Here is a 56,144-nt window from a genome sequence, read left to right as displayed (position 1 = left end):
AGACGATCGCCGCGAGCACCCCTTCGGCCCAGTCCCGGACGATGGCGAACACCTCGCCGACGCCATCCCAGAACTGGTTCCAGTTGTCGCCGAAGGAGTCGGCGCCCTCCTCGATCGCCGTGGCTATCTGTTCGCCGGCGCGGTCGGCGGCGTCCCACAGCCGCCGCCGCGCCGAGTTGAGGGCCTGTCGTGCATCCTCGGCGCCCCCCATCGCGGTGCTGAGAGCCGAGCGCGCCTCCCCCAGGCGGTCCTCGATGGTGCTCGTCGACTCGCCCTTCGCGATGGCGAGCGTGAGCGCGTTCTCGAGGTCGTGGACCTCCGCCTCCTGCAGCGGGATCTGACTGAGGTGCGCGTCACCCTCCTCGATGGCCGCGCGCGCCTCGCGCTGGATGTCCCCCAACTCCACCGCGTAGGTCACGAGCGCAGTCGACGTCCCCTGATATCGATCCTGCGCGCGTTGCAGTCCGGCGGCAGCCTCGCTCGAGGCGGTGCCCGCGGCATCCGTCGACAGGCTGTGCTGCTGCTGCACGAGGTGCCGGAGCGCGAGGGCCGCCGAAGCGATCGCCTCGGCCGTCCGGCCCAGGTCCCGAGCCCGACCCTCGAGGTCGTCGGGACGGCAGTCGAAGAGATCCTCGAACTCCACCGACAACGCGCTCACGGCTGGCGTCCCCCCTCTGCGTCGAGCTCCGTGAAGGAGTCGACGATCGCCGTGAGCAGATCGCGGACGGTGACGAGCTGGTCTTCGAGATTTCCGCGGTTGTAGTCCCAGTTCGCCGCGAAGTCTCGGACCTTGCCCGCCAGCCGTGCCTCGCCGGTGAGGTCGGCGAGGTCCCCGCTCACCGCATCCGCCGACGAGAAGGTGTCGTATGCGGCGATCGCACGGTCCCTGGCTGCGGCCAACTCCGCCAGGTCCAACTGCACGTCGCTCATCGTCACCCCCGATCGGCATCGACGCTACCGATTCGACGAGGAGTCGCCCATGGGGACTCCTCCCCACTTCTGCAGCGTCGTCAGCCTGCGGCGCGGTGGCATCGGGCGACGTGGTCGTCGACCATGCCCGAGGACTGCATGAGCGCGTACATCGTCGTGGAGCCGACGAATCGGAACCCCCTCTTGCGGAGGGCCTGGGACATCGCGTCGGACTCCGTCGTCGTTGCGGGGACCTCGGCGAATGAGGACGGCCGGCGATGGGATGCCGGGGCGAACGACCACATGAACGCGTCGAGCTCGCCGGGGGCCATCTCGGTGACGAGCCGCGCGTTGCCGATGGTGGCGAGGATCTTCGCCCGATTGCGGATGATGCCCGCGTCACCCATGAGCCGCTCGACGTCGGACTCGTCGAAGGCGGCCACGGTCGCGGGCTCGAAGCCGGCGAACACCTCGCGGAAGCGCGGGCGCTTGCGGAGGATCGTGATCCACGAGAGCCCCGCCTGGAACCCTTCGAGGCTCATCTTCTCGAAGAGAGCGCGATCGCCGCGCAGCGGGCGGCCCCACTCCTCGTCGTGGTATCTCCGATACTCGGCGTCGTCCCCGACCCAGCCGCAACGAAGAAGGCCGTCGGGCCCGAGTCGCATGTCCACGCGCTCAGGCTACCGACGGCCTCCGACGCTCACTTCTTCTTCTTGAGCGACTTCTCCGGGATAGGCGCCTCGCCGCGCGCCGCGAGGTCCGCGTAGTGCGCGCGGGCCTCGTCCTGACGCTGACGCTCGACGCCCGACGCGATGGGAGCCCGCACGTGCTCGGGGGCGAAGCCGAACGCATCGACGAGGTCCTGCGCGTGCGGACGCAGTCGCGCGCACAGCCGGTCGATGTACTTCGACACCGCCGCGCCGCGCTGAGTCGACAGCCGCCCGTTGATGAGGTGCCACGCGAGGTGCTTCTCGATGAGGTGCAGACCGAAGAGGTCGCGCAGCCAGGTGAGGACCTGACGCGTGCTCTCGTTCTCGGTGCCCTTCACGGCATCCGAGAACGCCTCCCACTGCAGCAGCTCGCCGTGCGCCCGCGCCGCTTCGATGAGCTCGGCCTGGTGCTGGTTGAACAGCGCGGCAGCTTTGTCGGAAGGCAGTTTGGATGCCGGGCGCAGCGCCCCCGCGATGTCGGCGACCATCTGCTCGACGCGTCCGGCGAGCAGCTCGTGCTGCTGTTCGGCGCGCAGACCGAGCTCGACCGAGCGGGCGGTCGACCCGAAGTCGGCGACAGTCTGACCGAGCCTCCGCAGGCCCGCACCGTGGAAGATGTTGCCCGCCGTCTGGCCGACCGCGAACTTGGCGAGGGTGGCGGCATCCGCCCCCTTGAACTGCTTCGCGAAGTCGGCGAGCAGACGCTTGCCGACGAGCTGCAGGAGGACGTTGTTGTCGCCCTCGAAGGTCACGTAGACGTCGAGGTCCGAGCGGAGTCCGACGAGGCGGTTCTCGGCCATGAAGCCCGACCCGCCGCAGGCCTCGCGGGCCTCCTGGATCGTGTTCAGGGCGTTCCACGTGCTGAGGGGCTTGAGAGCGGCGGCGAGGGTCTCGAGGTTCTCCCGCTCGGCCGGGGTGTCGACTCTGCCGCTGAAGACGCCGTCGAAGGTGCGGAGCAGCTCGTCGTGCGCGAAGTACTGCGCGTAGTTCTGGGCGAGCAGGGGCAGGAGGCGCCGCTGGTGCTTGCCGTAGTCGAGCAGCACGACCTCGTCGGTGCCCGCGCCCGAGTCGAACTGGCGGCGCTGGTTGGCGTACGTCAGCGCGATGTGCAGGGCGAGCGAGGACGCGATCGTGGCCGAGCCGTCGAGCGAGACACGGCCCTGCACGAGGGCGCCGAGCATCGTGAAGAAGCGGCGTCCGGTGCTCTCGATCGGGCTCGAGTAGGTGCCATCGGGAGCGACGTCGCCGTAGCGGTTGAGCAGGTTCGTCCGGGGAACACGCACGTGATCGAAGGCGAGGCGGCCGTTGTCGATGCCGTTCAGCCCGCCCTTGACGCCGTCGTCCTCGCTCTGCACGCCGGGGAGCAGCTCGCCGTCGGTCGTGCGGATGGGGACGAAGAAGCAGTGCACGCCGTGGTTCACGCCCTTCGTGATGAGCTGCGCGAACACGGTCGCGGCCTGGCCGTAGACGGCGGCGTTGCCGAGGTAGTCCTTCCACGCCGCGCGGAACGGCGTGTGGATGACGAACTCTTCGGTCTCGGGGTCGTACGTGGCCGTCGTGCCGATCGCCGCGACATCCGACCCGTGGCCGATCTCGGTCATGGCGAAGGCGCCGGGGAGCTTGGCGTCGCGGATGTCGGGGATCCACCTGTCGTGGTGCTCCTTGGTGCCCAGCTGCAGGACGGCCGAGCCGAACAGGCCCCACTGCACACCCGCCTTGATCTGCATGCTCGGGTCGGCGACGACGAGCTCCTCGAAGCCGGCGAGGTTGGCACCGTTGTCCTCGTCGCCGCCGTACTCCTTCGGGAGCGCACGCGTGGAGCCGCTGTTCTTCGCCAGCAACCTGACCTGACCCATGACGCGCTCGCGATGCTCGGCGACGCTCTGGCCGTCGACACGCCAGTAGGCGGGGTCCTTGAGGAGCTCGCGGACGGTCAGGCGGGTCTCGCCCCAGGTGCCACGGAGCATCGCGCCCACGGCGTCGATGTCGATGCGGGGCTCGTGCGCTTCGTCGGCGCTGTGCGGCGCGGTCGGAGCGCCTCCGGCGGGGGTGCGCTTGTCGACGGCGGGAGTGGAGGAGCGGACGACGGTGTCGGTCATCACTGGCCTTTCTGAGGACGCCCGGTCGGGGCGACGGGACAGGGAAGTTCGACCTTCACGGTAGGAGTCCTCCAACTGTTCACCAACTGCATTGTGGAGGGGAGACAAGCGTGGCCTCCGACGTGGTCCGTGCGACTTGTGCGGCGCCTACACCCGGGGTGTTCCGGGGCGTCCAGACGGGCGGAAGACGCCCGGTGTGTGCACGTTCACGGATGCCGACTGCCAGACTTGAGGAATGCCCGTTCTCCCCTCTGACGAGACCGTCATCCACCTCCGTTCCGGCGGCACCAGCGTCGTCGTCGACCTGCACCCCGACACCGCCCCGGCCATCGCCCACTGGGGCGCGGATCTCGGCGATGCTCCGCACGAGACGCTCGTCTCGCTCGCGACCGCCTCGCGTCTGCAGCGGGTCTCGGGCGGGCTCGACCGCACGGTGCGCCTCGGCGTGGTCGGAACCGCGGCATCCGGCTGGGCGGGAACGCCGACCCTCGAGGGTCACCGCGACGGCGAGGACGTCGGCGCCCTCTTCGCGCTGACCGACCTGCGGGCGACCGAGGACACCCTCGAGCTGCACTTCACGGACAGCGAGATGCAGCTGTCGGCCCGGTACGAGCTGCGGGTCACGGCATCCGGTCTCGTGCGGGCCCGGACGACGGTCCGCAACGACGGTGCGGGTGTCTACACGGTGCAGGCCCTGCACACGACGCTGCCGCTGCCGTGGGACGCGACCGAGATCCTCGACACGACGGGGCGCCACCTGCGGGAGCGCTCGGCGCAACGCCATGAGCTCACGTTCGGCACGCACGTGAGGGAGTCGCGTCGCGGCCGTCCGGGGGCGGACTTCACCCTGCTGTTGGCCGCCGGGACGCCCGGGTTCGGGTTCGAGCGCGGCACCGTGCACGGCGCGCACCTCGCCTGGAGCGGCAACTCCCGGATCTTCGCGGAGCGGATGCCGACGGGCGAGTCCTTCCTCGGGGCGGGCGAGCTCTACCTGCCCGGCGAGATCCGTCTCGCGCAGGGCGAGGAGATCTCCTCGCCCGAACTGCTCGGCTCCTGGGGAGACGGGCTGGATGAGCTCGCGGTGCGATTCCACGAGGAGTGGCGAGCACGCCCTCAGCACCCGAGCCGCCCCCGGCCGATCACCCTCAACACGTGGGAGGCGGTCTACTTCGACCACCGCCTGCCCAAGCTCATCGCCCTCGCCGATGCGGCGGCCGAGATCGGCGTGGAGCGCTACGTCCTCGACGACGGCTGGTTCCGTCACCGCCGCGACGACACCGCGGGCCTCGGCGACTGGTACGTCGACGACACCGTCTGGCCCGACGGCCTGCATCCCATCGCCGACCACGTCGTCGCGAAGGGGATGGAGTTCGGCCTCTGGTTCGAGCCCGAGATGGTCAACCCCGACAGCGACCTCGCCCGTTCGCACCCCGACTGGATCCTCCGCGGGCGCACCGACCTACCGCCGTCCGCGCGTCAGCAGCAGGTGCTGAACCTCGCGCACCCCGAGGCGTACGCGTACATCCGCCAGGTCATCTCCGACATTCTCGCCGCGTACCCGATCTCGTACGTCAAGTGGGACCACAACCGCGACCTCGTCGACGCCGCCGCCGGCCCCGGCGGTGCGGCCCGCGTCCATGCGCAGACCCTCGCCGTCTACCGCCTGATCGACGAACTCAAGGCCGCCCACCCCGGCCTCGAGATCGAGAGCTGCGCCTCGGGCGGCGCGCGCGTCGACCTCGGCATCCTCGACCGCACCGACCGCATCTGGACGAGCGACTGCCTCGACCCCGTCGAGCGCCTCGAGAACCAGCGCTACACCGCGCTCGTCGTCCCGCCAGAGATGATGGGCATGCACCTCACCACCCCGCACGTGCACTCCACCGGCCGCACCGTATCGCTCAGCCTCAGCGGCGCCGTGGCTCTGTTCGGCCACTTCGGCATCGAATGGGACGTCACGACCCTGTCCGAGACGGATGCCGCGACCGTCGGCGCGTGGGTCGCCCTGGCCAAGCGGGTGCGCCCCCTCGTCGCCACGGGCCGCCTGGTGAACGCGGACGTCGCCGACCCCGGACTCGACGTCCGCGGGGTCGTCGCGGAGGACGCGGCATCCGCCTTCTTCACGATCACGCAGACGCAGACGCTCATCTCGTCGCCGGCGGGCCGCGTGCGACTGCCGGGACTCGAGGCGGATCGCGTCTACCGGGTGCAGCTCGTCACTCCCGGCGGGATCGTCGAGATTCCCGCGCAGTCGCCGCTCGAGTGGGCGCACGGCGACACCGTGCTGACCGGCCGTCAGCTCGCCGTCGTCGGCCTGCGTCCGCCCGTGCAGAATCCTCAGCAGTCGGTCGTCGTCGAGGTCACCGCGGTCTGAGACCCGTCAGATCCGTTCGAGCTGGTCGAGGAACTCGTCGGCCATCTCGACCTGACGGCGCAGCTTCTCGCGCCGGGCCGCGGCCTCGGCGCGGACGCCGTCGAGACGGGCACGGATCTGCGGGTCGTCGGCGTCGCCCGCCATCGCGTCGACGACCTCGAGGAGTTCCCGCATCTCGTCGAGGGTGAAGCCGAGCGGCTTCATGCGACGGATGAGCAGGATGCGGGCGACGTCGCCCTCCGTGTAGAGACGGAAGCCGCCGTCGGTCCGCGCGGACGGGGTGACCAGGCCGATCTCGTCGTAGTGGCGGAGGGTGCGGAACGAGAGCTCGGTCCGCTCGGCGACCTCGCCGATGCGCATTGTGTCGTCGGTCATCCGGTTCCCTCCGAGTGGACAGCAAACCTCACGTTACGTTAGGTTTGGTCGTGCGCGATCTTCGCGCCCTCCATTCTTCCGCGCCGCCCTCGGGCCTGCGCACACCCCTCCCCGACGGAGTCATCATGACCACCACCGCTCCCGGGCGCCCCCGCATCGAACCGACGGTGCTGCAGGCCCTCCGCAGTCCGCGCCTGCTGACCCGCGAAGTCCTCGCCGGACTCGTCGTCGCGCTCGCGCTCATCCCCGAGGCGATCGCGTTCTCGATCATCGCGGGCGTCGATCCCCGGGTCGGGCTCTTCTCGTCGTTCATCATGGCCGTCGCGATCGCGTTCCTCGGCGGTCGCCCCGCGATGATCACCGCGGCGACCGGCGCCGTCGCGCTCGTCATCGCGCCCGTCGTCCGCGAGTACGGGATGGACTACTTCATCGCGACCGTCCTCCTCGGCGGCGTCATCCAGATCGTCCTCGGGCTCGTGGGCGTCGCGAAGCTCATGCGCTTCATCCCCCGCAGCGTCATGGTCGGCTTCGTCAACGCGCTCGCGATCCTGATCTTCCTCGCCCAGCTGCCGCAGCTGTTCGGCGACGGCATCCCCTGGCTCGTCTGGCCGCTGCTCGCCGTCGGCCTGGCCATCCTCTACGCGATGCCGCGGCTCACCAAAGCCGTGCCCGCTCCCCTGGTCGCGATCGTGCTGCTGACCGCGGCCGTCGTCGTCTTCGCGTGGAACGTCCCGACCGTCGGCGACCAGGGCGAGCTCCCCGAGAGCCTGCCGTCCCTGTTCATCCCGAACGTGCCGCTCACGCTCGAGACGCTGCAGATCATCGGCCCGTTCGCCCTCGCGATGGCCGTCGTCGGACTGCTCGAGTCGCTCATGACCGCCAAGCTCGTCGACGACCTCACCGACACTCACTCCTCGAAGACCCGCGAATCGCTGGGTCAGGGCGCCGCGAACATCCTGTCGGGCGCCTTCGGCGGCATGGGCGGCTGCGCGATGATCGGTCAGACAATGATCAACGTGAAGGCCTCAGGGGCTCGCACGCGCATCTCGACGTTCCTCGCCGGCCTGTTCCTGCTCATCCTCGTGCTCGCGCTCGGCGACGTCGTGGCGATCATCCCGATGGCCGCCCTCGTCGCGGTCATGATCATGGTCTGCATCGGCACGTTCGACTGGCACAGCATCCGCCCCGCGACGCTCCGCCGGATGCCCAAGAGCGAGACCGCCGTCATGCTCATCACCGTCGTCGCGACCGTCTGGACCCACAACCTCGCGATCGGCGTCGTCCTCGGCGTGATCGCAGCGATGATCATGTTCGCCCGTCGAGTCGCGCACTTCGTGACCGTCACGCGAACGGTGGATGCCGAGGCATCCACCGCCCACTACGCGGTCGACGGGGAGCTGTTCTTCGCCTCGAGCAACGATCTGACGACGCAGTTCTCGTACCCGGACGACCCGGCGAACGTCGTGATCGACATGTCCCGCTCGCACGTGTGGGACGCCTCGACCGTCGCCGCCCTCGACGCGATCGTCAACAAATACGAGCGGATGGGGACGACGGTGACGATCGTCGGGTTGAACGACACGGCATCCGCCTTCCACGGCCGGCTGACCGGCAAGCTCGGCGCCGGCGAGTGAGGCACCGGGGTTGACCCCTGTGCGGCATACCTGAAGGATGCCGGGGGCGCCCCGCTTCGGAGCGTCACGACGAAGGGGTCCCATGGCAGAGCCGACACGATTCGCGATCATCGGCACGGGGTGGCGTTCGGAGTTCTTCCTTCGCATCGCCGCGGCGGCACCCGAACGGCTGCAGGCGGTGGGCGTGCTCGCCCGGTCCGATGCGTCGGCTGCCCGAGTCGCCGGGTGGGACGTGCCGGTGCATCGATCGCTCGACGACCTGCTCGCGGCGCGACCAGACTTCGTGATCGCGTCCGTGAGCTGGCCGGCGATGCCGGGGGTCGTCACCGAACTCGTGGAGCATGGAGTGCGCGTGCTCGCCGAGACGCCGCCGGCGCCCGATGCCGACGGCCTGCGGAAGCTGTGGCACGACGTCGGGGCGAGCCGGCTCGTGCAGGTGGCGGAGCAGTACATGCTCATGCCGGGGCACGCCGCCCGCCTCGAGGTGGTGCGCTCGGGGGCGCTCGGAACCATCGGCGGGGTGCAGGTCTCGTCGACGCATCTGTACCACGCGACCTCGATGATCCGGACGTTCCTGGATGCCGGCATGGCCGAGGCGACGGTGTCGGCCCGGACGTTCACCGCACCACTCGTCGATCCACTGACGCCGGCCGGATGGTCGGACGACGTCTCGCCGAAGGATCGGACGACGACGATTGCGACACTCGACTTCGGCGATGGTCGGATGGGCCTGTACGACTTCGTCGACAACCAGTGGTGGAACCCGATCCTGTCGCGGCGCATCGTCCTCCGCGGCTCGCACGGCGAACTCACCGACGACACCGTGCGCCGGTTCGAGGGCACCGAGGTGATCACCTCGCCGATCACCTACCGCCGGACGGGTGTCGACCTGAACCTCGAAGGCAACGACGTCGTGTCCGCCGCCTTCGAGGGGCGGATCGTCTACCGCAACCCGTGGGTCGGAACACGCCTGTCGGAGGACGACATCGCGGTCGCGTCGTTGCTCGAGCTCACCGGGCAATGGGCCTGCGGCGACGGCGCGGAGCCCTATCCGCTGGCCGACGCCTGCCAGGATCACCTGCTGGGTCTCGCGATCGACGAGTCGGCGCGGACGGGCGCCGATGTGCGGGTCGCCCCTGACGTGTGGAGGTGATGGGGTTCAGGCCTTGTCGTGCAGGGTGATCCGGTAGCCGTCCGGGTCGGCGAACGTGAACGTCCGGCCGAACGGACCGTCGATGGGCGCTGCGACGATCTCGTGGCCATCTGCGGCGAGCGCGTCGTGGACGTCCTGAACGTCGGTCGTGCGCAGCCAGATCGCAGCTCCCATTCCGGGGTGGGCGGCCGAGGCGAGGTCGGTGCCGGGCACGATGTCGCGCAGTGCGAAGGCGATCGGTGCGGTGTCGAACACGACGGCGTGGGGAGGTCCGGCGGGTGAGCGGACGAGGCCGAGGTAGTGCTCGTAGAAGCGCTGCGAAGCGTCGAGGTCGCTGACCTGCAGGGAGATGAAGTCGGGTCCGATGGCGGGCATGAGGCATCCTTTCGCGTGTCAGTTATCTGACACGGATGAGTGTATGTCAGAATACTGACATGGTCCAGTCCGACGAGATCGATCTGCCGACGTCGCTCGGCTATCTCCTGAAGGAAGCGGCGACCGCGCTGCGGGTCGCTATGGAGGACGCCCTCCGCCCGCTCGAGCTGACCGTGACCGCGTACTCGTGCCTCGAGATCCTCGCGCAGCGTCCCGGGTCGTCGAACTCGGATCTCGCTCGGGGCGCTTTCGTGACACGGCAGAGCATGAACGTCCTCCTGCAGACGCTGGAGCGCGAGGGTCTTGTGACGAGGCCGACAACGGCGGTGGAGGGTCGTGTGCTGCCGGTCACGCTGACCGACGCCGGGCAGCGGCGTCGGGAGCACGCGAGTGCCGTGGTCAAAGCCGTGGAGGATCGGATGCTGGCCGAGCTGTCTGCGCACGAGCGCGCTCAGGCGTTCGACGTGCTCTCCCGCATGACGCGGGCGCTGCGGGAGGGCTGATCCGGCTCGGCTCAGACTCGCTCAGGCTTTGGCGATGACGGCGACGACGGCCTCGCCGTACGCCTCGCGCTTCTTCGCACCGATGCCGGTGATGCCGTCGAGGTCGGCGACCGTCGTCGGACGGTGCTCGGCGAGGGCGCGCAGGGTCGCATCGCCGAAGACGATGTACGCGGGAACGCCCTGCTCTTTCGCCTGCTCGGCACGCCACGCTCGGAGCGCCTCGAAGAGGTCGCGGTCACCCTCGGGCAGCGCGTCGGCGGCCGACTGCTTCTTCGCGCGAGTCGATCCGCCGCCGGTGCGGCCGAGGACGTCGCGGCGCAGCGGCACCGGCTCCGCGCCGCGGAGCACCGCCGCGCCGGCCTCGCCGACCGTCAGGACACCGTACTCACCCTGTGCGACCAGGATGCCGCGGGCCAGGAGCTGCCTCACGACCGAGCGCCAGTCCTGTTCGGACAGGTCGTTCCCGATCCCATAGGTCGAGAGCTTGTCGTGCCCCTGCTGGCGGATGCGCTCGGTCGAGGCGCCGCGGACGATGTCGATGAGGTGCCCGGCGCCGAACGCCTGATTCCGCTCCCGCTGCAGTCGCACGATCGTCGAGAGGAGCTTCTGCGCGGCGATGAGGCCGTCCCAGGTGTCGGGTTTGGTGAGGCAGGTGTCGCAGTTGCCACAGGCATCCGACGACTGTCCGAAGTAGTTCAGGAGGTTCTGGCGTCGGCACGAAACCGTCTCGCAGAGGCCGAGCATCGCGTCGAGGTGCTGCCCCATGCGCATCTTGTAGGTGCGGTCACCGGGCGACTGGTCGATGAGACGGCGCTGCTGCACAACGTCGCCGAGGCCGTAGGCCATCCAGGCGACCGCGGGCTCGCCGTCGCGGCCGGCGCGACCGGTCTCCTGGTAGTAGCCCTCGACGGACTTGGGCAGGTCGATGTGCGCGACGAAGCGGACGTCGGGCTTGTCGATGCCCATGCCGAACGCGATCGTGGCGACCATGACGACGCCGTCTTCGCGCAGGAATCGGGACTGGTGCCGGGCGCGGATCGAGGCATCCAACCCGGCGTGATAGGCCAGGGCGTCGAGACCCTGCGTCCGCAGATACTCCGCCGTCTGCTCGACGGACTTGCGGCTCAGCGCGTACACGATGCCGGCGGAGCCCTCGGGCTGGGAGCGGACGAACTGTACGAGCTGGCGACGCATGTCGACCTTGGGCTCGATGCGGTACTGGATGTTCGGCCGGTCGAAGCTCGCGACGAAGTGGCGCGCATCGGGCAGGTGCAGACGCTCGGTGAGCTCGGTGTGCGTGGCGCGCGTCGCGGTGGCCGTGAGCGCCATGCGCGGAACGCCGGGGAACCGTTCGGCGAGGTCGCCGAGAGCGAGGTAGTCGGGGCGGAAGTCGTGACCCCACTGCGACACGCAGTGCGCCTCGTCGATCGCGATGACACTGAGCTGGGCGCGCTGCAGGAGCGCGGTCGTCGCGGGGACGGACAGCCGCTCGGGGGCGACGTAGATGAGGTCGAGTTCACCGTCGAGGAGCGCCTGCTCGACACCGGCGCGCTCGGCCGGGCTCTGCGTGGAGTTCAGGAAGGCGGCGCGGACGCCGTTGGCGATGAGCGCGTCGACCTGGTCGTGCATGAGCGCGATGAGGGGGCTGACGACGAGGCCCGTGCCGGGACGGACGAGCGCAGGCACCTGGTACGTGATCGACTTGCCGCCACCGGTGGGCATGAGGACGACCGCGTCGCCGCCCGCGATGACGTGCGAGACGATGTCACCCTGATCGCCGCGGAACGCCGTGTAGCCGAAGACCTCGGTGAGCACCTTGACCGGGTCGTCGCCGACGTGGTCGCGCCGTTCGAGACGGAGGACGGATGCCGGGGGTGCGGAGGTGCGCTGCTGCGGGGCCGCGGGGCGGGTGGGCTGGGCGCGGGTGGGTTCGGAGCGCGTGGCGCGGGCGACGGACGCGGCGTAGTCGTCGTACCGCGGGTCGGGCGGCGGCGGCGAGTCGAAGTCGTCCGGCGGCGGAACGTCGTCGGGATCCCACACGAGATCGGCGTAGGGGTCGTTCTGCCATCCGCCGTCATTCACCCGGTCAACCCTAGCCGCGGCATCCGACACGGTCTGCGGATGTGGAGAGCCCCGGCGCTCTTGCGAGGATGGGGAGGAGGGGCGAACGTTTCGCGAGACTGCACCCGAGCGACGAGGATGCGGCGCGTGGGCGCAGTCTCGTCGCACACGTGTAGTCTCGCCGCCAAGGGACGAGACGCGGGCGGGGCCCGGATCCGGGGCGAGGCGCAGCGGCGATCAGCGGGGCGTGAGCTCGCGGACGTACCGACGGCAGACGTGGACGCGCGAGTAGCGGGCACGGAGGTCGGCTTCATCCTCGATGCGACCGTGCAGCCTTCGGCATCCGACTCGCGATACGGCCGGACGGATACGGGTTTCGTCATGTCGGGATCCTCTCTGGCCAGTCTCAACCTGCAGCGCACGACGTCACGGTAACGGGTGCCGGGGGGCGGGCCGGTGTCGGAACCGATGTCGGAACCCCCTTCTAGTCTGGGAGTATGTCCAGCCCTTCCCCGTATGTCGATGAGGTCCCCGAGGGGATCCCGACGACCCTGGACTGGGTTGTGTTGAGCGCGGATATGGCGACGATCCATGCGGCGCAGCGGTATGCGTGCATCGTCGAGTTGTGGGATGACGCGATCCGCGCGGCGACCCGGGATGAGGGTGCGTCGGTGCTGGTGGAACGGTCGGTGCGGCTCGAAGTCGCGTCGGCGTTGCGGATCAGCGAGCACGCCGCGGGACGTCTTATGGTGGTCGGGCGGGCGTTGGTGAAGCGGTACCCGGCGGTGTGGGAGTCGATGAGCCACGCGGATATCACCGACACCCACGCGACTATCATCGTCGACGGTCTCGATGAGCTCGAGATCGTCCGGGATGAGCTGGTCCGCGAGGTACTCGCGCTCGCGGAGGAGATGCCGACCGGGCCGTTCCGCCGCGCGGTGAAACGGATTGTGGACCGGGAGCGTGAAGCGACCATCGCGGAACGTCACTCTGATGCGGTCGCCCGCAGGCACGTTCGCGTCGAACCCGGCGTGGATGGGATGGCGTGGCTGACCGCGCATCTCCCCGCGGTCGAAGCGCACGCGATCCACGGCAGGCTCACCGCTATCGCGAACACCCTCGATGATGAGCGTTCGCTGGACCAGAAACGTGCCGACGTGTTCGGCGACCTGCTGATCGACGGGGAGACCGAATCCCTTCCCGACACGGTGCGCGGCATCCGCCCGACCGTCACGGTCACCGTCCCCGCTCTCACGCTCCTGACGGGTGACGGCTCTGCCGCGCAGGTCGACGGTGTCGGCCCGATCCCGCTCGACCGTGCGCGGGAGTTGTGCGGGGCGGCATCCGGGTGGATGCGGGTCCTCACCCACCCCGACACCGGGGTCGTCCTGTCCGTCGGCCGTGAGCAGTACCGGCCTCCCGCAGACCTTCGCCGGCTCGTCGCGTGGCGGGCCGCCCGGTGCATGGCCCCCGGCTGCGGGATCCCGGCGGATCGGTGCGACATCGACCACACCGTCGACTGGCACCACGGCGGACACACCGACGCCACCAACCTCGCACCCCTCTGCCGCGGGCACCACACCCTCAAACACCACACCGACTGGCAGGTCACAGCCAAACCCGGCGGGGCGCTTGAATGGACCTCACCCGCCGGCCGGATCTACCTCGTAAAGCCCGAACGGCGCATCCCGCAGTTCACCACCGACCCACCACCGTTCTGAGGCTGTTCATCCGTGCGACGAGCGCGGTGACCCCGGCGATCCCGATCACGTCGACGAGAGGTTCGTTGAACCACGACTCCCAGATGCCGTCGACGTCGTCCTGCGAGACGCGTCCCTGCTGCGCCAGGATCTCGGCGATGTCGCGCGCCTCACGCGCGTACTCGTCCACCGGCACACCCGCCGGCGATCCCGGCTGCAGCCCGTACGGGTCCGCCTCATTCAGTGCCGACAGCACAGCCTCCACCCCGAGCATCACCGCACCATCCGGGCTTCGACGATGCCGGGCGTCCCCGGGTCGGACTGCTCCGCACCGTCGAACGCGAAGCCGTTGCGCCGGTAGAACGCGATCGCACGCGGATTCTCCCGCGCCACCCACAACGACGCGGGCCCGTCGGCCAGCACCGCCTCGAACAACGCCTGACCCGGACCCGTCCCGTGATGCGCCGCCAGGACGTAGAGCATGTACAGCTGACGGCCACCGGCATCCGACTCACCGGACATCGCGAACCCGATCAGCTCGTCGTCCTCCTCGGCGATACGGACGGCATGCGCCGGCCGTCGGTCGGAGAGGATCTGCGTCCACATCCGCAGCCGACGCTCCGCCACCTCGTCGGTGAAATAGCTCGCGGGGAGGAGATGCCCGTACGTCTCACGCCAGGCGGCCACGTGCAGGGCTGCGACCGCCGCGGCATCCGTCAGCTGCGGTTCGCGGACCACCACGCTCACGCTCCGGCCCATTTCTCGGCCAGCGTGCCGATCACGTTCACGTTCCGGTTCGTCGCCACGCCCAGCAGCTTCGCCGCGCCCAGCGGGTCGACCGCCCCGTCCTGATACCCGGGCTGCAGCAGCGCATGCGCCGCGCGCCCCCGCACCAGCATCCGGCCGCGCTCATCGGCCCGCGCCTCGATGTCGGCGGTCTGCGACGCCGCGGGCTCGTCCTTCAGCAGATACACGTAGTGACGGGCGAGCCCCGGATTGGCCTCGGCCAACTCATGGGTCTGCCGAGCGACCTCTCGGAACTCCGCAGCGGAGTAGACGATCGTCGGCACCTCGAATCCCCGGTCGGCGGCGAACGCCTGCTCCAGCGTCTGCTCGATCCGTTCGCGCGACCGCATCCGCGAATCGAAGCGCACGTTCCCCGTGTTGATGTGCGTCTCGACACCCTCGAACCCCGCCGCCTCGACGACACGGCGGATGTCCTCCTTCGGGAACACCCGCTTCGCACCGAGGTTGATCGCCCGCAAGAAGGCCAGATACGTCGTCACCCGCCCAGTCTGCCCGGACCGGCCGACACCCCGCGAGGGAGCAGGATGAAGACATGAACGAGCTCACGCGCTGGCTTCGCGACCAACCGTCCCTCATCGGAACACCGCCGCCCCTCGATCTGTTCGACCTCCCGGCCGACCCTCACGACCTCTTCGACCGCTGGATCCGCGCCTCCGCCGACGCCGGCATCCCCGAAGTGCGTGCCGCGACCCTCGCGACGGCGGATGCCGCCGGCCGCCCGGACGCACGGACCCTCATCCTCAAGGGCGTCAGCGCCGACGGGTGGGAGTTCGCCGGCCCGCGCTCCTCCGCGAAGGGGCGCCAGCTCGCCGACAATCCCGCCGCCGCACTGAACTTCTGGTGGCAACCGGTCATGCGCGCGGTGCGCGTGCGCGGAACCGTGCACGAGGCCGCACCAGCCGAAAGCGCGGCCGACATCGCCGGCAGCCCCGCCGGTGCACTCCTCGAACCCGGCGAATGGGCGCTCTGGCGTCTCGTCCCCGAGCGCATCGAGTTCTGGCAGGGCTCGCCCGACCGCCGCCACGCCCGCATCGTCTTCACCCGCGACGGCGGCGACTGGGCCCGCGAGGCCTAGAGCCTCACGACCTCGGTCACTCGCACGACCGCAGCGCCCTCCTCGACGGATGCCTCGAGGTCCACCTCTGCGCGGATCCGCCAGTCGTGGTCGCCCGCCGGGTCGTCGATGATCTGCTCGACGCGCCATATGCCGTTCGCGGCATCCGACTCGTCGAACACACACAGGGCGGGACTGCGCGCGGCGCCGCCCGTCAGGATCTCGTCGTGGTCGTCGAAGTACCGGTCGAGGATCTCGGGCCAACCGGCATCCGGATCCAATTCGACCAGCGCGTCGTCGTTCTGCAGCGCGGCGAGCTGCACCCGCCGGAACATCTCGTTGCGCACCAGCACGACGAACGCGCGCCGGTTCGCGATGATCGACGGCGGCGCGGGCGGAACGACCGGCGCCTCGGGGTCTGCGGCGGGGTTGATGAGCGCGTTCCACTCGTCGACGAGGCTCGAGTCGACCTGCCGCACCAACTCACCGAGCCACTCGATGAGATCGAGCAACTCGTCGGTGCGGGCCTCGGCGGGAACCGTCTGACGGATCGCCCGGTACGCATCGGACAGGTACCGCAGCACCAGGCCCTCACTGCGGCCCAGCTGGTAGAACGACACGAACTCGCCGAACGACATCGCCCGCTCGAACATGTCGCGGACGACCGACTTCGGCGACAGCTCGAAGTCCCGCACCCACGGCTGGCTCGACGCGAACGTCTCGTACGCCTGCGCCAGCAACTCGGCGAGCGGCTTCGGCCACGTCACCGACTCGAGCAGCTCCATGCGCTCGTCGTACTCGATGCCGTCGCGCTTCATCGCGCCGACCGCCTCGCCGCGCGCCTTGTACTCCTGCTGCGACAGGATCGCGCGCGGCTCGTCGAGCGTCGACTCGATCACGCTCACCACGTCGAGCGCGTAGTGACCCGTGCCCGTCTCACTGTCGTCCGGGGACAGCAGGTCGATCGCGGCGAGCGCGAACGGCGACAGCGGCTGGTTGAGCGCGAAGTTCGGCTGCAGGTCGACGGTGAGACGGATGCCCTCGGCGTCCGCCACGACGATGTCCGCCGCCGTGAGGGTGCGGAACAGCGCGATCGCCCGGCGGGCCAGCTCGTACTGCCGGGCGCGCGGTTCGTGGTTGTCGAAGACGAGGGAGCGGACGTTCGCGAACACGTCACCGCCGCGTCCGATGACGTTGATGAGCATCGCCGAGGTCAGCTTCAGCTGCGGCGACAGCGGCTCGGGCTCCGCCGCGACCAGCCGCTCGAACGAGCCCTCGCCCCAGTTCACGACCCCCGTCGGCGCCTTCTTGCGGACGATCTTCTTGCGCTTGGCGGCATCGTCGCCGGCCTTCGCGAGGGCGACGGCGTTCTCGATCTCCCACTCCGGGGCCAACACGACGACGCTGCCGTGCGTGTCGTACCCCGCCCGCCCCGCGCGGCCGGCGATCTGGTGGAACTCACGCGCCGACAGCTGCCGCATCTTCGTGCCGTCGTACTTCGACAGCGCCGTGATCAGCACGGTGCGGATGGGCACGTTGATGCCGACGCCGAGGGTGTCGGTGCCGCAGATCACGCGGAGGAGCCCGCGCTGCGCGAGCGTCTCGACGAGCCGCCGGTACCGCGGCAGCATTCCGGCGTGATGGACGCCGATGCCGGCGCGCACCAGCCGCGACAGCGTCTTGCCGAATCCGGTCGTGAACCGGAACCCGCCGATGGCGTCGGCGATCTCGTCGCGCTGCTCGCGGGTCGTGAGCTTCACGCTCGACAGCGCCTGCGCCCGCTCGAGCGCCGCGGCCTGCGAGAAGTGGACGATGTAGACCGGCGTCTCGCGGTTCTCGAGCAGCCCCTCCACCACCTCGTGCACGGGCCGCCGGGCATAGGAGTAGTCGAGCGGCACCGGGCGCTCGACGCCCGCGATGTGCGCGACCGCTCGCTCGGTGCGGCGTTCGAGGTCGGTCTTGATGGCCGTGACGTCGCCGAGGGTCGCCGACATCAGCAGGAACTGCGCCTCCGGGAGGAGCAGCAGCGGCACCTGCCACGCCCATCCGCGGTCGGGGTCGCCGTAGTAGTGGAACTCGTCCATCACGACCTGGTCGATCTCTGCGTCGGGGCCGAGGCGCAGTGCGACGTTCGCCAGGATCTCGGCGGTGCAGCAGATGATCGGCGCGTCGGGGTTCACCGACGAATCGCCCGTGACCATGCCCACGGCATCCGGTCCGAAGATGTCGACGAGGGCGAAGAACTTCTCGCTGACGAGGGCTTTGATGGGAGCCGTGTAGTACGTGCGGCCGCCACGGGCGAGGGATGCCGCGTGTGCCGCGACCGCGACGAGGGACTTGCCCGTGCCGGTCGGCGTCGCGAGGATCACGTGCGATCCGGACGCGAGCTCGAGCACCGCCTCGTCCTGCGCGGGGTACAGGTCGATGCTGCGCTCGATCGTCCACTCGAGGAAGCCCTCGTAGACGGCGTCGGGGGTCGACCCCGCCGGAATGCGGTCCCGGAGCGTCGAGGTCATCCCTCGAGTCTGCCCCACCGGCGGCGGGACGGCGTGCCCAGTGCAGGTCCGATCGACCCCGCACGCCCTCGAACGGCTCCGCAGGGGCGTCTCGCCCTGCACTCGGCACAGGGCCGAGTGCGTCAGGGCATGTCGGCCTTCGCCGCGAGCACGCGAGCGGCGGCGGCGTCGACCTGAGCGGCGAACTGCGGGTCGGCCTTCGCCTTCGCGAGCACCGCGTCGTACATCGCGGGGAACACCGACGGCTTCGCCGAGACGAGCACCACGTCGACGCCGGCCGAGATCGCCCTCACGGCGCGGTCGGCGGGCGACCAGGCCGACACGGCCACCGCGCCCGAGAGGTCGTCCGAGAACACCACACCGTCGAAGCCGACCTCGCTCCGCAGGAGTCCCACGACCTTCGGCGAGAACACCGCCGGGGTGGATCCGTCGATCCGGTCGTAGATCGCCGACGAGACCATCACCGCCGACGGACCCGCCGCAGTGAGCGGCCGGTAGAGGTCGACGTCCGGACCGTCCGGCGTCACCGCCCTGTCGACGACGTCGGCCGTCGTGTCGGTGTTCGCGGACACGTGGCCGAGGCCCGGGAAGTGCTTGAACGTGGGGAGGATGCCGGCATCCCGCATCCCCTCGGCGAAGGCACCCGCCTTGTCGGCGACGGTCGATGCGTCGTAGCCGTACTGGCGGCCGTACCCGCCGATCGGCGGGTTGTCGAAGCGGGTCGCCTCGCTCGTGACGATGTCGGCGACGGGGGCGAGATCGAGGTTCACTCCCGCGTCGGCGAGCTCGCGCCCCCATGCCTCGGCCCTCGCCTGCAGCTGCTCGGACGGCAGGTCGGCCTGGCGGATGCCGTAGGGCATCGCATCGAACCCCGGCCCGCGCAGCACCTGGACCTCGCCGCCCTCCTGGTCGGTCGCGACCCAGAGCGGAGCCCCCTCGGGATGGTCGAGTGCCGTGAACCGTGCGACCAGCTCCGACGTGCCGGAGACGCCCGCGTGCGATCGCCCGCTCAGGAAGATGCCGCCGGCGTGCCGGTCGCGGACGGCGGCCAGGGTCGTCGGCGACGCCGTGGTCGCGGGGGTCCCGACCATGAAGAGCTGGCCGACGCGCTGCTCGAGCGAGAGCGCGTCGATCGGGTCCGGCGTCCGGGACGGCGATGGAACCGCCGAGGGCGACGTGGCGGGAGAGGGCGCCGATGGCGACGTCCCGGGGGAGGGTGCGACGGACGGCGACGAGGACCCCGTGGGAGAGGCGGCACACCCTGCAAGGATCGACGCGGCCATCACGGTGGCGAGTACGGACCATCTCCTCCGACGCACACAGACATTCTGCGCCTGCACCGGCCGTTGTGCGCCGGGCTCGGTGTTCCGTATTCAGTCTCGGCGGATGCTCATAAGGCCGCGCCGCACCGCATTTCGGGCATCCACCCGTCACAGGTCGGCACCGAGACTGAATACCGAACGCGTGGCAGCGCGGGCTACCGAATGCGTGGCAGCGGGGCTACCGAACGCGTGGAGAGGCGCACCGGATCGCCCGACACGCGCCCTCGCCTACACGCGCGCCTCAGCCGCGCCCGGGCGTGTGCAGTCTCGCGAGGTAGGCGGCGGCTCGCACGGGTGCGCCGGCGCGGTCGGTGAGCGAGACGACGACCGTGACGACGGTGGCCAGCGGGATGGTCCACGCGGCGGGCTGCGCAAGCAGCGGAGCGGCGACGCCGACTCCGCCGACCGCCGCGTGCACGACGAACGCGAGGCCGCACGCGACCGCACCGGTCACCATGCCCGCCACCGCGCCGCGCGCCGTCAGCCGCGACCACCAGATCGACAGCAGCAGGACGGGGGACAGAGCGGATGCCGCGAACACGAAGACGACGCCGACCGAGGCCACGAGTCCTGCCGGCTGGGTCAGCAGGGCGATGGCGAGCGGCACGAGGGCGACGAGGACGGCCGACAGCCGGAAGGAGCGGACCGATCCCGAGAACACGTCCTGGCTGATGACACCGGCGAGCGACACCGTGAGGCCCGCCGAGGTCGCGAGGAACGCGGCGAACGCGCCCGCGACGACGAGCGCGGTGAGGAGCTCCCCCGCGAGACCGGGGAACACTCGCGCGGGCAGGACGAGTGCGACGGTGTCGGCGACGTCCGGCTGGGCGAGATCGGGGGCGACGACCCGCGCGAGCAGCCCGATCACGCTCGACACGGCGTAGAAGGCGCTGACCATCACGATGACGAGCACCGTGGTCCGCCGCGCCGACCCGCCCGTGGGGCTCGTGTAGAACCGCACGAGCACGTGAGGAAGGCCCATCGTGCCGAGGAGCAGTGCGAGCAGCAGCGATCCCGCGGCGTAGGCGTCGAGCCCCGAGGGCCCGGCCTCGGCGGGGAAGACTACGAGCGGGTCGATCTCGCGCGCACCCCCGCCGACCGCGAACACGATGAGCACGGCGGGCACGAGCAGCGCCGTGAGTTTGAGCCAGTACTGGAACGCCTGCACGTAGGTGATCGCCCGCATGCCGCCGGCCGCGGCGGCGGCTGCGACCAGGACCGCCACGAGCACGGCGCCGACCCACGGCGGGACGTCGGCCACGACCTGCAGCGTGATGCCGGCGCCGTGGAGCTGCGGCACGATGTACAGCCAGCCGATGAGCAGGCACGCGGCGCTCGTCACCCTCCGGGACGCCCGGGACTCGAGCCGCGCCTCGATGAAGTCGGGGATCGTGTAGGCACCGCTCCGACGCAGCGGCGCCGCGACGAACAGCAGCACGAGCAGGTAGCCGGCGGCGTACCCGATGGGGAACCAGAACCCCTCGGCACCGCTCAGCAGGACGAGTCCCGACAGGCCGAGGAAAGTCCCGGCCGAGAGGTACTCCCCGCTGATCGCAGAGGCGTTCCAGACGGGCCTGACGGTGCGGGATGCCACGAAGAAGTCGCTCGTGGTCCGCGAGATCCGCAGGCCGTACGCGCCGATGAGGACCGTCGCGCCGACGACGGCCGCGACCGCGACGAGGTCGAGCAGCGCGTTCACGCCTCCTCGTCCCGGAGCGCCCGCCAGCGCCGCTCGTTGCGGTTGGCGCCGCGGACGTAGAGGATCGCGAACCCGGCGATCACGGGGTAGAACCCGAACGCGTGCAGCAACCACGACAGCGGAACGCCGAGCAGCGCGATCTCGTCGAGCTCGGGAACGAGCGCCAGCACCGCGAGCAGGACGGCGGCGACGGTCACGAACCCGAGGACGGTCCCCACGGCCAGCCGCAGCTGCGAGCGGCGGAGCGCTCTCGCGTACGCGGCCTCGGCATCGTCGACGGGCGTGCCCGGCAGCGCGATGCCGCGGGTCGGCGCCCCCGGACGCCCCGCCCCGGCGGTGACACGCACACGCTGAGCGCTCACGACCCGCTCCGGCCGACGAGGGCGTCACGGACGGCCGGGAGCAGGCGCCGGCTCACCGGCAGCGCGGTCTCGCCGACCCAGACGGCCGGTTCCGCTCCCGCGAGTCGGACCTCGGTGACGGATGCCGCGCGCACGAGGAACGAGCGATGGATCCGGACGAAACCGGCATCCGCCCACCGGGACTCGAGTTCCGAGATCGGGATGCGGACGAGGTGCCCGGAGTCGCCGTCGGTGTGCAGGCGGGTGTAGTCGCCCTCGGCGCGCACCCAGCGGACGTCGCGGCGGTGCACGAACCGCACGGCGGAGCCGACGGTGACGGGCAGCACCTCGTCGGACTCGGTGGGACGGTCGTTCTGCGCGATGCGGTCGACGGCGCGGCGCAGCCGTTCGAGGCGCACGGGCTTCAGCAGGTAGTCGAGCGCGCGCAGCTCGAACGCGTCGACGGCGTGCGCGTCGTCCGCGGTCACGAAGACGACAGCCGGCGGGGACGCCAGCGCGCTCAGCGCGGTCGCGAGGTCGAGACCCGAGAGCCCGGGCATGTGGATGTCGAGGAAAGCCGCCGCGACCGGCCTCTCGGTGAGCAGGCGCAGCGCCTCGGCTCCCGACGACGCCGTGAGCACCTCTCCGATGCGGTCGTCGCCGCGCAGCAGGAAGGCGAGCTCGTCGAGCGCGGGCTTCTCGTCGTCGGCGACCAGGACGTCGATCACGACGCTCACTCCTCGCCTCGCGTCAGGTGGTGCGGCTGCGATTTCGGGATCCGCATGCGCACGAGGGTACCGGCGCCCGTGTTCGTCTCGACGACGAGTCCGCCCTCGGCTCCGTAGAGCTGCCGGAGCCGGGTGTCGACGTTCCGCAGGCCCACGTTCGCCGCATCGCCGGCACGCGTCAGGAGCGCGTGCAGCTCGTCCGGGTCCATGCCCGCGCCGTCGTCCTCGACCGTGATCTCGGTGTGGGTCGCGGCATCCTCCGAGGCGATGAGGATCGTCCCCCCGCCCTCCCCCGGCTCGAGCCCGTGTCGGACGGCGTTCTCGACGAGCGGCTGCACCGACAGGAACGGGATGACGGTGGACAGCGTCTCGGGCGAGATCCGCAGCGTCACGGTGAGGCGGTCGCCGAAGCGCGCCCGCTCGAGTTCGAGATAGGAGTGGATGCTGCGGAGCTCTTCCGCCAGCGTCGTGAACTCCCCCTGGCGCCGGAACGAATACCGCGTGAAGTCGGCGAACTCCAGCACCAGCTCGCGTGCGCGCGGCGGATCGGTCGTGATGAACGAAGCGATCGCGGTGAGCGCGTTGTAGATGAAGTGCGGCGAGATCTGCTGCCGGAGCGCACGCAGGTCGGCTTCGGCGAGTGCAGCGCGCGAGGCATCCAACTCCCCGAGCGTCGCCTGCGCGGCGCACCACTCGGCGACCTCCCCCGCCGCGCGGACGAGCGCGGCCCGCACGGGGGCGGCGAAGGCGACCAGCACGCCCGCGACGGCGCCGTCCACACGGATCGGCGCGCCGACGGCTTCGAGCCCGTCCCCGCCCTCGGCGCGCGGGAAGACGCGGCGCTTGCCGGTCTCGGCGACCTGCGCCGCGATGCGGTGCGCCGCAGCCTCCAGTCCCTCGGTCTGTCCGTCTCGGGCGACGACGACGTCGCCGACCACGAGCATGACGGCGGGGCTGCCGAGCACGGCCCGCAGGTGCCGCGCGGCGCGCGCGACGTCGGGGGTTGCGAGCCCGCCGCGCAGGTAGGGCGCCGCGAGGCTCGCCTGGTGGAGGGCCCGGTACGTGGCCTCCTCGGCCTCGCTGCCGAGCCCTCCCGCGCCCCGGGCGTAGCGGCGGGCGAGGAGCAGCAGGGCGGACAGCACGATGCCGCCGACCACGCCGAGCAGAGCGGCGAGGACGACGGCATCGGTCATGCGACGAGCCTAGATCGCGGGCGTCAGCAGCAGCGGGCGCCCGGGTTGCGGTCCTGGTCGTCCATCTTCTGACGCCAGAACTGCCGCTCGGTCATGGGCTCCTCATCCGGGTGCACCCGGCGGTGGTGCGCGACGTACGTCGCGTACGCCGTGTCGCCCATGAGGGTCGTCACGTACCAGCGGATGCCGCGACCCGCCCGCAGCACGAGGTCGAGCATCGCCCGCATCGGCGAGACCGCGGCATCCGTCCGTGTACTCATGTCAGTGCCTGTTCGCGGTGCGCTCGTCGGCGAGGATCGGCTCCCACTGCTTCTCGAGCTCGCGCTCGGCAGCCGTGCCGATGAACCCGGCGGGAGCGAAGCGGCGCGAGGGCACCGCCTCGTCCTCGTGGTTCTCGCCACCGCCACGGCGGATCGCGGCGATCGTGACGCACACGGCGGCGATGATCACGATGATCGCGAGGGTCACGAACACGATCGACAGGGTGCCCTGCACGAAGGTGTTGCGGATAACGGCCTCCATGACCGCCGGCTCGCCGAGCGTCGTGTCGCCCTGAGCGAGCGCGTCGCGGTAGCGGAAGTGGTTCGACCAGTATCCGATCGCCGGGTTCGGCGAGAAGATCTTGTACGCCGACGCGGTGATCGTCACGACCGCCGCGAACGCGAGCGGCAGGGCGACGATCCACAGCCACCGGACGTACGACGGGCCGCGCTTCGCGATGATCGCGAGGACCACGGCGAGCGCGATCGCGGCGAGCAGCTGGTTGGCGATGCCGAAGAGCGGGAAGAACGTGTTGATGCCGCCGAGGGGGTCGGTGACGCCGAGGATGAGGATCGCTCCCCAGCCGGCGACCATGATCGCCGTCGTGATCCAGACGCCCGGACGCCACGAGACGTCGCGGAACTTGGGGACCCAGTGGCCGATCGAGTCCTGCAGCATGAAGCGCGCGACGCGGGTCCCGGCATCCACCGCCGTGAGGATGAACAGCGCCTCGAACATGATCGCGAAGTGGTACCAGAACGCCATCATCGCCTGGCCGCCGAGGGCCTGCTGCATGATGTGCGCGAGACCGAGCGCGAGGGTCGGCGCACCACCGGTACGCGAGACGATCGACTCCTCGCCGACCGCCGCCGCGGTGCTCGTCAGCATGTCGGGGGTGAGGTTCACCCCGGTGATGCCGAGCGAGTTCACGAACGCGACCGCGCCCTCCACCGTGCCCATCGTCGAGGCCGCCGATGCGTTCATCGCGTAGTAGATGCCCTGGTCGATCGAGATCGCGGCGACGAGGGCCATGATCGCGACGAAGGACTCCATGATCATGCCGCCGTAGCCGATGAAGCGCGTCTGGCGCTCCTTCTCGACGAGCTTGGGGGTCGTGCCCGACGCGATGAGCGCGTGGAAGCCCGAGAGGGCACCGCACGCGATCGTCACGAACAGGAACGGGAACAGGGGACCTGCGAACACCGGCCCGGTTCCTGCGATCGCGAAGTCGGTGACGGCGGGGACGGTGATCTCGGGACGGACGAGGACGATCGCCCCGGCCAGCATCACGATGACACCGATCTTCATGAACGTCGACAGGTAGTCGCGGGGTGCCAGCAGCAGCCAGACGGGGAGGACCGCGGCGATGAAGCCGTAGATGATGATGCCCCACGCGATGACGCTGCGGTCGAGGTGCAGGAACTCCTGACCCCACGCGGTCTCGGCGACCCAGCCGCCGGCGACGATCGCCGCGATCAGCAGGACGAAGCCGATGATCGAGACCTCGGTGACCTTGCCGGGGCGGAGGTACCGCAGGTACAAGCCCATGAACAGGGCGATCGGGATCGTCATCGACACCGAGAAGACGCCCCACGGGCTCTCGCCGAGCGCGTTGACGACGACGAGGGCGAGGATCGCGACGATGATCAGCATGATCAGCAGCGACGCGACGATCGCGGCGGTGCCGCCGATGCGGCCGAGCTCCTGGCGGGCCATCTGACCGATCGTCCGGCCACCGCGGCGCATCGAGAAGAACAGGACGGTGTAGTCCTGCACGGCGCCCGCGAGCACGACGCCGACGATGATCCAGATGGTGCCGGGGAGGAAGCCCATCTGCGCCGCGAGCACGGGACCGACGAGCGGGCCGGCACCGGCGATGGCGGCGAAGTGGTGGCCGTAGAGGACGCGACGGTCGGTGGGGACGTAGTCCTTGCCATCCTGCTTCACCTCTGCCGGGGTGGCCCGACGGTCGTCGGGGCGCAGCAGATGCTTCTCGATGACCTTCGAATAGAAGCGGTAGCCGATCAGGTACGTCGCGACGGCGGCGAACACGAACCAGATCGCGTTGACGGTCTCACCGCGGACGATCGCGAGCATCGTCCAGCCGAGACCACCGGCGAGGGCGATGAGCGCCCAGACGACGATCTTCAGCGGCGTCCAGCGGCCGTCCTTGGTCTTCTGCTCCTCGGTGAGGGCGACGGGGGGAAGGGAGGGATCGGGTTCGAGCGTGGCGGCCTTGCCACGGCGCGACGGTGCAGACATGGGCGACTCCTTCGGGCGCGTCTTTGCGTACACGTCAGGGTAGGAAGACGGATGCCGCTCCCCCGGGCGCGGTCGATGGGCGCTGCGACGAGCGGCACGGTCGGCGCGACGAGCGGTCGGACCTCGCGCTGTCCAGTCCTGGCGGGAAGGCAGTCACGCCGCTTACGGTTGATCCACACGACAGAGGGGGTCCCTGTGGCACACGACGCCGCACCGACGGTCACGCGCAACGATGAGAAGAACCGCTACGAGATCCACGTCGACGGGGCGGTGGCGGGTTACACGCTCTTCACGACCGACGACGCGGGCCGCACCGTGATGCCCCACACCAAGATCGACCCGGCCTACAAGGGTCAGGGTCTCGGCTCGACCCTCGTCGCCGACGCCCTGTCGGACCTCGCCGACCGGCACGCGACGGTCGTCCCCGAGTGCCCGTTCGTCGCGGGCTACCTCTCGGAGCACGACGTCCCCGGCCTCACGGTCGCCTCCCCCGACGCGGAGTGAGGGATGACCCGCCTCGACGCCGACCCGACCGAGACCGTCGACGCCCCGGCATCCTGTGACGGCCCGCGCGCACTGCTGCTGACCGCGCGCGAAGTCCCCCTCGGCGGCGTCCGCGGCATGCAGGTGCACCGCGCCCTGCCGCAGCGCGAGCTGCCGATGGTCGGCGCCTGGTGCTTCCTCGATCGGTTCGGCCCTCAGGTGACGACGATGCGCGTCGAACCCCACCCGCACATCGGGCTGCAGACCGTCACGTGGCCCTTCGCGGGCGAGACCCGCCACCGCGACACGATCGGCTCCGACGTCGTCATCAAGCGCGGGCAGCTGAACATCATGACCAGCGGGGCGGGCATCGCCCACTCCGAGTACTCGATGGGCGACGAGCCCACCGTCACCGACGCCCTCCAGCTCTGGGTCGCGCTCCCCGAGTCGCGCCGCCACGGCGGGCCCGATTTCGAGAGACACACCGACCTTCCCGTCGTGGACCTGGGCGACGGCGCAGCGGCGGTCGTCGTGGTCGGCGAGCTCGCCGGCATCCACTCTCCCGCCACGATGTACACGCCGATCGTCGGCGCGGAGGTCTTCATCCCCGCGGGGGCCCGGGTGCGGATTCCACTGAACCCCGCGTGGGAGCACGCCCTCGTCGGGGTCGACGGGGCTCCTCTCGTCCACGCCGGAGACGAGGAGTCCGTGACGCTCGGCGACCACGACCTGCTCTACCTGGGCCTCGCACGAGAGGTCATCGAGATCGAGGCACCGACCGACGTCACGGTCTTCGTGCTCGGCGGCGAACCGTTCGAGAGCGACATCGTCATGTGGTGGAACTTCGTCGGGCGCAGCCACGAGGAGATCGTCGCCGCACGTGACGAGTGGGAGGCGGACTCGCCGCGTTTCGGACACGTCGTCACGCACGGCGACGAGCGGATACCCGCGCCGCCGCTGCCGACCGTGCGGTTGACGAAACGGCGCCGTCGCACCTGACTCGGCGCCCGCGGTTTTGCACGGCCCGGGCCCCGCTCGCCCGCGGATAGCCTTGGATCCGTGGCCCGAATCCCCCTGCTCTCCACGCGCGTCCTGCTCGTGTGCGCGGCGCTCGGCGTGGCCACAGGCATCCTCGGCGGAGTAGCCGGGCTCGTGACACCCGCGGTCCTCGCCCTGGCGCCCTGGGCGTACGGCGCCGTGCTCGGCTCGCACGTGTTGCCAGGCATCATCGCGCAGCAGGTTTTCCGGATGCCCCTCGTCGCCCTCACGACGCATGTGCTGGCCGCGCTGGTCGCGAGCTCCGTGAACCCGGCCTGGATCGGACGCTTCCTCGGCACCGCACTGCTGTTCGGTGCCATTCAGGAGGGAGTGGCTGCCCTCACCCGTTACCGCGTCTGGGGACGCTGGCGCTTCTACGTCTCGGCTGTCGTCATCGGGGTCGTGGTGGCCGGGGTGGTGGCGGTCGCCGCCGACCTCACAGTGCTCCCCACCTGGGCGCAGATCGCGTACTTCGTGGTGTCGATCTTCGGGCCCGTCGCCTGGACCGCCGCCGGCCTCGGCGTGGGCTCGGGTCTGCGTCGGGCGGGTGTCGCACGACCGACCGTCACCCGTAGGTAAGGGTAGGCTAACTTGGGAGTACCCCTCCCTCGTTTGGACTCCCGTGACCTCTGCCGACCCCGGCGCGCCCGACGTCCCGCTCGCCCCGGGAACGCCGCCGGCGCTCCTCCGTGTCCGCGATGTCGCGATCGTGCACGACGGCGCGCACACCGCGGTACCGGCATCCGTCTCGTTCGAAGTCGCACCGGGTGAGGTCGTGCTCCTCCTCGGGCCGAGCGGATCGGGAAAGTCCACCCTCGCCCTCGCGACGAACGGGCTGATCCCCCAGGCAGTGCCGGCCGAACTGACAGGCACGGTGTCGGTCGCGGGCCTCGACGCGACGACGACGCCCGTGGCCACGCTCGCTTCGCGCGTGGGCATGGTCTTCCAAGACCCGGACGCGCAGCTCATCACGGGCACCGTCCTCGACGACGTCGCCTTCGGCCCCGAGAACCTGCGGCTCCCGGTCGACGAGGTCCTCGCCCGCACCGAGGCAGCGCTGCGTCGGATGGGCCTGTGGGAGAGGCGCCACGAGAACCCCGACCGCCTGTCAGGTGGGGGCAAGCAGCGTCTCGCCATCGCGAGCGCCCTGGCGCTCGGCTCCGACCTGCTCGTCCTCGATGAACCGACCGCCAACCTCGATCCGGCCGGCATCGAGGATGTCTACGATGCTCTCGCCGCCGTCGTCGCGGACGGGCGATCGATCCTCCTCGTCGAGCACAACCTCGACGCCGCCGTCACGCTCACCGACCGGGTCGTGGTGCTCGACGCCGACGGTCGCACGATCGCCGACGGCACCGTCGACGACGTCCTCCGCGAGCGCGCCGAGGAACTGCACGCGCTCGGCGTGTGGCTCCCCGTGTCGGCGACGGCAGCCCTCGCGCTGCGCCGAGCGGGCTGGAACCTCCCCCGCCTTCCGCTGACCCCGACCGAACTGCGCGAGACGCTCGAGGCGACCGCCCCTCCCGTGCCCAGTGCAGGTTCAGCGGCGCCGGACGGCCCGGAACGGGCCACCGACCTGCGCCTAGACCTGCACTCTGCACGCCCGGTGATCGAGGTGCGGGGGCTCACCCTCCGCCGCGGCCGACGCGAGGTGCTCCACGACGTCGACCTCACGATCACCGCGGGCGAGTTCGTCGCGGTCGTCGGAGAGAACGGGGCCGGAAAGACGAGCCTGCTGCAGGCGATCGCGGGGGTCATCCCGCCGCCACGCGGCGCGGTGCAGGTGGCGGGGACGGATGCCGCGCGCATCCCGCTCCGCGACCTCTCGAGACGCATCGGGTTCGTGTTCCAGAACCCCGAGCACCAGTTCATCGCACACACGGTCTTCGATGAGCTGGCTCACGGGCTTCACGGTCGGCACCTCACGGACGAGGCCATCCGCGAGCGGACGATGGAGGTCCTTACGAGATTCGGGCTCGAAGGCAAGGCCGACGTCCATCCGTTCCTGCTCTCGGGTGGCCAGAAGCGGCGGCTGTCGGTGGGGACCGCGCTGGTCGGCGGCGCCCCGATCCTCACGCTCGATGAACCGACCTTCGGGCAGGACCGCGCCCGCGCCGACGAGCTCCTGCGACTACTGCAGGGGCTCAACGACGACGGCACCACAATCATCGTCGTCACTCACGACATGCAGCTCGTCTCGGAGTACGCGACCCGTACGGTCGTCGTCGGCGACGGGCGCATCGTCGCCGACGCCCCCACACGGGACGTGTTCGCTGACGAGGCGCTGCTGCGCCGATCGGGCCTGCGCATCCCGCCGCTCGCCGCCGCACTGCGCGGCGTGAGGCGGCATCCGTCCCTCGCCGGAGTCACCCGCCTCGACGACCTCGAGGCGGCGCTCCGGTGACCGCCACGATCGATCCGTACGCCGTCGAGGCACCCTCACGCGGATTCCTCGCACAGCTGAGCCCGTTGGCGAAGCTTGCCGGGCCGCTCCCCGCCATGCTGCTGCTGATCTTCGCGCGGGACCTCGCGACCCCGGCCGCCTTCCTCGGCCTGGCGTACGTGCTTGTGCTCGCGGGGGCGCGCCTGACCGGCCGTATCTCGCTACTGCTGTTCGTCGCGGTCCCGGTCGGGGCCGCCGTGGTCGGCTTGGCACTGTCACTCTGGGCCGACCCCGCGCGGGTCGACCGGTCGGCGCCGCTCCTCTCCGTCGGCGACTGGACTCTCTACCTCGGCGCAGTCCAGATCGGACTCGCGACCGGGCTCCGGCTGGCCGCGATCCTCGCCCTCGGATTCGTCGCCGGGCTCACGACGACCGGACCTGACCTCGTCCGCGCGCTCGTTCAGCAGTTGCGGGTGCCCTATCGCATCGGTTACACGGCCCTCGCTGCCTTCCGGTTCGTGCCGCGCTTCGGGTACGAGCTCGAGGTCATCCGCCAGGCGCACCGCGTGCGGGGCGCGCACGCCGGCCGCGGCCCGTTCGCGGCGATCGCGCGGTGGTGGGGCTACATCGTGCCGCTGCTGGCAGGGGCGATCCGTCACGCCGAGCGCGTCGCGCTCGCGATGGACGCTCGTGCGTTCGGCGCCCACCCGGACCGCACCGAGCGATACCTCCTGCCCTGGCGTCGGCGCGACACCGTCTTCACGGGCGCGCTGTGGATCGCGTCTGCCGTGATTCTCATCGCCCTCTTTCCCTGGACCCTGTGATGAAAGGATGCCGATGGCCCGCGCCAGCGCACTCGTGAAGCCCGAGATGCAGGAGCTCCTGCATCTCACCGTCGTGCGCACCGAGCGCATCGCCCCGCACTGGATGCGCGTCACCCTCGGCGGCGGTGAGATCGACCGCTTCACCTTCCGCGGCTACGACCAGTGGTTCCGCCTGTTCCTGCCCGTCGGCGGCGAGGAGGGCCTCGACCGCATCCCGGCCAAGGCGAACGGGCTGCTGGGCTACCTCCGGTTCCTCCGCATCCCCGAGGGAGTCCGCCCCGTCATGCGCAACTACACCGTGCGTGCGTACCGCCCGGCATCCGCTTCCCGTGGCGCCGAGATCGATGTCGACTTCGTCCTGCACGGGCAGGGGGATGCCTCGGGTCCAGCGTCGGGATGGGCGGAGCGCGCGCAACCGGGCGAGAGCGTCGTCATCATCGACGAGGGCCTCGGGTTCAACCCCGCCCGCGGAGTCGATCGCGTCGTGCTCGTCGCCGACGAGACGGGCGCCCCCGCGGTGGCCGGCATCTGCGCCTCGCTGCCGGCATCCGCCACCGGCGTCGCCCTGATCGAGGCGCCGAGCGCCGAGGACGCACTCGACTTCGACGCCCCGGCCGGCGTCGACGTGCGCTGGCTCGTGCGCGACGCGGATGCCGCACCCGGCTCCCTCGCCCTCGCCGCGCTCGAGCGCCACGCCCCCGCCCCGGGCGCCCACCACTTCATCGTCGGCGAGCAGCACCTGCCGACCTCCGCCCGCCGCCACCTCGTCGCGCAGGGCGTCGACAAGGCGGCGATCAGCTTCATCGGCTACTGGCGCTCGACGACGGGACACTGACATGGGAAAGATCACCACCGCCTACCTGCTCACGTGCGCCGCGATCGGTGTCGCCTCGGGGATCGTGCTCGCCGTCGGATGGTGGGTGTCGCTCGGCTTGTTCGCCACCGTCCCCTTCGCGAGCGTCGCTATCGCGGGCCTGTGGGTCATGCCGGCGGTCATCGCGCTGCGCCTCCTCAACCGCCCGTTCGCTGGACTGCTCGTCGGAGTGATCTCCGGTCTCGTCCTCACTCCGTTCTGGACGATCTCGGCCGTCGCGACGACCGTCTTCTGGTCGCTCTTCCCCGAGCTCCCGTTCCTGGTGACGCTCTACCGGCGCTGGTCGACCTGGCTGCACTACGCCGGTGGTGCGGCCATCGGCATCGGGTATCCGATCCTCGCTGCCCAGTCGTTCGACCTGTGGTCGATGAGTCCGCTGCTCGTGGTGCTGTTCATCGGCCTCTGCGCCGTCAGCTGCGTGGTGGGGACATGGGCCGGCATCCTCATCGCCGACCGGCTGCGGGCCGCCGGTGTGGCCAGGCTGGCGCGACGGCGGGCTCCTCGGGCCTCCTGAAATCGGGTCTCGTGCCGCGAGGAACCCGGTGCTACTGTGAGGCAACTTTCCCGCAGGGCCCGACGCTCCCGATGCCGCAGGCCGCACCCGATCGCGGGAGCGGCTCGCGTTTCTGAGGAGGCCCGCGTGACCACGACACCCGTTCACCTGACCCGGCCGGACGGCAAGGGGCTCGCCGCCGGCACGCTCGGCCTCTGGGGCTCGACCGTCATCGGTCTCGCCTCGACCGCGCCGGTCTATTCGCTCGTCGCGACGCTCGGCTACGTCGTCCTCGCCGTCGGCGGGCAGGCGCCGATCGCGTTCGTGATCGCGTTCATCCCGATGCTGCTCATCGCCTTCGCCTACCGCGAGCTCAACAACGCCGTCCCCGACTGCGGGACGGCGTTCACGTGGGCGACCAAGGCGTTCGGGCCGTGGGTCGGCTGGATGGGCGGGTGGGGCGTCGCGATCGCCGGCATGATCGTGCTCGCGAACCTCGCCCAGGTCGGCTCGGTGTACTTCTGGGCGCTCCTCGGGCAGGAGTTCGAGGAGCAGAACGACTGGCGCATCATCGTCGTCGCCGTCGCTTTCATCGCGGCGATGACCTGGATCTCGTGGCGCGGTGTCGAGATCGGCGAGCGCATCCAGAACGTGCTGCTCGGCATCCAGTACCTCGCCCTCATCGTCTTCGTCATCGCCGCCCTGACGCAGTTCTTCGCCGGCGACGCACCGGCGGCGACGCCGTTCAGCTGGGAGTGGCTGAACCCGTTCGCCTTCGGCGACTGGGGCGGGTTCGTCGAGGCGATCCTGCTCGCGATCTTCATCTACTGGGGCTGGGACACGTGCCTCGCCCTCAACGAGGAGACGAAGGACCCCAAGCGCATCCCGGGACTGGCGGCCCTGCTCACCTGCGTGCTCCTGCTCGTCACCTACGTCTCAGTCACGATCGCCGCGATGATGTACGCGGGCATCGGCGAAGAGGGCGGCGGGCTCGGCAATCCCGAGAACGCCGACGACTTCTTCCTCGGCATCCGCGACGGACTGCTCGGTCCGTGGGGGTGGCTTCTGGTGGTGGCGGTGCTCATCTCGGCCGTGTCGTCGACGCAGACCACGATCCTCCCGACCGCCCGCGGCACCCTCGCGATGGGCGTCTACCGGGCGCTGCCCGCGAAGTTCAAGGACGTCCACCCCGACTACCGGACCCCGTCGTTCTCGACGCTCGTCATGGGCGTCGTCGCGATCGTCTACTACGTCGTGATGACGACGATCAGCGACGCGATCCTGCAGGACACGATCCTCTCCCTCGGCCTCGCGATCGCCTTCTACTACGCCATCACGGGGTACGCGTGCGTCTGGTACTTCCGGGCCGACCTCTTCCGCTCGGCGCGCGACTTCTTCTTCAAGGGGCTGTTCCCGCTCATCGGCGCGCTCATGCTGACGTACGCGTTCATCCAGTCGGCGATCGACATGCTCGCCCCCGACTACAGCTACTACGGCACGCTGCTCGGGGTCGGCTCGACGTTCGTGGTCGGCATCGGGGCGCTCGCGCTGGGCGCGGTCCTCATGGTCGTCTGGTTCTTCTTCCCTCGGGCCAAGCGGTTCTTCCGCGGCGAGAGCCTCAACCGCGACACCCCCGTCCTCGTCCCCGACGACACCAGCTCGCTCCCCCGTTCGATCGACGGCGGCATCTGACCGCCCGAAAGGAACCCTCCGCATGCGCATCCTCATCATCGGCGCGGGCGGTGTCGGCAGTGCCGCCGCCCGCATCCTCCGCCGCCGCGACTTCTTCGAGACCGTCGTCATCGCCGACTACGACCCGGCCCGTCCGCAGGCGCTCGTGGACGAGCTCGGTGACGAGCGCTTCGCCGCGGCGCAGGTGGATGCCTCGAACGCCGAGTCCGTGGCATCCCTCCTCCGCGAGCACTCCGCCACCCACGTGCTGAACGCCGTCGACCCGCGGTTCGTCATGCCGATCTTCGACGGCGCGTTCGCGGCCGGGGCGACGTACCTCGACATGGCCATGAGCCTGTCGCAGCGGCATCCGGATCGCCCGTATGAGGAGGTGGGCGTCAAGCTCGGCGACGCGCAGTTCGCGAAGGAGCAGGAGTGGCAGGATGCCGGGCGCCTGGCGCTCGTCGGGATCGGCGTCGAGCCGGGCCTGTCGGACGTCTTCGCGCGCTACGCGGAGGATGAGCTGTTCGACGAGATCGACGAGTTGGGCGTGCGCGACGGCGCGAACCTCGTCGTCGCGGGGTACGACTTCGCGCCGTCGTTCTCGATCTGGACGACGATCGAGGAGTGCCTGAACCCGCCCGTGATCTATGAGGAGGGCAAGGGCTGGTACGTCACCGAGCCCTTCAGCGAGCCGGAGGTGTTCGACTTCCCCGACGGGATCGGCCCGGTCGAGTGCGTCAACGTCGAGCACGAGGAGGTGCTCCTCATGCCGCGGTGGACCAAGGCCAAGCGCGTGACATTCAAGTACGGCCTCGGCGACGAGTTCATCGAGGTGCTGCGGGTGCTCAACAAGCTCGGCCTCGACAAGACCGACCCGCTGACCGTGAAGGGGGTGCAGGTCTCACCGCGCGACGTCGTGGCGGCGGCCCTCCCCGACCCGGCCACCATCGGCGACAAGATGAGCGGCAAGACGTGCGCCGGCGTGTGGGTGACGGGAACCGGCAAGGACGGGCAGCCGCGCTCGACGTACCTGTACCACGTGGCCGACAACGAGCAGACGATGCGCGAGGACAACTCGCAGGCCGTCGTCTGGCAGACGGCGATCAACCCCGTCATCGCGTTCGAGCTGCTCGCCCGGGGCACGTGGTCGGGGACGGGCGTGCTCGGTCCCGAGGCGTTCGACGCGAAGCCGTTCCTCGAGCTGCTCGCCGCGCCGAAGCCCGAGGGCTACGGCTCGCCGTGGGGCATGCGGGAGCAGCCGCATCCCGTACCGTCCGAGGCCTGAGGAGGGGCGAGGTCCCGATCGGGCCGGGAAACGGGCGCGCATTCCCGGCCCGAACGGGACTTCGACAGCGGCTCAGCGCCGGTAGGTCGTGAGCGCGCGGTCGCGCGAGACCTGCGCGGTGAGCCCCTCGGCCTCGAGCAGGCCGACCGTCCGCCGCGACAGGGGTGGCAGGGCGGGGGTGCGGGTGAGTCCCACGAGCAGAGTGCGGTCCGTCGTGGCGGTCCGCACCTCGAGGCGCGCGTACTCGCCGCGCTCGCGCCAGCGGAGCAGATCGATGTCGCGGTAGGCGAACCGCTCCTCGCGCCCGGCGTTCGCGATGCGCACGTCAGAGGCGCCGAACGTGATCGTGTATGTCGCCGACCGGCGCTGGACGACGGCCCACAGAGCGAGGTAGGCGAGCCCCGCGAAGGGAAGCGCGACCAGGACGACGAGGGAGCGGGGCCCGAGCCGGGGGAAGACGTCCGAGAGGCCGATCAGCACGGCGATGACGGGGACGGCGGCGGCGATGATCGCGAGGACGATCCCCGCAGCGAGGCCACGCATCGACATCGACACCGCGCGGACCTCCACGGCGGCGCCTCCCGCCGGCGCAGCACGCCAATCGAGAGTCGACGGCGGCGATGGTCGCCGCCCGACCCGGATGCGGCCGAGGACGCGTCCGAGGAGGGCGATCCAGATCCACGCGGATGCCGGGGCGAGAGCGATCCCGCCGGCGACGACGACGGCGCGCAGCACCGGGGTGCCCTGCGGGCCGCCCCACGAGCCGACGGTGGCGAGCACGGCTCCCGCCGCGATCGCGACGACGACGTGGACGATCAGGCCCGCCGCACCGAGACGCTCGACCGCGCCGACGAAAGCGGCACTGAGCGCCCATCCGCCGACGACAGCCAGCAGGATCGACCAGATGTCCAGGTCGGACGCCGCCAGGACGACCGCCACGGCGAGGGCGAACAGGGCGAGTCCCGCCCCGAGGGCAACGACGGGGAACACCCACGAGCGGCGGTCGTCGACGGCATCCCTCACGAGGGTCGATCGTACGGGGCAGCGACGGCGAGGTCCCGATCCGGCCGGGAAACGCGTGCGCTCACCCGGCCCGATCGGGACCTCATTACGACGTCAGGTCAGGTCGACGGCGACCGACACACCCTCGGTCGCCGAGCGCTGCGCCGCGTCTGCCAAAAGCAGCGCGGCGCGGCCGTCGTCGAACGTCGGGCTCGCGGACTCCTCGCCGCGCACCAGCTTGAGGAACTCCGCCAGCTCGGCCCGGTACGAAGGGGTGTAGCGCGTGACCATGGATGCCTCGAACGGCGCACCGGCGGCGACACCGTTCGCGTTCGACAGGCTCACGAGGCTCGTGCCCTGGTTGGCGACGGTCAGGTCGCCGTCGCTGCCGTAGGCCTCGATGCGCTGGTCGTACCCGGTCGTGCTGTGGCGCGAGTTGATGATCGTGACGAGCGCACCCGAGGCGGATTTGAGGATGGCGGTGGTCGTGTCGAAGTCGCCGTGCTCGCGGGCGCCGTCGTCGAAGGTCGTCGTGCCGAAGGCGGTGACCTGCACGATGTCGGGCAGGAAGTAGCGCGCCATGTCGAAGTCGTGGATCGTCATGTCGCGGAAGATGCCGCCCGACACGGCGACGTACGACGCCGGCGGCGCCGACGGATCGCGGCTGATGATCGTCAGCTGCTCGAGGCGGCCGATCTCGCCCGCAGCGACGCGCGAACGCGCCGTGTGGAAGCCGGGGTCGAACCGGCGGTTGAACCCGAGCGCGACGGGCACACCGGCGGCGGCGACCACGGGACGGAGCGCCTCGACGCGGGCGATGTCGAGATCGATCGGCTTCTCGCAGAGGACGGGGATGCCGGCCTCCACCGCGGCGCGGATCAGGTCGACGTGCGTCGGGGTCGGCGAGGCGACGAGCACGGCGTCGACCTCACCCGAGGCGAACACCTCGGCGGGATCGGTCGTGGTCTTTCCGCCGTACTGGGCGGCCAGACGCTCGGCGCCGTCGATGAACGGGTCGGCGATCCAGGCCAGCTCGGCGTCGGGGGATGCGGCGATGCTCGCGGCGTGCACCTGGCCGATGCGTCCGGAGCCGAAGAGTCCGAAGCGGACGGGGGTGGCGGTCATGTCGTTCCTGTTCGTCGAGAGAGGGAAAGCGGTCACACCCACGCGCGCAGGGCGTTGCGGTTGGTGATCTGATCGGCGGAGCGGGCGGTGACGAAGGTGTCGAGGGCGACATCGGGTCCGTTGAGCACGTCCTGCTCGACGACGACCCAGCCTTCATAGCTGCGGGCGTCGAGGGCCGACATCACCGACGCGAGGTCGATGTCGCCCTGGCCGAAGGCGACGAACGAGCCGCCCGACCAGACCTCCGGCATCCCCCCGCCTGCGGCGAGGACCCGTCGGAGCGCGGCGAGGTCGACGTCCTTGAGGTGCAGGTGGTTGATGCGGTCGCCCCAGCGCTCGACGGCGGCGAGCGGGTCGCCGCCCGCGATGAAGAGGTGACCGGTGTCGAGGGTGAGGTCGACGTCGGTGTCGGCGACGAACCGGTCGATCTCGTCGGGCGACTCGACGAAGGTCCCCGCGTGGTGGTGGAACGTCGGCTCGAAGCCGGCGCCCCGGACGATGCGCGCGGCGCGGGCGACGTTGTCGGTGAGGCGGCCCCAGGCATCCGTGTCGAGCCGGTCGACCTCGGCGCCGCGACCCGGGGCACCGCGGCGGAGCGACGACCCGTCGTCGGCGAGCGTCGGAAGCGGCAGGGGGCCGGCGCCGGCCTCGGCACCCGCCGAGAACTGGCGGAGCGCTGCGCGCAGGTCGGGCAGGGCGGCGGCGAAGGCCTCGTCGTCTGAGAACGGCAGCTGGACCCAACCACCGGCGAGCCCGAGGCCGAACCGCTCGAGGCGGCCCCGGAGGGCGGCATCCTCACCGAGGAACCCGAGGGGGCCCAGGTCGATGCCGGCGTAGTCCGCCTCGGCGAGCGCCGCCATCATCGCGTCGGCCGAGATCGTCTCGGCGCCCTCCGGGGTGAGCTCGAAGACACCGAAGCTGACCGGAGCGCCGGCGACGACCGCCTTCATCGCTGACCTCCGCCGAGGAGGGGGCGCTGCGCGGCGCGTTCGCCGACGTAGGCCTCGCGGGCCTGCTGCGTGGACTCGATGGACGACACCTCCGGGACGGGCACGTCCCACCACCCGGCGTTGTCGGGTGCGTAGACGAGCGGATCGCTGTTGATGTGGATGAACGTCGACCGATCGGATGCCTTCGCGGCGGCGACGGCGGCAGTCAGGTTCGCCGCGGCATCCGGTCCTTCCGCGATCTCGACCACGTCGAGGCCGTAGCTGCGCGCGTTCATGGCGAGGTCGACGGGGAGGACGTCGCCACCCTGGAAGTTCTTCGCGGCGGGGTCGTAGGTGCGGTACTGCGTGCCGAAGCGCTGCGACCCGACCGTCTCGGAGAGGTGACCGATCGAGGCGAAGCCGTGGTTCTGGATGAGGATCACGATGATCTTGATGCCCTCGGCGACCGCCGTGACGAGCTCGCTGTTGAGCATCAGGTACGACCCGTCGCCCACCATGACGACGACGTCGCGGTCATCCCCCGCGGCGACGAGCCCGCGCTTCGCACCGAGCCCGCCGGCGATCTCGTAGCCCATGCACGAGAACGCGTATTCGACGTGGTAGCCGAGGGGGTCGCGCACGCGCCACAGCTTGTGGAGGTCGCCGGGCAGTGATCCGGCCGCCTGCACGATGACGTCGCGTGGGTCGGTCGCGGCGTGAACGGCGTGGATGATCTCGGGCTGCCCCGGGCGGTCGGCACCCGACGGCGCGAACGCGCGGTCGACGATCTCGTCCCACTCCGCCTTCTGTCGGGCGATCCGCTCGGCGTGGTCGGCCGTGACGCGGAAGCCCTCGAGGTCCCGCGTGAGCGCGACGAGCGCTTCGCGGGCATCGGCGATGACGGGCAGCTCCGAGCCGTGCTTGTAGGCGTCGAAGGCGGCGACGTTGATGTTGACGAAGACGACGTCCGGGTTCTGGAAGGCCGTCCGCGACGCGGTGGTGAAGTCGCTGTAGCGGGTACCGATCCCGATGACGACGTCGGCCTCGGCCGCGAGGCGGTTGGCCGCGAGCGAGCCCGTCGCCCCGACGCCGCCGAGGTACTGCGGGTGGTCCCACGCGAGGGATCCGCCGCCGGCCTGGGTCGTGCCGACGGGGATGCCGGTGGCCTCGACGAACGCGCGGAGCTGCTCCTCCGCCTCGGAGTAGATGACCCCACCGCCGGCCACGATGAACGGGGTCTTCGCCGAGCGGATCGCGGCGACCGCGCGCTCGAGAGGTCCGCGTTCGGGGAGCGGACGGCGGATGTGCCACTCGCGGTCCTGCAGGAACTCGATGGGCACATCGAGCGCCTCGGCCTGGACGTCCTCGGGGAGGGCGATCGTGACGGCTCCGGTCTCGGCGGGGTCGGTGAGGACCCGCATCGCGGCGAGCGCGATCGAGTAGAGCTGCTCGGGGCGCTGCACGCGGTCGAAGAACTTGGAGAGCGGGCGGAACGCGTCGTTCACCGTGAGCCCGATGTCCCACGGCTGCTCGAGCTGCTGCAGCACGGGGTCGGCGACGCGGGTCGCGAACGTGTCGCTCGGCAGGAGCAGCGCGGGAAGGCGGTTGGTCGTGGCGAGCGCGGCTCCCGTGAGCATGTTGGCCGCGCCCGGACCGACGGATGCCGCGGCCGCATACGTGCCGCGGCGACGGTGCATCCGCGCGTAGCCGACGGCCTGGTGCACCATCGCCTGCTCGTTGCGGGCCTGGTGATACGGCATGAGGTCGGGATCGTGGACGTTCAGCTGAGTGAGCGCCTGGCCGATGCCGGCGACGTTGCCGTGACCGAAGATGCCGAAGACCCCGGGGATCGTGCGCTCGCGCACGTCGCCGTCGACCGTCCACTGGTGGGCCAGGAACTCGATGAGCGCCTGGCTGACCGTCATCCGCTTCGTCTCTGCCATCAGGATCGGCCTTCCTCGGTCGGGTACGGGAGCCGCGGATCGACGTCCTGCTCCGTCCAGGTGTCGCGGACCCACGCGTGCGCGGGGTCGTCGCTGATGAGCCACGCCCGGTCGGGGTCGGGCCCGGCCATGACGTTCAGGTAGTACAGGTCGTAGCCCGGCGCGGCGACGGCGGGGCCGTGGTAGCCGTAGGGCACGAGGGCGATGTCGCCCGTCCGCACCATCGCGGCGATGTCGATTTCGCCCGCGGGCGAGGAGTAGGTGCTGAACATCCCGAAGGCACTGTCCTCGGCGGCCGCCGACCCCGCGACCGGCGCCGACTCGAAGTAGTAGATCTCCTCGAGGCGCGACTCGTGCCCCGGGACATGCTCGTCGTGCTTGTGCGGCGGGTACGACGACCAGTTGTCGGCCGGGGTGATCACTTCGCAGACGATCAGGCGGTCGGCATCCAGCGCCTGCGGCGTCCCGAAGTTGTGCACCTGTCGGCTCGACGATCCCGCGCCGCGCAGCTCGACGGGGGTCTCCGCCGCGGCGATGTGGCGCCACGGAAGGCGGACGGATGCCGGGGCCTCCGCGACGGCCACGCGACCGCGTCCTGTGAGCGTCGCCGTCCGTCCGACCGGCAGGTAGAGCACGTCGGTCGGGCCGTCGAAGACCGACCGACGACCCTGCAGCGTCGTCCGTGCACTGTCGTCGCCGTCTGCATGGTCGACCTCGAACGAGCCCGCGAGCGGCACGATGATGCGCTCGACGTCGGTCTCGGCCAGCTCGACGGCATCGCCGTCCGCGAGGTCGGCGACACGGATGCCGGTGTGCTGCCAGCCGGGGGTGCCCCGGTCGACGACGCTCTCCCAGCCGTCTGCGGCGAGGTCGCCGCGGCGGTGGAACCAGGTGTTCTCGATGCTCATCTTCGCGCTCTCGGGATGCCGCCGCCGGGCGGCGTGCGATCAGGTGTTCTGGGGGAAGCCGAGGTTGATGCCGCCGTGCTCGCCGAGGGCACGCGTGGCGGGGTCGAGCCACCGGCTGGTGATCGCCTTCTCACGGGTGAAGAAGTCGAACCCGTGGACACCGTACGCTTTCGCGTCGCCGAACAGCGACTTCTTCCAGCCGCCGAACGAGTGGTACGCGACGGGGACGGGGATCGGCACGTTGATGCCGATCATGCCGACCTGCACCTCGTGCTGGAACCGGCGCGCGGCGCCGCCGTCGTTGGTGAAGATCGCGGTGCCGTTGCCGAACTCGCCCGAGTTGATGAGCGCGAGGCCCTCGTCGTAGCTCTCGACGCGGACGACCGAGAGGACGGGTCCGAAGATCTCCTCCGTGTAGGCGCGGGAGGTCGTCGGGACGTGGTCGAGGAGGGTGGGTCCGAAGAAGAACCCGTCCTCGTGGCCGTCGACCGTGAACCCACGGCCGTCGACGACGACCGTCGCGCCGTCGGCCTCGGCGATGTCGACGTAGGAGGACACCTTGTCGCGGTGGACGTCGGTGATGAGCGGCCCCATGTCGGGCTCGACGCCGTCCTGGCCCGCGCCGTTGCCGATACGGAGCTTCGCGATGCGCTCGCTCACCTTGGCGATCAGCTCGTCGGCGACCGGCTCGACGGCGAGGACGACGCTGATCGCCATGCACCGCTCGCCCGCCGCGCCGAAGCCCGCGTTGACCGCCTGGTCGGCGACGAGGTCGAGGTCGGCGTCGGGGAGCACGAGCATGTGGTTCTTCGCGCCGCCGAGGGCCTGCACGCGCTTGCCGTTGCGCGATGCGGTCTCGTAGATGTACTGCGCGATCGGAGTCGAGCCGACGAACGAGATCGACTGCACGACGGGGCTGTGCAGCAGCCCGTCGACGGCGAGCTTGTCGCCCTGCAGCACCGTGAAGACGCCAGCCGGCAAGCCCGCCTCCGCCCACAGCTCGGCGAGCCAGAGCGCGGCCGACGGGTCCTTCTCGCTGGGCTTGAGGACGACCGCGTTGCCGGCTGCGATCGCGATCGGGGCGAACCAGAGCGGCACCATGACGGGGAAGTTGAAGGGCGAGATGACGCCGACGACGCCGAGGGGCTGTTTGATCGAGAAGACGTCGACGCCGGTCGACGCGTTCTCGGAGTACGCGCCCTTGATGAGGTGCGGGAACCCTGTTGCGAGCTCGACGACCTCCTGGCCGCGGAGGATCTCGCCCATGGCGTCGGAGACGACCTTGCCGTGCTCGCTCGTGATGAGCTCGGCCAGCTCGCCCTTGCGTGCGTTCAGCAGCTCGCGGAACGCGAAGAGCACGCCCTGACGCTTCGCGATCGAGAACGCGGACCACACGCGGAAGCCCTCTTCGGCCGCGGCGATCGCCTCGTCGATCTCGGCCTGGTCGGCCAGGGCGACCTCTGCCTGCACCGCGCCCGTCGCCGGGTTGTACACCGGAGCCGTCCGCCCGCTCGTCGAGGCACGGTGCGCGCCGCCGATCCAGTGGCCGATGACGCGGGTCTGGGTGGAGAGGGTGCTCATGAGTGTTCCTTCGTGACGAGGGAGGAGTGGACGAGACCGGCCGCGATGTCGACCGCAGCCGCGGTGTCGCCGTCGGGCGGGTAGAGGAGGGTCCGGCCGACGGTGAGTCCGCGGACACCGGGGAGCGCGAGGGCATCCTGCCATGAGGCGAAGGTGGTGTCGGGGTCCTCCCCCGAGTCCCCGCCGAGAAGCAGTGTCGGGAGGGTCGTGGCCGCCATGACCCGCTCCATGTCGGGCACGACGGGCAGCTTCATCCACGTGTACGCGCTCGACCCGCCGAGGCCCGACGCGATCGCGACCGACAGGACCACGGCATCCGTCGACAGGTCGTTGACGATGCGGCCGTCTCGCCACGAGCTCATGAACGGCTCGAGCATGATCGGGATGCCGGCGCCCGCCGCCGCGGTCACGGCGTGCGCCGTCGCCTCGAGGGTCGCGGCCGTCGCCGGGTCCTCGAGGTTGATGCGCATGAGCACCTTCGCGAAGTCCAGGTTCGCGGAGATCATCGAGGGCACGTCGTACGCGCCGTAGCGGTCGTCCATCTCGAAGGAGGATCCCCGGAGGCCGCCGCGGTTCATCGAGCCGACGACGATCTTGCCGTCGAGCAGGCCCAGGGCGGCGAGGTCGTCGATCACATCGGGGGTGCCGAGGACACCGTCGACCCCGGGGCGGCTGAGCGCGATGGCGAGGCGCTCGATCAGTTCGTAGCGGTCGGCCATGGCCGCGGCATCCGACCCCACGGCCAGTGCACCGCGGGCGGGGTGATCCGCAGCGACGATGAAGAGGCGGCCGTCGCCGGTGTCGAGGTGGCGCCGGGTGCGGGTCGCGACAGCGTGCCGGATCGCCTCGGGGTCGAAGGCGCGCAGCTCGCGCAGACGCGCGAAGGCGGCCTCGCTGATGACTCGGTCGCTCATGTCGCGCTCCCCGCGCTCAGGATCGCCTCGACCTCGTCGGTCGTCGGCATCGCCGTCGAACATTCCAGGCGCGACGCCACGATGGCGCCGGCCGCATTCGCGAAGCGGAGGATCCGCTCCAAGTCCCAGCCGAGCAGCAGGCCGTGACAGAGGGCACCGCCGAACGCGTCCCCGGCGCCGAGCCCGTTGACCACGTCGACGGGATGCGGCGGCGCGACGACGGTCTCGGTGCGGGTCTTCGCGAGGACGCCCTCGGGTCCCTGCTTCACGATCGCGAGCTCGACGCCGCGCTCGAGCAGGGCGTCGGCCGCCCGCATCGGGTCGGTCTCGCCGACGGCGACCTCGCACTCCTCGCGGTTGCCCACGGCGACCGTCACGTGCTCGAGGGCGGCGGACACCTGCGCGCTCGCCTCGGCGGGGTCGGGCCAGAACATGGGCCGGTAGTCGAGGTCGAGGACGGTGTGGCGCGCGCGGCCGCGGCGACGCAGGGCGTCGAAGTGGGTGGAGCGGCTCGGCTCCTGGCTGAGGCCGGTGACCGTGAGCCAGAAGATGGATGCCTCCACCAGCACGTCGTCCGGCAGCTGGTCGGGCGTCACCTCGAGGTCCGGCGCCTTCGGTTCGCGGTAGAAGTACAGCGGGAAGTCGTCGGGCGGGAAGATCTCGCAGACGGTGAGCGGCGTCTTGTAGGTGCCGTCGACGGCGACGAGCGTCGGGTCGACCGAGAGGCGGTCCAGTTCGGCGCGGAGGTAGCGGCCGAACGGGTCATCGCCGACGCGCGAGACGAGCGAGACGTCGTGCCCGTAGCGGGCGGCTGCGACGGCGACGTTGGCCGCGCTTCCGCCGAGGAACTTGCCGAACGACGAGACCTCTTCGAGGCCGACACCGATCTGCAGCGGGTAGATGTCGACGCCGAGACGGCCGAGCGACAGGACCTCGGGGGCGGTGGCGCGAGAGGTCATCCGGCGGTCGTGTCTCGAGGCGCGAACATGTCCTAACAATAACACATAGACAAATCCGGAAGCCAGGACGGATGTGCCGTTAGCCTGTCACGTGATGTTGTCGGTACAAACGCCGACGACACCCGTCATCCATCAGAAGGAGTGTGAGGGCTGTGGTCGATGCCGACACCTACTGGCCCGCGGAACTCTTCACCGACCTCGACCGCACCGGTCCCGTGCCGCTGTATTTCCAGGTGTCCAGTCGGCTCGAGGCCGCCATTCACTCCGGCGCGATCCCGGCCGGCGGACGCCTCGAGAACGAGATCGCGATCGGCCAGCGCCTCGGCCTCTCCCGCCCCACCATCCGACGTGCGATCCAGGAGCTCGTCGACAAGGGCCTCCTCGTGCGACGCCGGGGCATCGGCACGCAGGTCGTCCAAGGGCAGGTGACGCGAGCGGTCGAGCTGACGAGCCTCTACGAGGACCTCAAGAACTCCTCGCACGTCCCCGCGACCCGCGTCCTCGGGCACGAGGTCATCCCGGCCACCGACGTCGTCGCCCACAGCCTCGGCCTGACACCCGGCGATGACGTCCTCTTCGTCCGTCGGCAGCGGAGCACCGACGGAGTGCCCGTCGCCGTGCTCGAGAACTACCTGCCGCCGGAGTTCGCCGACATCACCCGCGAGCAGCTCGAGGAGCACGGCCTCTACGAGATCCTTCGCGCGCGCGGCATCACCATCCGCGTCGCCAAGCAGAAGATCGGCGCCCGCAGCGCGCGCGGCGACGAGGGCGAACTCCTCGACATCGAGACCGCGGGGCCCGTCCTCACGATGGAGCGCGTCGCGTTCGACGACTCGGGCCGCGCCTTCGAGTACGGCCACCACTGCTACCGCCCCGACCTCTACAGCTTCGAGACGACGCTCGTCGCCAAGTAGGAGGCCGCACGCGATCGAGGTCCCGATCGGGCCGGGAAACAGCGCGTCGTTTCCGGCCCGATCGGGACCTCGGTACGCGTCAGTCAGCGAGGCGTTCGAAGGATGCCGTCAGGTCCGCAGCATCCGAGGCGATGACGTCGGCGTCGACGAGGTCGCCGGCACCGGCCACGAGCGCGTCCGACCACGTCTGGAGGATCTCCTCCGCGGCCCCTGATCCGTAGAAGAGGTCGCGCAGTCTCTCCAGCTCGCTCTCGTACAGCGCGTGGAAGTCCTCGTCGGCGAGGAAGCGCGTGGCCAGGATGTTGGAGCCACCGCGACCCCCGCCTCCGCCCATCTCCGGCCCGGCGACACCACCGGTATCGTCCGGCCGGGCGGGTCGGTTCGCCCCGGCATCGCCCTCGGGCGCTCCCGCGTCACCACGGTCGGGCATCGCCGTCCCGTCACCGCGGGCACCGCCTGCCCCGGCACCCCCTGGTGAGGCGCCGAAGGCGAGATTGAGGTCCCAGTTGACGACGGTCATCAGGTCGGTGTCCGCATCGTAGGCGAGGTAGGAGTTGTTGCCCGGCCCGTCGATGTCGTCGAAGTTGTCGACGAGGTCCTGGAACGCGAGGTAGGTGGCGAACTCCGTCACATCGAGGTGCTCCGACAGCTCGGCGCTGAACGTGTCGTCGTCGGAATCGTTGATGAACTCCAGGAACGAGATGAGCGGACTGAGATCGTCTTCGCCCGCCTCCTGATCGAAGACGTCCGTGTAGGACTCCGCGTCGTCGCCGCGGTAGGAGTAATCCCCGCCCGACTCGGCCTTGTAGAGCGAGGTCGCGCCGAGGGTGGACTCGTTCCAGCTTTCGCCCGGGTTCTCGACGACGAGGCGCAACGACGTGGACCCCCCGATCGTGAACCGCGTGGCCGCGGCCTGCTCGCTGGCGAGCCCCGCCCGGTCGAGGAGATCGAGTGCGACGGCTTCGTTGAGCGACGTCTCGGAGCTGTTGCCCCGGACGACGAACTCGGTGATGCCCTCGTGGTTCTGGTCGTCGACGAACTTGTCGAGCCGGATGACCCACGGGATGCCGCTGGGGTCGTCATCGCTCGTGACGCTCTTCAGCGACGAATTGCCTTTCAGCTTCAGCCCCGCGCGCTCGTAGACCTGGCCATCGATCGTGACGGTGACCTCGATCCACTCCTTGTCACCCGTGCTCTCGTACGTCTTCAGAAGCTGGGCGAGCGCATCCTCATCCACGTCGACCGAGATCGCATGCACCGTCGAGGAGTCCCAGAAGCTGGCCGTCGAGGTCGCGGCGCCGGCGGCATCCGTCCCCTCTCCCCCCTCCTCGACGGCCGGCGCGACGCATCCCGCCAGAACGAGGGCGCCGACCGAGACGAGGGCGAGCGAGAGAGTGAGGCGGAGGTGTCGAGTGCGCATGCGTCGATGACACCCCGCCTCCCTTAATCGCGCCTAAGACGCGACTAAAGGCAGCCTTCGGGACTCAGCGCTTGCCGGCGATACGGCGCGAGACGATATCGCGCATGATCTCGTTCGTGCCGCCGTAGATGCGGTGCACGCGGGCATCGAGGAACGCGCGCGCGATCGGGTACTCCATGATGTAGCCGTAGCCGCCGTGCAGCTGGACGCAGGCGTCGAGCACCTCCCACTCACGCTCGGTGGCCCAGAACTTGACCTGGGCGGCATCCTCCGCCGAGAGCTTGTTCTCGCCGTAGAGGGCGATCGCGCGGTCGATGTAGGCCCACATGACGTCGACCGTCGTGACGAGGTCGGCCATCGCGAAGCGCGTGTTCTGGAAGTCGATAATCCGCTGACCGAAGGCCTCGCGGTCCTTCGTGTACGCGATGGTCCATTCGACACCGGCCTGCGCGGCGGCCGCGCCGGCAACGCCGATCGACAGGCGCTCGAGCGGCAGGTTCATCATCAGCTGGATGAAGCCCTTGCCCTCCTCGCCGCCGATGAGGTTCTCATCGGGCACGAAGACGTCGGTGAAGCTGAGCTCGGCGGTGTCGTGACCCTGGAAGCCCATCTTGTGCAGCTTCTTACCGTGGTCGAACCCGGCCATGTCGGCCTCGAGCAGCAGGAGCGAGAAGGCGTCGGGGCGGTTGCCCTCGCCCGTCTTGACGAAGACGACGAAGATGTCGGACGTCGTCCCCGACGAGATGAACGTCTTCGCGCCGTTGACGATGTACCCGCCGTCGGTCTTCTTCGCCGTGGTCGAGATGCCGCGCAGGTCCGAGCCCGCGCCGGGCTCGGTCATCGCGAGCGCGCCGAGGATTTCGCCGGTCGCCATGCGCGGCAGCCACTTCTGCTTCTGCTCCTGCGTGCCCATGTGCACGAGGTACGGCACGGCGAGGTCGTCCTGGATGCCGAAGGCGCCGGCGAGCGAACCCGCGCCGGCGCGGATGATCTCCTCGTTGACGACGGTGCGGAAGCGGTAGTCCTGCAGCATGCCCGCGCCGCCGAACTCCTCGGGGACGCTCAGGCCGATGACGCCGGCCTCGCCCGCCGCGAGCATCGTGGCGCGGTCGATCTCGCCCGCGGCATCCCACTGTTCGCGCTTCTCGTTCGTGACGTACCGCTTGACGAACTCCTTGACGACGTCGCGGAACGCCTCATGATCCTCGTCGTAGATGTTCCGCTCCATGCGCGGACCCCCTTCGTGTCAGTGCTCTCACACTCGCGCGACGCTGCGCTCGTGGCGGCGTCGCCAGCCTCCACTGTACGCGCGTCGTGGGATCGGATGCCAGGGTGGGCGCGACTCAGTTCCGCGGCTCAGCCGACCGTTCCGGTCCGCAGATATCGGGCATCGTCGCAAAACGAAGAGGAGAGTGGATGCCGGAGGGAGACACCGTGATCACCGCACTCACCCGCACGGTCGAGCACATCGAGGCGCATCTCGGCGACGAGCTGGATGTCGGCGCAGTGGCCCGGACGCACGGCACGACGGAGTACCACCTCCGCCGGATGTTCTCGTCGCTGGCGGGGATGCCGCTGTCGGAGTACGTCCGGCGGCGACGGATGACCGCGGCGGCAGGCGAGGTGGTCGGGGGCGAAGACCTGCTGACGATCGCGGTGCGCTACGGCTACGGCTCGACCGAGGCGTTCGCCCGGGCGTTCCGGGCGGTGCACGGCATCGCCCCTTCCGTCGCACGGCGCGACGGAGGCCCCCTCCGCACACAACCCCGGCTCAGGTTGCGCCTGACCGTAGAAGGGAGCATCCCCATGGACACCCGCATCGTCGAACGACCGGCCTTCCGCCTGATCGGGCGAGCGGCACGCGTGCCGCTCATGCATCGCGGGGTGAACCCCGCCATCCAGGCGCACATCGCCGCGCTCCCCGCGACCGAGCACGCGCGACTGAAGGGGCTGAGCGACACCGATCCGGCCGGCCTGCTGCAGGTCAGCGCCGACGTCGACCCCGACTACACCGAGGGCAGCAAGCTGACCTATCTGCACGGGGTCGCTCGCGCCGAGGGCAGCACGGTTCCCGCGGACCTCGATGTCGTCGACGTACCCGCCGGGACGTGGGCGGTGTTCCGCACGAGCGGCGCCTACCCGCAGGCGCTGCAGTCGACGTGGGCGGCGACGGCGACCGACTGGTTCCCGGCGAACCCGTGGCGACTGCGACCGGGGCCGTCGATCGTCGCCGTCCTCGATCGCGCCGACGACTTCTCGTCCGCGACGTGCGAGCTCTGGCTGCCCGTCGACCAGGAACCTCAGCCGTAGTCGGGCGCGGGCTCGAGGCCGAAGAAGTCCTCGAGGGTATGGAACCCGCCGTCCGCATACGCGGCGGCCAATTCGCGGCCGATGAAGCGCAGGTGCCACGGTTCGGCGGAGTACCCGGTGGTCGGCGTGTGGCCCTCTTCGTAGCGGACGATGAAGCCGTAGCGCCAGGCGTTCTCGACGATCCAGTCGGACTGCGGGGTCCCGCCGAAGCCGTCGTGGTCTCCGCATCCGGAGTCACAGGCGACGACGTCGACCGCGAGTCCCGTCTGATGCTCGCTGTGCCCCGGGCGAGCGCTACGGAGGTCTGCGGCGGCCTTGCCGCGGTTGGCGACGTGGCGGTTGTACGTCTCGACCTGGTTGTCATAGGGGCGGAAGCCGCTGCTCACACCGATCTTGCCGGCTCCGGCGGCGCCGAGGTCCGCGGACAGCTCGTCGAGAGCGGCGGCGGTCTGGTCGAGCAGCCACCCGCCCGCGACGATCCGAAGGCCCTGCGGTCGCGCCTGCGGCGTGGGCCAGTGGTCGATGGGGCTCAGCGGATGCCTCTTGTTCGCGACCACCCAGAGGCGCCCCGCCTCGTGCAGGTCGATGCAGGGCGCCTCCCCCTCGGCGACGGCTGCCCGGAAGGGTTCGGCGCCGCCGAATGCCGCGATGACGTCCCGATCCGAGCCGCTGTCGAGTGCGGTGACGACGGCATCCGTCTCGCAGATCGGCGGGGTCTGGTCAGGCTGGTCAGCCCCGGGCGTGGAAGCCGCGGGCAGGGAAGCCTCAGCCGCGGGTGGCGACGCGGCGGGATCGGATGCCGGATCGGCGACGGCGTCCTCCGGCGCGAACGCCCGAGACAGGACCACCACGAGCGCGACCGTCACGGCCGCAGCGAGGGTCAGGAGCACGAGAGCACGCCGCTGGCGTCGCCTGCGGAGCACCCGTCGCCGGGCGGCGCTCCTCGTCTCTGACACGTGACCAGTCTCGCAGTCACCAGTGGGCATCCCCGGTGTTCGATCATCTCGCGTGTGTCGTTGACAGTCTTTCGTATATGTGTTCGACTGTGGAGATGCGGTGGCAGGGGCAGGGCATCTCGACGGTCGACGACGCGGCGCTGCCCGGCCTCGAGTCGATGGGTGGGCTCGTCCGCTCGGTGACGACACCGGACTTCGCGGGGATGACCTTCCACGAAGTCGTCGCCAAGTCCGCGCTCAACCACGTTCCGAGCGGATCGGCAATGCCGTTCTCCTGGACCGTGAACCCCTATCGAGGTTGCTCGCACGCCTGCACGTACTGCTTCGCTCGCAACACCCACACATACCTCGACCTCGACGCGGGCGCGGACTTCGATTCGCAGATCGTCGTCAAGGTGAATGTCGCTGAGGTCCTCGCCCGCGAGCTCGCCAGGCCGTCGTGGCGACACGAGCCCGTCGCCCTCGGCACGAACACCGATCCCTACCAACGCGCCGAAGGGCGCTACACGCTGATGCCCGGCATCATCGACGCGCTGACGGCCAGCGGCACGCCGTTCTCGATCCTCACGAAGGGCACGCTGCTGCGTCGCGACCTGCCGCAGCTGACGGATGCCGCGGCCCACGTCCCGATCCACATCGCCATGTCGATCGCGATCCCCCACGAGCCGCTGCGACAGCTCCTCGAAGCGGGTGCCCCGTCGTTCCAGGCGCGGCTCGACACGGTGAAGGCTGCGACGGATGCCGGTTTCTCGGTGACCGTCTTCCTCATGCCGATCGTGCCGCACCTCACCGACGGGGTCGATGTCCTCGATGATGCGATCGCGCGGATCGCCGCATCCGGAGCCCGTCGTGTCGTGTTCGGCGCACTGCACCTGCGACCCGGTGCGAAGGAGTGGTTCTGGGCATGGCTCGAGCGGGAATGCCCCGACCTCGTGCCCGCCTACCGCGGCCTGTACCCGGGGGCCTCGGTGTCTGCGCCGAAGGGGTACCGCTCCTGGCTGTCGGCGCGGGTCCGGCCGCTGCTGCGGCGCCACGGCCTGCACGGCCGGCTCGAGGAGGAGGACGTCCCACCGCGGGGAGCGGGTCCGGTGCGGACCACGGGGCCGGCGATGAAGACCGCGACCCGGGAACAGGCATCCGCGATGCTGTTCTGACTCAGTCGTCCGGGATCAGGCGCTTGCCGAGGACCGAGGTCGCGTCGCGGGCGTAGCCGAGCGTGTCGTAGAAGTCGGTGACGGCGTCGTTGCCCTCACGGACCATGAGCATCACCTTCGGACAGCCGAGTGCCTCGAGTCGACGCTCGGCTTCGGCGACCAGCATCCGTCCGATGCCCTCACCGCGGCGCGCCGGATCGGTTGCGAGGTAGTACAGCCACCCGCGGTGTCCGTCGTAGCCGGCCACGACCGATCCGACGACACGAACGCCGTCGGACGCGACCAGCAAGAGGTCGGGCCATACGGCGCGGGCACGCGCGATGTCGCGGTGCGGGTCGTTCCAGGGACGCGTCAGGCCGACCGCGTGCCACAGCGACACGACCGGCTCGACGTCGGGATCACCGAGTGGGCGGATGACGATCGGCATCCGCCCACCCTAGTGAGCGATCTCAGGCGTCGACGTTCGCGGCCTGACGACCCGTGATCTCTTCGAGCACGTCGTCGCCGGCGCGCGCCTCGTCGAACGGCGCGTCGATCTCGGCGCGCTCGAGCATTTCGGTCATGCGCCGACGACGCTGACGCGTGATGAGGGTGACGACCGTGCCCGCGCGGCCCGCGCGACCGGTGCGGCCGGAGCGGTGGGTGTACGTCTTGTACTCGTCGGGCGCGTCGGCCTGGACGACCAGGTCGATGTCGTCGACGTGGATGCCGCGGGCTGCGACATCGGTCGCGACGAGCACGTTCACCTTGCCGTCGGTCAGGCGCTGCAGGTTGCGCGTGCGCTTGGCCTGGTTGAGGTCGCCGTGAAGGGCGACGGCGGCGATCCCGGCATCCTCGAACTGCTCGACGAGCATCTCGGAGTAGGCGCGCGTGCGGGTGAAGACGAGCGTCTTGCCGTCGCGGTCGACCAGCGAGGTCAGGATCTCGGCCTTGTCGCGGTGGTCGATCACGAGCACGCGGTGGTCGATCGTGCTGGTCTCCTGCGTCTCGCCGGCGACCTCGTAGACGGCCGGGTTCACGAGGAACTCGTCGACGAGCGCGGCGACCTCTCGGTCGAGCGTGGCGGAGAAGAGCAACTTCTGCGCGTCGTCCTGCACGAGACGGAGGATGCGCTGCATCGGCTCGAGGAAGCCCAGCTCGCTCATGTGGTCCGCCTCGTCGAGGACGACGATGCCGACCTCCGACAGGTCGAGCTTGCCCTGCTTCTCGAGGTCCTCGATGCGGCCGGGAGTGCCGATGACGATGTCGACGCCCTTCTTGAGCGCGCCGACCTGACGGCCCTGCGGCACGCCGCCGTAGACCTGCGTCGTGAACAGTCCCACGCTCTGCGCGAGCTCCTGCACGGTGCGGTCGATCTGCAGCGCGAGCTCGCGCGTCGGCGCGAGGATCAGGGCCTGCGGCGAACGGCCCCAGGCGCGGCGCTTGCCGGCCTGACCGCGCAGCACGCGCTCGACGAGCGGAGCGCCGAAGGCGATCGTCTTGCCCGAGCCGGTGCGGCCACGGGCGAGGACGTCACGGCCGTCGAGGATCGGGCGGACCGTGGCCGCCTGGATCGGGAACGGGCTCGTGGCGCCGAGGCCCTCGAGGGTCCGGACGATGTTCTGGCCGAGGCCGAGGTCGCTGAACGAAGCCTGCTCGACGGATGCGGCATCCACCGCCTCGGCCTGGAGACGCTCGTGCACGACGTCGACGTGGTCCTGGTGCGCCTTCGACTTCTCGGCAGCCTGCCAATCCGACCGGTTCGCTCGCTCGTCGCGGCGGGGCCGCTCGTCGCGGCGGGGCCGGTCGTCCCGGCGGGGACGGTCGTCGCGCTGCGGGCGGTCGTTGCGGTCGAAACGCGGACGCTCCGTCCGGTCATCACGACGCGGACGGTCATCGAACGAACGCGCCGGACGCTCGTTCCGGTCGAAACGCGGACGCTCGGTCCGGTCATCACGACGGGGACGGTCATCGCGCTGCGGGCGGTCGTTGCGGTCGAAACGCGGACGCTCGGTCCGGTCATCCCGACGCGGACGGTCGTCGAAGCTGCGCGCCGGACGCTCGGTGCGGTCGAAACGGGGGCGCTCGGTGCGGTCGTCGCGACGCGGACGGTCATCGAACGACCGAGCCGGACGCTCGTTCCGGTCGAAACGCGGCCGCTCAGCACCACCGGAACGATCGAAACGGGGACGCTCGGCGCGGTCATCCCGACGCGGACGGTCGTCGAAGCTGCGCGCCGGACGATCGCTGCGGTCGAAACGGGGACGCTCGGTGCGGTCGTCGCGACGCGGACGGTCATCGAACGAACGAGCCGGACGCTCGTTCCGATCGAAACGCGGACGCTCAGCACCACCGGAACGATCGAAACGGGGACGCTCGGCGCGGTCGAAACGCGGGCGCTCGCCCTCGGCGTCGCGACGGGGACGGTCGTCGAAACCGCGGTCGCCGCGGCTGTTCGAGCGGATGCCGCGGGCTTCGGCCCGGCCGGCGCGGTCCTGCTCGGTCCAGCGGCCCTTCGCGGGTGCCGACTCCTCGGCGGCGCGGAAGCCGCGGTGCTTGGGGCTCTTGCTGCCGGTGGTTCCGGCGGAGGCCTGACCCGGGCGACGCTTCGCGTCCTGGTAGGAGGTCTTCTTGCCGTAGCGGGGTTCGAAGTTCTGCGCGCGGCCGCCGGCCGGCTTCTTGTTCTTGGGCATGCGTGTGCTTTCTGAGTTCTCGCACGAAACAGCGCCGTGCGCCACGCACGGTGATACCCGGACTTCCGTCGGCCGGGGGCCATTCCAGTTACTGGTTCCGAAACCGCGGATCGGGTTTCGAGATCGGCCCCGAGGACTACACAGGATGCCCGCGCACAGCGCGGTGTCCTCCGCCGACTGCTCCACGATACCCGCCCCACCTGAGAAGCCGCCGCGCGGATACGCTGGCCGCATGGCCGCCGACCCCACCGGAACCCGCTTCAGCCTCCACGCCGCCGACGTCTCCGCGGAGATCACCGAGGTCGGCGCCGCGCTCCGTGCGCTGCGCGTCGGCGATGTCGATCTCGTGCCGGACTACCCCGACGACGTGCCGACACCCGCGGCATCCGGCATCGTCCTCGTGCCGTGGCCGAACCGCATCCGCGACGGCCGTTGGGAGGACGACGGCGAGCTCCGCCAGCTCGCGATCACCGAGCCGAAGTTCGGCAACGCGTCGCACGGGCTGCTGCGGTTCGCGTCGTACCGGGCCGAACAGCAGACGGATGCCGCCCTCACCCTGCGAGCCGACGTGTTCCCGCAGACGGGGTACCCGTACCACCTCGAGAATCGGGTGACCTACGCGATCGAGGGGCGCGGCCTGCGCGTCACGCACGCGATCACGAACGTCGGAGACGGCGATGCGCCCGTCGCCGTCGGGACCCACCCCTACTTCCGCATCTCGGACGTCGACACTGCCGACCTGTCGCTGCAGCTCGAGGCGCGCACGTGGTTCCGTCTCGACGAGCAGAACATCCCGGTCGCCGAGGAGCCCGTCGACGACGACCACGACCTGAGCTCACCGCGCCGCGTCGGCGACCTGTCGCTCGACGTCGCGTTCGCCGGGCTCCCCCGGCGGGGCGGCCGCATCGAGGCTCATCTCGTCGCACCCGATTCACGGCGTCTGACGGTGTGGGCCGGCGAAGGCTTCGAGTACGTGCAGGTGTTCACGACCGACCGGTTCCCCGGCCACGACGTCGCCGTCGCGATCGAACCGATGACAGCGCCCGCCGACGCGTTCAACTCCGGCAGAAGCCTCCGCCGACTCGCGCCCGGCGAGATCTGGACGCTCGAGTGGGGTGTCGACCTCACCGAGGCCGACTGACCCTCACTCCTCGCGCCGCGGCTCGTCCGTTTTGGGTTCCTCGACGGCAGACGACGCGTCCATCGGGATCTCGACGTCCGGCGACTCCTCGATGACGAGCGCCGTGTCGGCGGCCGCCGCACCGGTGACGGCAGCGGATGCCGCATCCCGTCGCGCGCGACGCGTGAGCGGCGCCGGGGTGCCCGCCGACGCACCGGCGACCGCCGGCACCACGTCGCCGCGCTTCGCGGCGCGACGCTCCTTGGCGCCTTCGACGAGGTTGTAGAGCGCCGGCAGCACCAGCAGGGTCAGCACCGTGGACGACACGAGGCCGCCGATCACGACGATCGCGAGCGGCTGCGAGATGAAGCCGCCGTGCCCGGTGATGCCGAGCGCCATCGGCGTGAGCGCGAAGATCGTCGCGAGGGCCGTCATGAGGATGGGCCGCAGACGGCGAGCGCCACCGGCGAGCACCGCCTCCGGCGTCGACAGTCCCTTCTCGCGGTACTGGTTGACGAGGTCGATGAGGACGATCGCGTTCGTCACGACGATGCCGACGAGCATCAGCACTCCGATGAGCGAGGCGACCCCCAGCGGCACGCCCGAGGCGATCTGCAGCAGAATCGCGCCGGTCGCCGCGAACGGGACCGAGACGAGCAGCAGGATCGGCTGGCGCAGCGACTTGAAGGTCGCGACCATCACGATGTAGACGATCAGGATGGCGGCGAGGATCGCGAGCCCCAGCTGCGCGAAGGCATCCTGCTGCTGCGTGACGACACCGCCGACCTCCGCGTCCGCTCCCTGCGGGAGCTTCGCGTCGGCGAGCGCCGCGGTCACGGTGGCGTTGGCGGCGTTGAGGTCGTCGCTCGACGGGGTGACCGTGACGGTCGCCGTCCGCTGACCGCGCTCGCTCGTGATCGAGGACGGGCCTTCGGACTGTGTCACGGTGGCGACCTCGTCGAGCCGGATCGGACCCGACGCGCTGGCGATTTCGAGCGCCCGCAGTTGCGCGATGGTCTTCGGGATCTCGGACGCCTGCAGGTAGACGGTGAGGGTCGAGTCGTCGATCTCGACGGTGCCGATCTGACGGGGCTGCATCGTGTTCGA

The 56,144-nt window shown here is 70.4% G+C and carries 51 protein-coding genes (2 of these 51 cut by a window edge); 19 read left to right on the top strand and 32 right to left on the bottom strand.

Going from position 1 to position 56,144, the window contains the following annotated elements; genetic code table 11:
- The 4 genes from MRBLMI1x_RS03550 to MRBLMI1x_RS03535 all read right to left on the bottom strand — a co-directional run.
- A protein-coding gene (locus tag MRBLMI1x_RS03550) for a hypothetical protein (RefSeq protein ID WP_363456106.1) crosses the window boundary here: on the bottom strand, positions 1–658 show its beginning. The gene continues 926 nt to the left of window position 1, outside the view; only the first 658 of its 1,584 coding nucleotides appear in the window; the start codon lies at positions 656–658; its stop codon lies beyond the left edge, outside the window.
- On the bottom strand, positions 655–930 hold the full coding sequence (locus MRBLMI1x_RS03545; RefSeq protein ID WP_311858601.1) for a hypothetical protein: 276 nt from the start codon (positions 928–930) through the stop codon (positions 655–657). Before MRBLMI1x_RS03545 ends, MRBLMI1x_RS03550 begins: the two co-directional genes overlap by 4 nt.
- An 80-nt stretch (positions 931–1,010) precedes the next feature.
- Positions 1,011–1,574, bottom strand: a complete 564-nt coding sequence (locus tag MRBLMI1x_RS03540) for a DNA-3-methyladenine glycosylase I (protein ID WP_363457805.1) — start codon at positions 1,572–1,574, stop codon at positions 1,011–1,013.
- A gap of 35 nt (positions 1,575–1,609) precedes the next feature.
- On the bottom strand, positions 1,610–3,718 hold the full coding sequence (locus MRBLMI1x_RS03535; RefSeq protein ID WP_363456103.1) for an acyl-CoA dehydrogenase: 2,109 nt from the start codon (positions 3,716–3,718) through the stop codon (positions 1,610–1,612).
- 235 nt (positions 3,719–3,953) lie between these two features.
- Here MRBLMI1x_RS03535 and MRBLMI1x_RS03530 point away from each other — a divergent pair, with 235 nt between their 5' ends.
- Complete coding sequence (locus tag MRBLMI1x_RS03530) at positions 3,954–6,092, top strand: alpha-galactosidase (RefSeq protein WP_363456100.1); 2,139 nt, start codon at positions 3,954–3,956, stop codon at positions 6,090–6,092.
- A 6-nt stretch (positions 6,093–6,098) separates the two neighbouring features.
- Here MRBLMI1x_RS03530 and MRBLMI1x_RS03525 read toward each other — a convergent pair whose 3' ends face one another.
- Positions 6,099–6,467: a MerR family transcriptional regulator gene (locus MRBLMI1x_RS03525; protein WP_020097726.1), complete on the bottom strand. Its 369-nt coding sequence runs from the start codon at positions 6,465–6,467 to the stop codon at positions 6,099–6,101.
- 125 nt (positions 6,468–6,592) lie between these two features.
- On the opposite strand from MRBLMI1x_RS03525, the gene MRBLMI1x_RS03520 reads away from it, so the two are divergent.
- Positions 6,593–8,101, top strand: a complete 1,509-nt coding sequence (locus MRBLMI1x_RS03520; RefSeq protein ID WP_363456096.1) for a SulP family inorganic anion transporter — start codon at positions 6,593–6,595, stop codon at positions 8,099–8,101.
- Positions 8,102–8,183: 82 nt separating this feature from the next.
- Positions 8,184–9,254 (top strand): Gfo/Idh/MocA family protein, encoded by a 1,071-nt coding sequence (locus MRBLMI1x_RS03515; RefSeq protein ID WP_363456093.1) that lies wholly within the window; start codon positions 8,184–8,186, stop codon positions 9,252–9,254.
- A 6-nt stretch (positions 9,255–9,260) separates the two neighbouring features.
- On the opposite strand, the gene MRBLMI1x_RS03510 is transcribed toward MRBLMI1x_RS03515, so the two are convergent.
- Positions 9,261–9,629 carry a VOC family protein gene (locus MRBLMI1x_RS03510; protein ID WP_363456090.1) on the bottom strand — a complete coding sequence of 123 codons (369 nt, stop codon included), beginning with the start codon at positions 9,627–9,629 and terminating at the stop codon, positions 9,261–9,263.
- Between the two features lie 59 nt (positions 9,630–9,688).
- On the opposite strand from MRBLMI1x_RS03510, the gene MRBLMI1x_RS03505 reads away from it, so the two are divergent.
- Positions 9,689–10,132: a MarR family winged helix-turn-helix transcriptional regulator gene (locus MRBLMI1x_RS03505; protein WP_363456087.1), complete on the top strand. Its 444-nt coding sequence runs from the start codon at positions 9,689–9,691 to the stop codon at positions 10,130–10,132.
- A gap of 21 nt (positions 10,133–10,153) precedes the next feature.
- Here the strand turns inward: MRBLMI1x_RS03505 and recQ are convergent, their stop codons facing one another.
- The gene (gene recQ / locus MRBLMI1x_RS03500; RefSeq protein WP_363456084.1) at positions 10,154–12,214 is read right to left on the bottom strand and encodes a DNA helicase RecQ; all 2,061 of its coding nucleotides are present in this window, start codon (positions 12,212–12,214) and stop codon (positions 10,154–10,156) included.
- A gap of 476 nt (positions 12,215–12,690) precedes the next feature.
- Here recQ and MRBLMI1x_RS03495 point away from each other — a divergent pair, with 476 nt between their 5' ends.
- On the top strand, positions 12,691–13,914 hold the full coding sequence (locus MRBLMI1x_RS03495) for an HNH endonuclease signature motif containing protein (protein WP_363456081.1): 1,224 nt from the start codon (positions 12,691–12,693) through the stop codon (positions 13,912–13,914).
- Here the strand turns inward: MRBLMI1x_RS03495 and MRBLMI1x_RS03490 are convergent.
- Genes MRBLMI1x_RS03490 through MRBLMI1x_RS03480 form a run of 3 tightly spaced genes read right to left on the bottom strand, consistent with a single transcriptional unit; the run spans position 13,889 to position 15,179 of the window.
- Positions 13,889–14,167 (bottom strand): hypothetical protein, encoded by a 279-nt coding sequence (locus tag MRBLMI1x_RS03490; RefSeq protein WP_363456078.1) that lies wholly within the window; start codon positions 14,165–14,167, stop codon positions 13,889–13,891. The two genes, MRBLMI1x_RS03495 and MRBLMI1x_RS03490, sit on opposite strands and share 26 nt — an antisense overlap.
- Positions 14,167–14,652, bottom strand: coding sequence for a GNAT family N-acetyltransferase (locus tag MRBLMI1x_RS03485; protein WP_018187967.1), 486 nt, complete (start codon positions 14,650–14,652; stop codon positions 14,167–14,169). Before MRBLMI1x_RS03485 ends, MRBLMI1x_RS03490 begins: the two co-directional genes overlap by 1 nt.
- Positions 14,637–15,179, bottom strand: coding sequence for a DUF1697 domain-containing protein (locus MRBLMI1x_RS03480; RefSeq protein ID WP_363456075.1), 543 nt, complete (start codon positions 15,177–15,179; stop codon positions 14,637–14,639). The genes MRBLMI1x_RS03485 and MRBLMI1x_RS03480 overlap by 16 nt, the downstream gene beginning before the upstream one ends.
- A 53-nt stretch (positions 15,180–15,232) precedes the next feature.
- Between MRBLMI1x_RS03480 and MRBLMI1x_RS03475 the strand changes: the two genes are divergently transcribed.
- Positions 15,233–15,775 carry a pyridoxine/pyridoxamine 5'-phosphate oxidase gene (locus tag MRBLMI1x_RS03475; protein ID WP_363456072.1) on the top strand — a complete coding sequence of 181 codons (543 nt, stop codon included), beginning with the start codon at positions 15,233–15,235 and terminating at the stop codon, positions 15,773–15,775.
- Here the strand turns inward: MRBLMI1x_RS03475 and MRBLMI1x_RS03470 are convergent.
- The 8 genes from MRBLMI1x_RS03470 to MRBLMI1x_RS03435 all read right to left on the bottom strand — a co-directional run bounded on the left by MRBLMI1x_RS03470 (position 15,772) and on the right by MRBLMI1x_RS03435 (position 26,076).
- Positions 15,772–18,270, bottom strand: coding sequence for a DEAD/DEAH box helicase (locus tag MRBLMI1x_RS03470; protein ID WP_363456069.1), 2,499 nt, complete (start codon positions 18,268–18,270; stop codon positions 15,772–15,774). The two genes, MRBLMI1x_RS03475 and MRBLMI1x_RS03470, sit on opposite strands and share 4 nt — an antisense overlap.
- 122 nt (positions 18,271–18,392) lie before the next feature.
- Positions 18,393–19,553 carry a glycoside hydrolase family 3 N-terminal domain-containing protein gene (locus tag MRBLMI1x_RS03465; protein ID WP_363456066.1) on the bottom strand — a complete coding sequence of 387 codons (1,161 nt, stop codon included), beginning with the start codon at positions 19,551–19,553 and terminating at the stop codon, positions 18,393–18,395.
- Between the two features lie 280 nt (positions 19,554–19,833).
- Positions 19,834–21,291 carry a cation acetate symporter gene (locus MRBLMI1x_RS03460; protein WP_363456063.1) on the bottom strand — a complete coding sequence of 486 codons (1,458 nt, stop codon included), beginning with the start codon at positions 21,289–21,291 and terminating at the stop codon, positions 19,834–19,836.
- A complete protein-coding gene (locus MRBLMI1x_RS03455) occupies positions 21,288–21,653 on the bottom strand; it encodes a hypothetical protein (RefSeq protein ID WP_018187961.1) in 366 nt (121 codons plus the stop codon). Before MRBLMI1x_RS03455 ends, MRBLMI1x_RS03460 begins: the two co-directional genes overlap by 4 nt.
- Positions 21,650–22,369, bottom strand: a complete 720-nt coding sequence (locus tag MRBLMI1x_RS03450; protein ID WP_363456059.1) for a LytR/AlgR family response regulator transcription factor — start codon at positions 22,367–22,369, stop codon at positions 21,650–21,652. Before MRBLMI1x_RS03450 ends, MRBLMI1x_RS03455 begins: the two co-directional genes overlap by 4 nt.
- The gene (locus MRBLMI1x_RS03445) at positions 22,366–23,553 is read right to left on the bottom strand and encodes a sensor histidine kinase (protein WP_363456056.1); all 1,188 of its coding nucleotides are present in this window, start codon (positions 23,551–23,553) and stop codon (positions 22,366–22,368) included. Before MRBLMI1x_RS03445 ends, MRBLMI1x_RS03450 begins: the two co-directional genes overlap by 4 nt.
- 23 nt (positions 23,554–23,576) lie before the next feature.
- On the bottom strand, positions 23,577–23,813 hold the full coding sequence (locus MRBLMI1x_RS03440) for a YbdD/YjiX family protein (protein ID WP_196800634.1): 237 nt from the start codon (positions 23,811–23,813) through the stop codon (positions 23,577–23,579).
- Position 23,814: 1 nt separating this feature from the next.
- Complete coding sequence (locus tag MRBLMI1x_RS03435) at positions 23,815–26,076, bottom strand: carbon starvation CstA family protein (protein WP_018187957.1); 2,262 nt, start codon at positions 26,074–26,076, stop codon at positions 23,815–23,817.
- 195 nt (positions 26,077–26,271) lie between these two features.
- Between MRBLMI1x_RS03435 and MRBLMI1x_RS03430 the strand changes: the two genes are divergently transcribed.
- The 9 genes from MRBLMI1x_RS03430 to MRBLMI1x_RS03390 all read left to right on the top strand — a co-directional run bounded on the left by MRBLMI1x_RS03430 (position 26,272) and on the right by MRBLMI1x_RS03390 (position 35,130).
- Positions 26,272–26,580, top strand: coding sequence for a GNAT family N-acetyltransferase (locus MRBLMI1x_RS03430; protein ID WP_018187956.1), 309 nt, complete (start codon positions 26,272–26,274; stop codon positions 26,578–26,580).
- 3 nt (positions 26,581–26,583) lie between these two features.
- Positions 26,584–27,558, top strand: coding sequence for a pirin family protein (locus MRBLMI1x_RS03425; protein ID WP_018187955.1), 975 nt, complete (start codon positions 26,584–26,586; stop codon positions 27,556–27,558).
- A gap of 60 nt (positions 27,559–27,618) precedes the next feature.
- Positions 27,619–28,176, top strand: a complete 558-nt coding sequence (locus MRBLMI1x_RS03420; protein ID WP_018187954.1) for an ECF transporter S component — start codon at positions 27,619–27,621, stop codon at positions 28,174–28,176.
- Between the two features lie 43 nt (positions 28,177–28,219).
- Complete coding sequence (locus tag MRBLMI1x_RS03415) at positions 28,220–30,001, top strand: ABC transporter ATP-binding protein (protein ID WP_363456049.1); 1,782 nt, start codon at positions 28,220–28,222, stop codon at positions 29,999–30,001.
- Positions 29,998–30,804, top strand: coding sequence for an energy-coupling factor transporter transmembrane component T family protein (locus MRBLMI1x_RS03410; protein WP_363456046.1), 807 nt, complete (start codon positions 29,998–30,000; stop codon positions 30,802–30,804). Before MRBLMI1x_RS03415 ends, MRBLMI1x_RS03410 begins: the two co-directional genes overlap by 4 nt.
- Before the next feature lie 13 nt (positions 30,805–30,817).
- Positions 30,818–31,639 carry a siderophore-interacting protein gene (locus MRBLMI1x_RS03405; protein ID WP_018187951.1) on the top strand — a complete coding sequence of 274 codons (822 nt, stop codon included), beginning with the start codon at positions 30,818–30,820 and terminating at the stop codon, positions 31,637–31,639.
- A gap of 1 nt (position 31,640) precedes the next feature.
- Complete coding sequence (locus tag MRBLMI1x_RS03400; RefSeq protein ID WP_363456042.1) at positions 31,641–32,192, top strand: ECF transporter S component; 552 nt, start codon at positions 31,641–31,643, stop codon at positions 32,190–32,192.
- 126 nt (positions 32,193–32,318) lie between these two features.
- Positions 32,319–33,863 carry an APC family permease gene (locus MRBLMI1x_RS03395; RefSeq protein ID WP_020097703.1) on the top strand — a complete coding sequence of 515 codons (1,545 nt, stop codon included), beginning with the start codon at positions 32,319–32,321 and terminating at the stop codon, positions 33,861–33,863.
- Between the two features lie 22 nt (positions 33,864–33,885).
- Positions 33,886–35,130, top strand: coding sequence for a saccharopine dehydrogenase family protein (locus MRBLMI1x_RS03390; RefSeq protein ID WP_363456039.1), 1,245 nt, complete (start codon positions 33,886–33,888; stop codon positions 35,128–35,130).
- A gap of 72 nt (positions 35,131–35,202) precedes the next feature.
- Here the strand turns inward: MRBLMI1x_RS03390 and MRBLMI1x_RS03385 are convergent, their stop codons facing one another.
- From MRBLMI1x_RS03385 to iolC, 8 genes are all read right to left on the bottom strand, one after another.
- On the bottom strand, positions 35,203–36,153 hold the full coding sequence (locus MRBLMI1x_RS03385) for a hypothetical protein (protein WP_363456036.1): 951 nt from the start codon (positions 36,151–36,153) through the stop codon (positions 35,203–35,205).
- A 93-nt stretch (positions 36,154–36,246) separates the two neighbouring features.
- Complete coding sequence (gene iolG / locus MRBLMI1x_RS03380; RefSeq protein WP_020097700.1) at positions 36,247–37,257, bottom strand: inositol 2-dehydrogenase; 1,011 nt, start codon at positions 37,255–37,257, stop codon at positions 36,247–36,249.
- A gap of 32 nt (positions 37,258–37,289) precedes the next feature.
- The gene (locus tag MRBLMI1x_RS03375) at positions 37,290–38,207 is read right to left on the bottom strand and encodes a sugar phosphate isomerase/epimerase family protein (RefSeq protein ID WP_363456032.1); all 918 of its coding nucleotides are present in this window, start codon (positions 38,205–38,207) and stop codon (positions 37,290–37,292) included.
- Entirely contained in the window at positions 38,204–40,129 is a 1,926-nt protein-coding gene (gene iolD / locus MRBLMI1x_RS03370; protein WP_363456029.1) for a 3D-(3,5/4)-trihydroxycyclohexane-1,2-dione acylhydrolase (decyclizing), read from the bottom strand. The genes MRBLMI1x_RS03375 and iolD overlap by 4 nt, the downstream gene beginning before the upstream one ends.
- Positions 40,129–41,037, bottom strand: coding sequence for a 5-deoxy-glucuronate isomerase (iolB, locus tag MRBLMI1x_RS03365; protein ID WP_363456026.1), 909 nt, complete (start codon positions 41,035–41,037; stop codon positions 40,129–40,131). Before iolB ends, iolD begins: the two co-directional genes overlap by 1 nt.
- A gap of 39 nt (positions 41,038–41,076) precedes the next feature.
- The gene (locus tag MRBLMI1x_RS03360; protein ID WP_018187942.1) at positions 41,077–42,618 is read right to left on the bottom strand and encodes a CoA-acylating methylmalonate-semialdehyde dehydrogenase; all 1,542 of its coding nucleotides are present in this window, start codon (positions 42,616–42,618) and stop codon (positions 41,077–41,079) included.
- Positions 42,615–43,532, bottom strand: a complete 918-nt coding sequence (locus MRBLMI1x_RS03355; protein WP_018187941.1) for a Cgl0159 family (beta/alpha)8-fold protein — start codon at positions 43,530–43,532, stop codon at positions 42,615–42,617. The genes MRBLMI1x_RS03360 and MRBLMI1x_RS03355 overlap by 4 nt, the downstream gene beginning before the upstream one ends.
- Positions 43,529–44,491, bottom strand: a complete 963-nt coding sequence (gene iolC, locus MRBLMI1x_RS03350) for a 5-dehydro-2-deoxygluconokinase (RefSeq protein WP_018187940.1) — start codon at positions 44,489–44,491, stop codon at positions 43,529–43,531. The genes MRBLMI1x_RS03355 and iolC overlap by 4 nt, the downstream gene beginning before the upstream one ends.
- 152 nt (positions 44,492–44,643) lie before the next feature.
- Here iolC and MRBLMI1x_RS03345 point away from each other — a divergent pair, with 152 nt between their 5' ends.
- The gene (locus MRBLMI1x_RS03345; RefSeq protein ID WP_018187939.1) at positions 44,644–45,405 is read left to right on the top strand and encodes a GntR family transcriptional regulator; all 762 of its coding nucleotides are present in this window, start codon (positions 44,644–44,646) and stop codon (positions 45,403–45,405) included.
- A 79-nt stretch (positions 45,406–45,484) separates the two neighbouring features.
- Here the strand turns inward: MRBLMI1x_RS03345 and MRBLMI1x_RS03340 are convergent, their stop codons facing one another.
- Together MRBLMI1x_RS03340 and MRBLMI1x_RS03335 are read right to left on the bottom strand one after the other, a co-directional pair.
- Positions 45,485–46,825, bottom strand: coding sequence for a CotH kinase family protein (locus tag MRBLMI1x_RS03340; protein WP_363456021.1), 1,341 nt, complete (start codon positions 46,823–46,825; stop codon positions 45,485–45,487).
- 64 nt (positions 46,826–46,889) lie between these two features.
- Entirely contained in the window at positions 46,890–48,053 is a 1,164-nt protein-coding gene (locus tag MRBLMI1x_RS03335) for an acyl-CoA dehydrogenase family protein (RefSeq protein WP_018187937.1), read from the bottom strand.
- A gap of 188 nt (positions 48,054–48,241) precedes the next feature.
- On the opposite strand from MRBLMI1x_RS03335, the gene MRBLMI1x_RS03330 reads away from it, so the two are divergent.
- Complete coding sequence (locus MRBLMI1x_RS03330; RefSeq protein WP_363456016.1) at positions 48,242–49,135, top strand: AraC family transcriptional regulator; 894 nt, start codon at positions 48,242–48,244, stop codon at positions 49,133–49,135.
- Here MRBLMI1x_RS03330 and MRBLMI1x_RS03325 read toward each other — a convergent pair.
- A complete protein-coding gene (locus MRBLMI1x_RS03325) occupies positions 49,126–50,091 on the bottom strand; it encodes a M15 family metallopeptidase (protein ID WP_363456013.1) in 966 nt (321 codons plus the stop codon). The two genes, MRBLMI1x_RS03330 and MRBLMI1x_RS03325, sit on opposite strands and share 10 nt — an antisense overlap.
- Before the next feature lie 95 nt (positions 50,092–50,186).
- On the opposite strand from MRBLMI1x_RS03325, the gene MRBLMI1x_RS03320 reads away from it, so the two are divergent.
- A complete protein-coding gene (locus MRBLMI1x_RS03320; RefSeq protein WP_363457802.1) occupies positions 50,187–51,245 on the top strand; it encodes an Rv2578c family radical SAM protein in 1,059 nt (352 codons plus the stop codon).
- A 1-nt stretch (position 51,246) separates the two neighbouring features.
- Here MRBLMI1x_RS03320 and MRBLMI1x_RS03315 read toward each other — a convergent pair whose 3' ends face one another.
- Positions 51,247–51,672: a GNAT family acetyltransferase gene (locus tag MRBLMI1x_RS03315; RefSeq protein WP_018187933.1), complete on the bottom strand. Its 426-nt coding sequence runs from the start codon at positions 51,670–51,672 to the stop codon at positions 51,247–51,249.
- 22 nt (positions 51,673–51,694) lie between these two features.
- On the bottom strand, positions 51,695–53,917 hold the full coding sequence (locus MRBLMI1x_RS03310) for a DEAD/DEAH box helicase (protein ID WP_363456010.1): 2,223 nt from the start codon (positions 53,915–53,917) through the stop codon (positions 51,695–51,697).
- 232 nt (positions 53,918–54,149) lie between these two features.
- On the opposite strand from MRBLMI1x_RS03310, the gene MRBLMI1x_RS03305 reads away from it, so the two are divergent.
- Positions 54,150–55,058, top strand: coding sequence for an aldose 1-epimerase family protein (locus MRBLMI1x_RS03305; RefSeq protein WP_363456007.1), 909 nt, complete (start codon positions 54,150–54,152; stop codon positions 55,056–55,058).
- Between the two features lie 3 nt (positions 55,059–55,061).
- On the opposite strand, the gene MRBLMI1x_RS03300 is transcribed toward MRBLMI1x_RS03305, so the two are convergent.
- Positions 55,062–56,144, bottom strand: partial view of an efflux RND transporter permease subunit gene (locus MRBLMI1x_RS03300; RefSeq protein WP_363456004.1) — the end only. It continues 2,208 nt past the right edge of the window; only the last 1,083 of its 3,291 coding nucleotides appear in the window; the start codon falls outside the window, past its right edge — the gene reads right to left on this strand; it ends in the stop codon at positions 55,062–55,064.

It is taken from the genome of Microbacterium sp. LMI1x-1-1.1, from assembly GCF_040676205.1.
Taxonomy (GTDB): Bacteria; Actinomycetota; Actinomycetes; order Actinomycetales; family Microbacteriaceae; genus Microbacterium; species Microbacterium aquilitoris.
This window is presented reverse-complemented; position numbering and strand designations above follow the sequence as displayed.

Excerpts from the sequence above, each read along its gene's own strand:
- MRBLMI1x_RS03545 (WP_311858601.1), bottom strand. The coding sequence starts at position 930 with ATGAGCGACGTGCAGTTGGACCTGGCGGAGTTGGCCGCAGCCAGGGAC.
- MRBLMI1x_RS03540 (WP_363457805.1), bottom strand. The coding sequence starts at position 1,574 with ATGCGACTCGGGCCCGACGGCCTTCTTCGTTGCGGCTGGGTCGGGGAC.
- MRBLMI1x_RS03535 (WP_363456103.1), bottom strand. The coding sequence starts at position 3,718 with ATGACCGACACCGTCGTCCGCTCCTCCACTCCCGCCGTCGACAAGCGC.
- MRBLMI1x_RS03530 (WP_363456100.1), top strand. The coding sequence starts at position 3,954 with ATGCCCGTTCTCCCCTCTGACGAGACCGTCATCCACCTCCGTTCCGGC.
- MRBLMI1x_RS03525 (WP_020097726.1), bottom strand. The coding sequence starts at position 6,467 with ATGACCGACGACACAATGCGCATCGGCGAGGTCGCCGAGCGGACCGAG.
- MRBLMI1x_RS03520 (WP_363456096.1), top strand. The coding sequence starts at position 6,593 with ATGACCACCACCGCTCCCGGGCGCCCCCGCATCGAACCGACGGTGCTG.
- MRBLMI1x_RS03515 (WP_363456093.1), top strand. The coding sequence starts at position 8,184 with ATGGCAGAGCCGACACGATTCGCGATCATCGGCACGGGGTGGCGTTCG.
- MRBLMI1x_RS03510 (WP_363456090.1), bottom strand. The coding sequence starts at position 9,629 with ATGCCCGCCATCGGACCCGACTTCATCTCCCTGCAGGTCAGCGACCTC.
- MRBLMI1x_RS03505 (WP_363456087.1), top strand. The coding sequence starts at position 9,689 with ATGGTCCAGTCCGACGAGATCGATCTGCCGACGTCGCTCGGCTATCTC.
- MRBLMI1x_RS03495 (WP_363456081.1), top strand. The coding sequence starts at position 12,691 with ATGTCCAGCCCTTCCCCGTATGTCGATGAGGTCCCCGAGGGGATCCCG.
- MRBLMI1x_RS03490 (WP_363456078.1), bottom strand. The coding sequence starts at position 14,167 with ATGCTCGGGGTGGAGGCTGTGCTGTCGGCACTGAATGAGGCGGACCCG.
- MRBLMI1x_RS03485 (WP_018187967.1), bottom strand. The coding sequence starts at position 14,652 with ATGGGCCGGAGCGTGAGCGTGGTGGTCCGCGAACCGCAGCTGACGGAT.
- MRBLMI1x_RS03475 (WP_363456072.1), top strand. The coding sequence starts at position 15,233 with ATGAACGAGCTCACGCGCTGGCTTCGCGACCAACCGTCCCTCATCGGA.
- MRBLMI1x_RS03470 (WP_363456069.1), bottom strand. The coding sequence starts at position 18,270 with ATGACCTCGACGCTCCGGGACCGCATTCCGGCGGGGTCGACCCCCGAC.
- MRBLMI1x_RS03465 (WP_363456066.1), bottom strand. The coding sequence starts at position 19,553 with ATGGCCGCGTCGATCCTTGCAGGGTGTGCCGCCTCTCCCACGGGGTCC.
- MRBLMI1x_RS03445 (WP_363456056.1), bottom strand. The coding sequence starts at position 23,553 with ATGACCGATGCCGTCGTCCTCGCCGCTCTGCTCGGCGTGGTCGGCGGC.
- MRBLMI1x_RS03440 (WP_196800634.1), bottom strand. The coding sequence starts at position 23,813 with ATGAGTACACGGACGGATGCCGCGGTCTCGCCGATGCGGGCGATGCTC.
- MRBLMI1x_RS03435 (WP_018187957.1), bottom strand. The coding sequence starts at position 26,076 with ATGTCTGCACCGTCGCGCCGTGGCAAGGCCGCCACGCTCGAACCCGAT.
- MRBLMI1x_RS03425 (WP_018187955.1), top strand. The coding sequence starts at position 26,584 with ATGACCCGCCTCGACGCCGACCCGACCGAGACCGTCGACGCCCCGGCA.
- MRBLMI1x_RS03405 (WP_018187951.1), top strand. The coding sequence starts at position 30,818 with ATGGCCCGCGCCAGCGCACTCGTGAAGCCCGAGATGCAGGAGCTCCTG.
- MRBLMI1x_RS03400 (WP_363456042.1), top strand. The coding sequence starts at position 31,641 with ATGGGAAAGATCACCACCGCCTACCTGCTCACGTGCGCCGCGATCGGT.
- MRBLMI1x_RS03390 (WP_363456039.1), top strand. The coding sequence starts at position 33,886 with ATGCGCATCCTCATCATCGGCGCGGGCGGTGTCGGCAGTGCCGCCGCC.
- iolG (WP_020097700.1), bottom strand. The coding sequence starts at position 37,257 with ATGACCGCCACCCCCGTCCGCTTCGGACTCTTCGGCTCCGGACGCATC.
- MRBLMI1x_RS03375 (WP_363456032.1), bottom strand. The coding sequence starts at position 38,207 with ATGAAGGCGGTCGTCGCCGGCGCTCCGGTCAGCTTCGGTGTCTTCGAG.
- iolD (WP_363456029.1), bottom strand. The coding sequence starts at position 40,129 with ATGGCAGAGACGAAGCGGATGACGGTCAGCCAGGCGCTCATCGAGTTC.
- iolB (WP_363456026.1), bottom strand. The coding sequence starts at position 41,037 with ATGAGCATCGAGAACACCTGGTTCCACCGCCGCGGCGACCTCGCCGCA.
- MRBLMI1x_RS03360 (WP_018187942.1), bottom strand. The coding sequence starts at position 42,618 with ATGAGCACCCTCTCCACCCAGACCCGCGTCATCGGCCACTGGATCGGC.
- MRBLMI1x_RS03355 (WP_018187941.1), bottom strand. The coding sequence starts at position 43,532 with ATGAGCGACCGAGTCATCAGCGAGGCCGCCTTCGCGCGTCTGCGCGAG.
- iolC (WP_018187940.1), bottom strand. The coding sequence starts at position 44,491 with ATGACCTCTCGCGCCACCGCCCCCGAGGTCCTGTCGCTCGGCCGTCTC.
- MRBLMI1x_RS03340 (WP_363456021.1), bottom strand. The coding sequence starts at position 46,825 with ATGCGCACTCGACACCTCCGCCTCACTCTCTCGCTCGCCCTCGTCTCG.
- MRBLMI1x_RS03335 (WP_018187937.1), bottom strand. The coding sequence starts at position 48,053 with ATGGAGCGGAACATCTACGACGAGGATCATGAGGCGTTCCGCGACGTC.
- MRBLMI1x_RS03330 (WP_363456016.1), top strand. The coding sequence starts at position 48,242 with ATGCCGGAGGGAGACACCGTGATCACCGCACTCACCCGCACGGTCGAG.
- MRBLMI1x_RS03320 (WP_363457802.1), top strand. The coding sequence starts at position 50,187 with ATGCGGTGGCAGGGGCAGGGCATCTCGACGGTCGACGACGCGGCGCTG.
- MRBLMI1x_RS03315 (WP_018187933.1), bottom strand. The coding sequence starts at position 51,672 with ATGCCGATCGTCATCCGCCCACTCGGTGATCCCGACGTCGAGCCGGTC.
- MRBLMI1x_RS03310 (WP_363456010.1), bottom strand. The coding sequence starts at position 53,917 with ATGCCCAAGAACAAGAAGCCGGCCGGCGGCCGCGCGCAGAACTTCGAA.
- MRBLMI1x_RS03305 (WP_363456007.1), top strand. The coding sequence starts at position 54,150 with ATGGCCGCCGACCCCACCGGAACCCGCTTCAGCCTCCACGCCGCCGAC.